Annotated in this window: 47 protein-coding genes, 2 tRNA genes and 1 pseudogene (3 of these 50 cut by a window edge); 38 read left to right on the forward strand and 12 right to left on the reverse strand. The window is 70.3% G+C overall.

Annotated features, from left to right (window positions below; all coding sequences use genetic code 11):
- A protein-coding gene (locus tag IEY95_RS07675; protein ID WP_189185107.1) for a M48 family metallopeptidase crosses the window boundary here: on the reverse strand, positions 1-749 show its 5' portion. The gene continues 394 nt to the left of window position 1, outside the view; 749 of the gene's 1,143 nt are visible here — the first part of the coding sequence; its start codon is at positions 747-749; its stop codon lies off the left edge, out of view.
- A gap of 103 nt (positions 750-852) precedes the next feature.
- Between IEY95_RS07675 and IEY95_RS07680 the strand changes: the two genes are divergently transcribed.
- From IEY95_RS07680 to IEY95_RS07710, 7 genes are all read left to right on the forward strand, one after another.
- Positions 853-1,011, forward strand: coding sequence for a hypothetical protein (locus tag IEY95_RS07680; protein ID WP_189185108.1), 159 nt, complete (start codon positions 853-855; stop codon positions 1,009-1,011).
- A 155-nt stretch (positions 1,012-1,166) separates the two neighbouring features.
- The gene (locus tag IEY95_RS07685) at positions 1,167-1,328 is read left to right on the forward strand and encodes a hypothetical protein (RefSeq protein ID WP_095934250.1); all 162 of its coding nucleotides are present in this window, start codon (positions 1,167-1,169) and stop codon (positions 1,326-1,328) included.
- A gap of 237 nt (positions 1,329-1,565) precedes the next feature.
- Positions 1,566-2,132 (forward strand): nicotinate-nucleotide adenylyltransferase, encoded by a 567-nt coding sequence (gene nadD, locus IEY95_RS07690; protein ID WP_373294454.1) that lies wholly within the window; start codon positions 1,566-1,568, stop codon positions 2,130-2,132.
- 16 nt (positions 2,133-2,148) lie between these two features.
- Positions 2,149-3,915 (forward strand): LCP family protein, encoded by a 1,767-nt coding sequence (locus IEY95_RS07695; RefSeq protein WP_189185110.1) that lies wholly within the window; start codon positions 2,149-2,151, stop codon positions 3,913-3,915.
- 112 nt (positions 3,916-4,027) lie between these two features.
- On the forward strand, positions 4,028-4,471 hold the full coding sequence (rsfS, locus tag IEY95_RS07700; RefSeq protein ID WP_189185111.1) for a ribosome silencing factor: 444 nt from the start codon (positions 4,028-4,030) through the stop codon (positions 4,469-4,471).
- Positions 4,472-4,485: 14 nt separating this feature from the next.
- Positions 4,486-5,130: a histidine phosphatase family protein gene (locus tag IEY95_RS07705; protein ID WP_189185432.1), complete on the forward strand. Its 645-nt coding sequence runs from the start codon at positions 4,486-4,488 to the stop codon at positions 5,128-5,130.
- A 107-nt stretch (positions 5,131-5,237) separates the two neighbouring features.
- Positions 5,238-5,310 (forward strand) — tRNA-Ala (locus IEY95_RS07710).
- Positions 5,311-5,365: 55 nt separating this feature from the next.
- Here the strand turns inward: IEY95_RS07710 and IEY95_RS07715 are convergent.
- Complete coding sequence (locus IEY95_RS07715; protein WP_189185112.1) at positions 5,366-6,289, reverse strand: helix-turn-helix transcriptional regulator; 924 nt, start codon at positions 6,287-6,289, stop codon at positions 5,366-5,368.
- A gap of 119 nt (positions 6,290-6,408) precedes the next feature.
- Here IEY95_RS07715 and IEY95_RS07720 point away from each other — a divergent pair, with 119 nt between their 5' ends.
- The 3 genes from IEY95_RS07720 (at position 6,409) to IEY95_RS07730 (ending at position 8,358) form a co-directional block, all read left to right on the forward strand.
- Entirely contained in the window at positions 6,409-7,878 is a 1,470-nt protein-coding gene (locus tag IEY95_RS07720) for an MFS transporter (protein WP_189185113.1), read from the forward strand.
- A gap of 69 nt (positions 7,879-7,947) precedes the next feature.
- Complete coding sequence (locus tag IEY95_RS07725; RefSeq protein WP_189185114.1) at positions 7,948-8,121, forward strand: hypothetical protein; 174 nt, start codon at positions 7,948-7,950, stop codon at positions 8,119-8,121.
- Between the two features lie 3 nt (positions 8,122-8,124).
- Positions 8,125-8,358 (forward strand): hypothetical protein, encoded by a 234-nt coding sequence (locus IEY95_RS07730; protein ID WP_010986886.1) that lies wholly within the window; start codon positions 8,125-8,127, stop codon positions 8,356-8,358.
- Here IEY95_RS07730 and IEY95_RS07735 read toward each other — a convergent pair.
- Complete coding sequence (locus tag IEY95_RS07735) at positions 8,327-9,511, reverse strand: glycosyltransferase 87 family protein (RefSeq protein ID WP_229702669.1); 1,185 nt, start codon at positions 9,509-9,511, stop codon at positions 8,327-8,329. The genes IEY95_RS07730 and IEY95_RS07735 overlap by 32 nt on opposite strands.
- A 147-nt stretch (positions 9,512-9,658) precedes the next feature.
- On the opposite strand from IEY95_RS07735, the gene IEY95_RS07740 reads away from it, so the two are divergent.
- A tRNA-Ala gene (locus IEY95_RS07740) sits at positions 9,659-9,731 on the forward strand.
- 49 nt (positions 9,732-9,780) lie between these two features.
- Here IEY95_RS07740 and IEY95_RS07745 read toward each other — a convergent pair.
- Positions 9,781-11,400: an NADH-quinone oxidoreductase subunit NuoF family protein gene (locus IEY95_RS07745; protein WP_189185115.1), complete on the reverse strand. Its 1,620-nt coding sequence runs from the start codon at positions 11,398-11,400 to the stop codon at positions 9,781-9,783.
- Positions 11,401-12,711 (reverse strand): cytochrome b/b6 domain-containing protein, encoded by a 1,311-nt coding sequence (locus IEY95_RS07750; protein WP_189185116.1) that lies wholly within the window; start codon positions 12,709-12,711, stop codon positions 11,401-11,403.
- Positions 12,712-13,148: 437 nt separating this feature from the next.
- Between IEY95_RS07750 and leuS the strand changes: the two genes are divergently transcribed.
- The 8 genes from leuS (at position 13,149) to holA (ending at position 24,555) form a co-directional block, all read left to right on the forward strand.
- Complete coding sequence (gene leuS / locus IEY95_RS07755; protein ID WP_189185117.1) at positions 13,149-16,037, forward strand: leucine--tRNA ligase; 2,889 nt, start codon at positions 13,149-13,151, stop codon at positions 16,035-16,037.
- Between the two features lie 265 nt (positions 16,038-16,302).
- Positions 16,303-17,025 (forward strand): hypothetical protein, encoded by a 723-nt coding sequence (locus tag IEY95_RS07760; protein WP_189185434.1) that lies wholly within the window; start codon positions 16,303-16,305, stop codon positions 17,023-17,025.
- A 72-nt stretch (positions 17,026-17,097) separates the two neighbouring features.
- Positions 17,098-17,943 (forward strand): DegV family protein, encoded by an 846-nt coding sequence (locus tag IEY95_RS07765; RefSeq protein WP_189185118.1) that lies wholly within the window; start codon positions 17,098-17,100, stop codon positions 17,941-17,943.
- A gap of 708 nt (positions 17,944-18,651) precedes the next feature.
- The gene (locus IEY95_RS07770; protein ID WP_373294455.1) at positions 18,652-19,563 is read left to right on the forward strand and encodes a ComEA family DNA-binding protein; all 912 of its coding nucleotides are present in this window, start codon (positions 18,652-18,654) and stop codon (positions 19,561-19,563) included.
- Between the two features lie 38 nt (positions 19,564-19,601).
- Positions 19,602-22,172, forward strand: coding sequence for a ComEC/Rec2 family competence protein (locus IEY95_RS07775; RefSeq protein ID WP_189185120.1), 2,571 nt, complete (start codon positions 19,602-19,604; stop codon positions 22,170-22,172).
- 4 nt (positions 22,173-22,176) lie between these two features.
- Positions 22,177-23,010 (forward strand): arylamine N-acetyltransferase family protein, encoded by an 834-nt coding sequence (locus tag IEY95_RS07780; protein ID WP_189185121.1) that lies wholly within the window; start codon positions 22,177-22,179, stop codon positions 23,008-23,010.
- 245 nt (positions 23,011-23,255) lie between these two features.
- Positions 23,256-23,501, forward strand: a complete 246-nt coding sequence (locus IEY95_RS07785) for a hypothetical protein (RefSeq protein WP_189185122.1) — start codon at positions 23,256-23,258, stop codon at positions 23,499-23,501.
- A gap of 67 nt (positions 23,502-23,568) precedes the next feature.
- Positions 23,569-24,555, forward strand: coding sequence for a DNA polymerase III subunit delta (gene holA / locus IEY95_RS07790; RefSeq protein WP_189185123.1), 987 nt, complete (start codon positions 23,569-23,571; stop codon positions 24,553-24,555).
- Positions 24,556-24,926: 371 nt separating this feature from the next.
- Here holA and rpsT read toward each other — a convergent pair whose 3' ends face one another.
- Positions 24,927-25,193: a 30S ribosomal protein S20 gene (gene rpsT, locus IEY95_RS07795; RefSeq protein ID WP_028802556.1), complete on the reverse strand. Its 267-nt coding sequence runs from the start codon at positions 25,191-25,193 to the stop codon at positions 24,927-24,929.
- Positions 25,194-25,497: 304 nt separating this feature from the next.
- Between rpsT and lepA the strand changes: the two genes are divergently transcribed.
- Both lepA and IEY95_RS07805 read left to right on the forward strand, forming a co-directional pair.
- Positions 25,498-27,366, forward strand: a complete 1,869-nt coding sequence (gene lepA / locus IEY95_RS07800) for a translation elongation factor 4 (RefSeq protein ID WP_189185124.1) — start codon at positions 25,498-25,500, stop codon at positions 27,364-27,366.
- Positions 27,367-27,681: 315 nt separating this feature from the next.
- On the forward strand, positions 27,682-29,595 hold the full coding sequence (locus IEY95_RS07805; RefSeq protein ID WP_189185125.1) for an AMP-dependent synthetase/ligase: 1,914 nt from the start codon (positions 27,682-27,684) through the stop codon (positions 29,593-29,595).
- 24 nt (positions 29,596-29,619) lie between these two features.
- On the opposite strand, the gene IEY95_RS07810 is transcribed toward IEY95_RS07805, so the two are convergent.
- Together IEY95_RS07810 and IEY95_RS07815 are read right to left on the reverse strand one after the other, a co-directional pair.
- The gene (locus IEY95_RS07810) at positions 29,620-30,204 is read right to left on the reverse strand and encodes a response regulator (protein ID WP_189185126.1); all 585 of its coding nucleotides are present in this window, start codon (positions 30,202-30,204) and stop codon (positions 29,620-29,622) included.
- A gap of 13 nt (positions 30,205-30,217) precedes the next feature.
- Complete coding sequence (locus tag IEY95_RS07815; RefSeq protein WP_373294456.1) at positions 30,218-34,291, reverse strand: HAMP domain-containing protein; 4,074 nt, start codon at positions 34,289-34,291, stop codon at positions 30,218-30,220.
- Between the two features lie 211 nt (positions 34,292-34,502).
- On the opposite strand from IEY95_RS07815, the gene IEY95_RS07820 reads away from it, so the two are divergent.
- On the forward strand, positions 34,503-36,890 hold the full coding sequence (locus tag IEY95_RS07820; protein ID WP_229702675.1) for an ATP-binding SpoIIE family protein phosphatase: 2,388 nt from the start codon (positions 34,503-34,505) through the stop codon (positions 36,888-36,890).
- 224 nt (positions 36,891-37,114) lie between these two features.
- On the forward strand, positions 37,115-38,380 hold the full coding sequence (gene hemW, locus IEY95_RS07825; RefSeq protein WP_189185129.1) for a radical SAM family heme chaperone HemW: 1,266 nt from the start codon (positions 37,115-37,117) through the stop codon (positions 38,378-38,380).
- A 69-nt stretch (positions 38,381-38,449) separates the two neighbouring features.
- Here hemW and IEY95_RS07830 read toward each other — a convergent pair whose 3' ends face one another.
- Positions 38,450-39,253 carry a DUF3097 domain-containing protein gene (locus tag IEY95_RS07830; protein WP_189185130.1) on the reverse strand — a complete coding sequence of 268 codons (804 nt, stop codon included), beginning with the start codon at positions 39,251-39,253 and terminating at the stop codon, positions 38,450-38,452.
- Between the two features lie 31 nt (positions 39,254-39,284).
- The gene (locus IEY95_RS07835) at positions 39,285-40,025 is read right to left on the reverse strand and encodes an MBL fold metallo-hydrolase (RefSeq protein WP_189185131.1); all 741 of its coding nucleotides are present in this window, start codon (positions 40,023-40,025) and stop codon (positions 39,285-39,287) included.
- A gap of 169 nt (positions 40,026-40,194) precedes the next feature.
- Here IEY95_RS07835 and hrcA point away from each other — a divergent pair, with 169 nt between their 5' ends.
- From hrcA to IEY95_RS07885, 10 genes are all read left to right on the forward strand, one after another.
- Positions 40,195-41,211 carry a heat-inducible transcriptional repressor HrcA gene (gene hrcA / locus IEY95_RS07840; RefSeq protein ID WP_189185132.1) on the forward strand — a complete coding sequence of 339 codons (1,017 nt, stop codon included), beginning with the start codon at positions 40,195-40,197 and terminating at the stop codon, positions 41,209-41,211.
- Entirely contained in the window at positions 41,212-42,348 is a 1,137-nt protein-coding gene (gene dnaJ, locus IEY95_RS07845; RefSeq protein ID WP_189185133.1) for a molecular chaperone DnaJ, read from the forward strand.
- 236 nt (positions 42,349-42,584) lie between these two features.
- Positions 42,585-43,676, forward strand: coding sequence for a nitronate monooxygenase (locus tag IEY95_RS07850; RefSeq protein ID WP_189185134.1), 1,092 nt, complete (start codon positions 42,585-42,587; stop codon positions 43,674-43,676).
- Positions 43,673-44,422, forward strand: a complete 750-nt coding sequence (locus tag IEY95_RS07855) for a 16S rRNA (uracil(1498)-N(3))-methyltransferase (RefSeq protein ID WP_189185135.1) — start codon at positions 43,673-43,675, stop codon at positions 44,420-44,422. The genes IEY95_RS07850 and IEY95_RS07855 overlap by 4 nt, the downstream gene beginning before the upstream one ends.
- 18 nt (positions 44,423-44,440) lie before the next feature.
- Positions 44,441-44,833, forward strand: a complete 393-nt coding sequence (locus tag IEY95_RS07860; RefSeq protein ID WP_189185136.1) for a VOC family protein — start codon at positions 44,441-44,443, stop codon at positions 44,831-44,833.
- 117 nt (positions 44,834-44,950) lie between these two features.
- On the forward strand, positions 44,951-45,520 hold the full coding sequence (locus IEY95_RS07865; protein WP_373294443.1) for a hypothetical protein: 570 nt from the start codon (positions 44,951-44,953) through the stop codon (positions 45,518-45,520).
- Between the two features lie 84 nt (positions 45,521-45,604).
- Positions 45,605-48,823, forward strand: coding sequence for a S41 family peptidase (locus IEY95_RS07870; protein ID WP_189185138.1), 3,219 nt, complete (start codon positions 45,605-45,607; stop codon positions 48,821-48,823).
- Positions 48,824-48,954: 131 nt separating this feature from the next.
- Entirely contained in the window at positions 48,955-49,332 is a 378-nt protein-coding gene (locus IEY95_RS07875; protein ID WP_189185139.1) for a histidine triad nucleotide-binding protein, read from the forward strand.
- 6 nt (positions 49,333-49,338) lie between these two features.
- Positions 49,339-50,271, forward strand: coding sequence for a ribonuclease Z (locus tag IEY95_RS07880; RefSeq protein ID WP_189185140.1), 933 nt, complete (start codon positions 49,339-49,341; stop codon positions 50,269-50,271).
- 127 nt (positions 50,272-50,398) lie between these two features.
- Complete coding sequence (locus IEY95_RS07885; protein ID WP_189185141.1) at positions 50,399-51,391, forward strand: adenosine deaminase; 993 nt, start codon at positions 50,399-50,401, stop codon at positions 51,389-51,391.
- Positions 51,392-51,394: 3 nt separating this feature from the next.
- On the opposite strand, the gene IEY95_RS07890 is transcribed toward IEY95_RS07885, so the two are convergent.
- Positions 51,395-52,642, reverse strand: a complete 1,248-nt coding sequence (locus IEY95_RS07890; RefSeq protein ID WP_189185142.1) for an MFS transporter — start codon at positions 52,640-52,642, stop codon at positions 51,395-51,397.
- Between the two features lie 512 nt (positions 52,643-53,154).
- Between IEY95_RS07890 and IEY95_RS07895 the strand changes: the two genes are divergently transcribed.
- The 5 genes from IEY95_RS07895 to IEY95_RS07915 form a co-directional block, all read left to right on the forward strand.
- Entirely contained in the window at positions 53,155-54,264 is a 1,110-nt protein-coding gene (locus tag IEY95_RS07895) for a carbohydrate kinase family protein (protein WP_189185143.1), read from the forward strand.
- A gap of 208 nt (positions 54,265-54,472) precedes the next feature.
- Positions 54,473-55,540, forward strand: a complete 1,068-nt coding sequence (locus IEY95_RS07900; protein WP_189185144.1) for a PhoH family protein — start codon at positions 54,473-54,475, stop codon at positions 55,538-55,540.
- Between the two features lie 12 nt (positions 55,541-55,552).
- On the forward strand, positions 55,553-56,050 hold the full coding sequence (gene ybeY / locus IEY95_RS07905; RefSeq protein WP_189185145.1) for an rRNA maturation RNase YbeY: 498 nt from the start codon (positions 55,553-55,555) through the stop codon (positions 56,048-56,050).
- The gene (locus IEY95_RS07910; RefSeq protein WP_189185146.1) at positions 56,047-57,351 is read left to right on the forward strand and encodes a hemolysin family protein; all 1,305 of its coding nucleotides are present in this window, start codon (positions 56,047-56,049) and stop codon (positions 57,349-57,351) included. Before ybeY ends, IEY95_RS07910 begins: the two co-directional genes overlap by 4 nt.
- A protein-coding gene (locus tag IEY95_RS07915; protein ID WP_189185147.1) for an MmcQ/YjbR family DNA-binding protein crosses the window boundary here: on the forward strand, positions 57,348-57,671 show its 5' portion. 36 nt of this gene lie beyond the right edge of the window; only the first 324 of its 360 coding nucleotides appear in the window; its start codon is at positions 57,348-57,350; the stop codon falls past the right edge of the window. Before IEY95_RS07910 ends, IEY95_RS07915 begins: the two co-directional genes overlap by 4 nt.
- Positions 57,669-57,671 (reverse strand): annotated as a pseudogene (locus tag IEY95_RS50595) (MFS transporter); its annotated part runs 177 nt beyond the window's last position; the annotation flags it as partial. The gene IEY95_RS07915 and the pseudogene IEY95_RS50595 overlap by 39 nt on opposite strands.

Genomic DNA, 57,671 nt, shown 5'->3' on the forward strand with positions numbered 1-57,671 from the left:
AGCACGGAGTCGCGCAGGTCGCCTCCGGCCTCGTACTCCTCGGCCTGGGCGAGGAACGCGTCCACGTTCATCTCGTGCAGATGATTGCCTCCCGCGAGCTTCATCAGGCCGCGCATCGAGGCCTGCAGGTCCTGGCCGACCAGGAGCCCGGCGCGGTCCGCGGACAGCTCCGACTTGCGGAACCACTCGCGCAGCGCGGTGACGATCGCCATGATCGCGAGGTTCCCCAGCGGGATCCAGGCGACCCGGAGCGCGAGGTTGGTGAGGAAGAGCAAGATCGTGCGGTAGACCGCGTGGCCGGAGAGCGCGTGGCCGACCTCATGGCCGACGACCGCCCGCATCTCCTCCTCGTCGAGCAGCTCGACGAGCCCCGTCGTCACGACGATGATCGGCTCGTCCAGGCCGATGCACATCGCGTTCGGCTGCGGGTCCTGGGTGACGTACATCGGCGGGACCTTCTCCAGGTCCAGGATGTAACAGGCGTCCCGCAGCATGTCGTTGAGGTGCGCGAACTGGGCGTCCGAGACGCGCACCGAATCGGACAGGAAAAGCAGCCGCAGGCTGCGTTCGGGGAGCAGACCGCTGAGCGCCTTGAAGACGGTGTCGAAGCCGCTGAGCTTGCGCAGGGCCACCAGGGCCGAGCGGTCCGCGGGGTGTTCGTAGACCCGAGAGGAGATCCCCTCGAAGCGCCTGCGCTGCCTGCTCGGCACGTTCTCGTGCCCGTTCTGCTCGTGGCCGTCGTCGGACATGTGTTCCCCCATGTGCGTCTGAGTGCCCTATGTGCCCCCAAGGCAGAGCCCAGCCTAGGCGGAGATACCGTGGACGGGCAGTACAGAGAAGGAGTCGTACGCCATGGAGCACATCCCCGCAGCCGCCTGGCTCACCGAAGCCGCGAATGCGGCAGACAAGCAGGGCCCGGGCAATCTGCTCCGCGTCGTGCTGATCGTGATGGTCGTCGGAGTGGCTCTGACCGCCTGGTTCCTGCTGCGGGGGTACAAGCGGGACGACTGAGCGCCGCGTCATGGAGCGAGGCCGCGGCAACCGGCCCGGGCGTGTGCGCCGCAACCGGTGTCCCCAACGGCGGAGTCGGGGTGATCGTGGCGGAGGCGCCCGCATACGATGGGCCGACGTCTTTATCCCGCCCACACCGGATAGGTCCTGCCGAGATGAGCTTCCACAGCACCGCTGCACAGTTGGTCACCGTCGCCGCCGAGGGCGAGAATGGCGGCAACCACGAGAGCCTCAGCCCGTACCTGACCGGCGGCGGGGCCCTCTTCATCCTGCTTCTGCTGCTGTGGATCACCACGCGCTTCAACCGGGACCGCTGAGCCCCACCGGGCCCGCTCGGGGCCCCTGTCGGCCGGAGCCCGTAGGTCGGGCCGGTAGGGTCTGCATGCATGGGAGAGCAGGACATGCCTACCGGTCCGGCGAGTGACACTGAGAGCGGCGCCGCCGGCGCCGCCACAGGTGGCGCGAACGGCGCGGCCGACGGCGGTGCGGCGCAGCGTCTGACGACCGGTCCCGGAAACGGCCCGTCGAATCCGGGCAAGCGCCGCCTCGGCGTCATGGGCGGAACGTTCGACCCGATCCACCACGGCCACCTCGTGGCGGCCAGCGAGGTCGCCGCGCAGTTCCACCTCGACGAGGTGGTGTTCGTGCCGACCGGGCAGCCGTGGCAGAAGACCGACCGCAAGGTCACCCCGGCCGAGGACCGCTATCTGATGACGGTCATCGCGACCGCCGAGAACCCCCAGTTCTCGGTGAGCCGCATCGACATCGACCGCGGCGGACCGACCTACACCACGGACACCCTGCGCGACCTGAAGGCGCTCAACCCCGACACCGATCTCTTCTTCATCACGGGCGCCGACGCGCTCGGCCAGATCCTCACCTGGCGGTACACGGAAGAACTGTTCTCCCTCGCGCACTTCATCGGGGTCACCCGGCCCGGCCACACGCTGACCGATCCGGGGCTTCCCGAGGGCGGTGTCTCGCTCGTCGAGGTTCCCGCGCTCGCCATCTCGTCCACAGACTGCCGTGCGAGGGTCGCCAAGGGCGATCCCGTCTGGTATCTGGTGCCGGACGGTGTGGTGCGCTACATCGACAAGCGCGAGCTGTACCGCGGCGAGTGAGCCGAGAGGGGCACCGGTGAACGACCGATACGACGGATACTCGGGCGGCGACCAGTACGAGCTCGTCGGCTACGACGAGTTCGGGCAGCCTGTGTACGGACAGGTGCCGCAGCAGCCTCAGGGGTACGACCCCTACGGTGCCCAGCAGCAGGGCTACGGCTACGACCCGTACGCGACCGGTCAGCAGCAGCCCGTGCAGCCGTACGACACGGGCCGGCAGCAGCCCGTGCAGCCGTACGACACCGGTCAGCAGCCGCCTGGGTCGCCGTATGACACCGGTCAGCAGCCGGCCACCCCCTCGTACGACTCCTACGGCCCTTACGGCACCGGCGCGCCCGGGACCACCTCGCCCGCGTACGACCGCTACGGGCAGTCCGCCGGCCCGGCCGGCGCCGCGAGTACCGGTCAGCAACCCCGAGTCGCCGAGCAGACCGCCTACATCCCGCAGCAGGCCGGACCCGCCGAGGACGGCGAACCCCGGACCGCTCGGGCCGACCGGGACTACCGCACCGAGCAGTTCGCCTTCGTCGAGGAGCAGCAGGACGACTCCGAAGACGTCATCGACTGGTTGAAGTTCACCGAGAACCGCACCGAACGCCGCGAAGAGGCCCGGCGCCGCGCGCGCAGCCGGGTCGTCGCCCTGGTCGTGGTGCTCGCTCTGGTCGCGGTCGGCGGCGTCGGCTACCTCTGGTATGCGGGCAAGCTGCCCGGCACGTCCTCGAACGGCAAGTCCGGTACGGCGACCGCTGTGGGCGCCCAGAACCGCGACGTGATCGTGGTCCACCTGCACAACACCAAGGGTGGCGACACCTCCACGGCGCTGCTCGTCGACAACACCACCACCAAGCAGGGCACTACCGTTCTGCTGCCCAACTCCCTTGCCCTGACGGGTGACGACGGCTCGACGACCACGCTCGCCAAGTCCGTCGACGACGACGGCTCCTCCGGGACCCAGGACGCGATCGACACGGTGCTCGGGACCAACATCCAGGGCACCTGGCGCCTCGACACCCCCTACCTCAACAACCTTGTCGAGCTGGTGGGCAATATCGACATCACCACCAACGCCAATGTGCCGGACCCCGATGCGAAGAAGAAGGGCGAGTCGCCCCTCGTGAAGAAGGGCGAGGAGCAGACCCTCAGCGGCAAGATGGCCGTCGTCTACGCCACCTACCGGGCCTCCGGCGAGTCCCAGAACGCGCAGTTGGAGCGGTTCGGTCAGGTCATGCAGGGCGTGCTGCGCAAGCTGTCCTCCGACAAGCAGGCCGCGACCACCACTGTGGAGACCCTGGCGCAGATCCTCGATCCGTCCCTGACCGACCAGGACCTCGGCGCCTTCCTCGCCAAGCTCGCCGACCTCGCCAAGGGCGGCGACTACAAGACCGCGCTGCTGCCCGTGCAGCAGGACGGCACCCTGAGCGAGAGCGCCTCCGACAGCGTGGTCAAGGACGTGCTCGGCGGTACCGCGAAGAGCCCCGACGCCGGCGCCGACGTCCGCGTCGGCATCAGGAACGCCACTGGCAACAAGGCCGCCGCCGAGCAGGCCCGCGTCGTCCTGGTCAACGGCGGCTACACCTTCCTCGACTCAGGCACCGCCACCGCCGCCCAGAGTGTGTCCCAGATCACATATGCCGACGCCGCCAAGAAGAACGACGCGGTCGAGGTCGCCAAGACCCTGGGCCTGCCCACGAGCAGTGTGAAGAAGGGCAAGGCCACGTCCAACGCGGATGTGTCCGTGGTCCTGGGCCAGGACTACAAGGTGAGCAGCGGCTCGACGGGGTGACGGACGCCACGTCCCGGGAGGGCCCGGGGCGGGGCCGAAGAAACGCGTGGGGTGTCGTCGGCGGTCCGTGAGACCCTGGAGTCATTACTGACCGCCGACGGAAAGCCGCGTAGTGACCGCCACGGACCGCTCCATCGAGCTCATCAACACCGCCGCACAGGCGGCCGCAGACAAGCTCGCGCACGACATCATCGCCTACGACGTCAGCGACGTGCTCACCATCACCGACGCCTTCCTGCTGGCGTCCGCGCCCAGTGACCGCCAGGTCAAGTCGATCGTCGACGAGATCGAGGAGCGGCTGAGCAAGGAGCTCGGCGTCAAGCCGGTGCGCCGCGAGGGCGACCGCGAGGCCCGCTGGGTCCTGCTCGACTACGTCGACATCGTGGTGCACGTGCAGCACAGCGAGGAGCGTGTCTTCTACGCTCTGGAGCGGCTGTGGAAGGACTGCCCGGAGCTGGACCTGCCCGCCGACGCCAAGGCCACCCGCGGCAAGGCAGCCGAGCACGCCAAGCTCCAGGCCGAGGAGGACTCCGCCGAACTGGGGGAGCTGCGGTGAGCGCCGAGGCCGGGATGAAGCCGGGCCGGGGCCGCCGCATCATCCTCTGGCGGCACGGCCAGACCTCCTGGAATGTGGAGCGCCGCTTCCAGGGCACCACGGACGTCGAGCTCACCGAGACCGGCGTGGGCCAGGCCCGCCGCGCCGCCCGGCTGCTCGCCTCGCTGAAGCCCGACGCGATCGTCGCCTCGGACCTCCAGCGCGCCGCGAACACGGCCGCTGAGCTGTCCGTCCTCACCGGCCTCGACGTCACCCACGACGAGGGCCTGCGGGAGACCTACGCGGGCGTCTGGCAGGGGCTGACGCACGAGGAGATCATCGCCCGGTACGGCGACCAGTACTCCGCCTGGAAGCGGGGCGAGCCGGTGCGCCGAGGCGGTGGCGAACTGGAGACCGAGGTCGCCGACCGCGCCGCCCCCGTGGTGCTGCGGCACGCGGAGAAGCTCCCCGAGGACGGCAGCCTCGTGGTGGTCAGCCACGGCGGCACGATCCGCACCACCATCGGCCGTCTGCTCGGCCTGGAGTCCCAGCACTGGGAGAGTCTCGGTGGCCTCTCCAACTGCTGCTGGTCCGTTCTCGGTGAGGGCGCTCGCGGCTGGCGCCTCCTGGAGCACAACGCCGGCACGCTGCCGGAGCCGGTGCTCGGCGACGACGACTGAGCGGCCCTCTGTCCGGTCCCGCGGGCCCGACGGGACCGGATTTCACTTTCCGGCTGGTCGCAGGCTAAAGTTCTTCTTGTTCGCCCCGCCGGGCGGGAAGAACGCAAGGGGCTATAGCTCAGTTGGTAGAGCGCCTGCATGGCATGCAGGAGGTCAGGAGTTCAATTCTCCTTAGCTCCACAGAATGACTCTCTTTTGAGTTGTCAAAGATCAGTGGTGAAGGATCCCGCTCCCGTCAGGGAGCGGGATTTTTCGTTGCCGAAGTCGTTGCCGAAGTCGTTGCCGAAGTCGTTGCCGAGGTTGTGGCCGAGGTCGTGGCCGCGGTTGCCCGTAGATCCCGCAATCGCCGCGATCGCAGGCGCGTCTCCTCGTCGTCCGGTTGGTAGACCACGATCCGGCACTCCGGCATGCCGTGGATCGACAGCGAGACCGACGTCATCCGCATCTCACCGACCGCCGCATGCCGGAACGTCTTCACCCGTGGACCAGGCGGCGCCACATCGCCGTTGCGCCACAGCCGGGCGAAGAGCGGGCTGGCCTTCGACAGCCTGCGTATGAAGTCCTCCCAGGCGGGCTCGCCGGCATGCAGTCCGTAGCACGAACGCAGGGTCGCCACCATCACCGGAAGCTCGCTCTCCCGGAACACGAGTGGGCAGTCCTGCTCGGGCACGGTGAACAGCGTCCACAGTGCGTTGTGCACCCTCGTGTTGAGGGTCTGGGACGTGAAGAACACATCGCGGTAGGCGCAGTTGGTGGCGAGAATGTCGAACCGCGCGTTGTAGACCACTGCCGGATGCGGGTCGAGGGCGTCGAGGACGCCCTGGACCTCAGGGCCGATGGCTCGCGCGGCGACGGGAGGATCCACCTCGTACGGCACCTCGGCCAGGTGATACAGATGCTCGCGCTCCGGCTGGTCGAGGCGCAGCGTACGCGCCACCGCGTCCAGGACCTGCGCGGACGCGTTGATCGGGCGCCCCTGCTCGAGCCATGTGTACCAAGTGACGCCGACGCCGGAGAGTTGTGCGACCTCCTCGCGGCGCAGCCCCGGCGTACGGCGCCGCAAGCCCGGCGGCATTCCTACGTCGGCCGGTGTCACCCGCGCCCGCCTGTTGCGCAGAAAGGCGGCCAGCTCCGGCCTGCGGCGCTGTGTCGTGTTCATCGGCTTCACATCCCCCGTCACTCATCGTCCGTGCCGTACCCGTCCGCTGCCAGGTGCTGTCAGTACCAGCATCGGCGGGCTCTCGTTACCCGTATCCGGCCGCCGTCACGCTCGACGGCATGACGACGACAACCCCCGCGGGAACAGGTCCCGCACGCGGTCCAAGTCCTGAGACCAGTAAAGACCCCGGCACTGACAATCGGCCCGGACGGCTGCTCGCGGTCGTGCTCGCGGCCCAGTTCATGGCATTGCTCGATGTCTTCATCGTGAACGTCGCGGTGCCCACGATCGGTTCCGAACTCCACGCGTCCGGCGCCGGACTCCAACTGGTGGTCGCCGGATACTCCATCTCGTACGCCGTGCTGCTGATCACCGGAGCGCGGCTGGGCGACCGGATCGGCCACCGCCGGGTCCATCTGGCCGGGCTCGCACTGTTCACCGCCGCCTCGTTGGCCTGCGGACTCGCCCGGGGAACAGGGGAGTTGATCGCCTTCCGTCTGGTCCAGGGCGCCGGATCGGCCGTCATGATCCCGCAGGTGCTCAGCCTGATCCAGCGCAACTTCACCGGCGAGGCACGGGCCCGCGCCCTCGGCGCCTACGCGGCCGTCCTCGCCACCGGCGCTGCGGCCGGACAGGTGCTGGGCGGCATTCTGGTCAGCGCCGACCTGTTCGGCACCGGCTGGCGGCCGGTGTTCCTGGTCAACGTCCCCGTGGGCGTCGTACTCCTGGCCGTCGGCAGCCGCGTACTGCCGCGGGACGACGTATCGGCCCTTGAGCGCTCGCGCGGCCTCGACCTGCCGGGGCTCGTGCTGCTGGCCGCCGCCGTCTCCCTCTTCACCGTGCCGCTCGTGCTCGGACAGGAGGAGGACTGGCCGCTGTGGTCCTGGCTGTCGCTGGGATCGGCCACGGTGTTCTTCGCCCTGTTCTGTCTGTACGAGTCCCGGCTGGCCCGGCGCGGCGGGGTGCCGCTGATCGCGCCGAGGGTGCTGCGCCACCCCGGCGTCGGCCTCGCGGTGTTCCGGCTTCTGGCCGTGATGGCGGTCAACGCGGGCTTTCTGTTCGCGCTCACCCTGCACATCCAGGGCGGCCTCGGCTACAGCGCCCTGCGCGCGGGGCTCACCTTCGCACCCACCGCGGCGGTCTTCGGTCTGGTCGGTCTGACCTGGCGCAACTGGCCCGCTTCCTGGCAGCGGGGCCTGATACCGATCGGGTTCGCGCTCGCGGCCGTCTCCGTGGCCGGGGTCGGCGGCGTACTGAAGGGCGGGGGCGACGGCGGTCCGTGGCTCTACGTGGCGTTCGCGGGCGTGGGTGCCGGGCTCGCGCTCGGCTTCAGCCCCACGCTCACCAGGGCTCTGGCCACGGTGCGACCCGAGGACGCGGCGGATGCCAGCGGACTGCTCGCGACCGTGACCCAGCTCGGTCAGCTGATCGGTGTCGCGGCCTTCGGCACACTCTTCTTCAACCGGCTTGAGTCACTTGGGGCCCCCGGGGCGTATACCTCTGCGGATGCGCTCCTCACGTGCACGTATGCGCTGGCCGCGACGGCCACGTCGGGTGCCGTGTCCGGACTGGTACGAAGGCGTCGCTGACCGTATTGCTCCGGCCGTGGCAGAATCAAACGGCCGGAAGGGGGCGCGGCCCGACGGGAGGGAGAAGCGATGCCTGCGAGCATCCTCGAGGAGGTCGACATTCTCCTCGAAGTGGCACCGAAACGGAAAAAAGCCACTTTTCTCAACTGCCCTTCCTGCGGATCGGTCCACGTCGCCCAGGTCCTCGGCGACAACGGCGGGATCTCCTACGTGTGCACGGCCTGCGGCCACAGCTGGAGCTGATCGATGGGTGCACACAGGCGGAAGTGCGATTGGTGCGGCAGTGGTACGCCGATCGTCCGCGACATGGAACCGGTCAACCACGACTACCAGTACTGGTGCGAGGAGTGCGCGCGGGCGCTGATCATAAAAGGCGACCCGATCGAGACGTACCGCGAGCTGGAGGGCGAGCCGATCTACGGCCGGCTGCTCGACGAGCACTGCACGCTCAAGCGCTTCTACTCGTTCGCCACAGCCTGACCCCGACGAGGGCCAGGAAGGCGAAACCGGCTCCTGCGTAGAGGGCGGACAGCGTCAACTCGACGCCGTCCTGGTGCAGTTCGAGCCGGCCCGTACCGTGCGGCACCCACCACAGCGCGTACGTGCAGAAGGCCAGGGCCGTGCAGGCTGCGGCCGTCCGGCTCGTCGCCACGAGGACCAGCACCATCGGCACGCACCACACCCAGTGGTGCGACCACGACACCGGACTCACCAGCAGCGCCGTCACCGCGCAGGAGGTCGTCGCCCAGGCGCGCCGCCCACGCAGCTCGGCGGCCACGGCGATCGCGAGGCCCACGACGCCCGCCAGGGCCGCCGTCGCGCCCCACCAGACGCCGGGCTCCGTGGTGTGCAGCAGTCGGGCCAGGACGCCGCGCAGCGACTGGTTCGCGGTGTCCTCGACGAGCCCGACCCGGCCCGCCGCGAAGACCATGCGGGTCCAAAAGTGCCAGGAGTCGTACGGCAGGGCCGCCGCCGCCAGCAGCGTCGCCCCGGCGAACGTGGCGGCGGCCCCCCGCGCGTGCCGCAGCCACGGCCCGCCGGAACCCCGCCTTGTGTACTCCACGACGCCGGTGACCAGCAGGAACACCGCGAAGAGCGCGGGTGTCAGCTTGATCGCCGCCGCGATCCCGATGCCCACCCCGGCGCAGCGGTGCCCGGGGCGCCGTGACAGGTCCCACAGCACCAGCACGGCGACCAGCAGATTGATCTGGCCGTACCGCAGCGTCGTCCACACCGGCTCGCACCACACGGCGGCTGCGGCGACCCACCAGACGCACTCCACGCGCGCGTGGCCGACGAGTCGCAGTGAGAGGGCCACGAACACCACAAGGAGAGCCAGGTTCCCGGCCGTCGCCAGGGTGCGCATGGCCGCAGTGTCCAGCAGCGTCAGCGGTGCGAACAGGAGCGCCGCGAACGGCGGGTAGGTGGTGGGCAGATGGGCCTCGGTCGTGCGCAGCGCGTAAAGGTCGCCGCCCGCGCGGACGGTCTCGCCCTCCGCGCGGTACACCATCAGGTCGATCATCGACACGTGCGCGGCCCGTTGTGCGCACCAGAAGACCGCGAACGACAGCAGGCACACCGCCAGAGCGACGGGTGCGCGGCGGCGGACACGAGGGAGCGCGATCACGGTCACGAAGGCCGACACTATCCCGCATGTCCGTATTGTCCGTGCGGGACGGAAACGATTTGGTGGTGCACCCGGAGGACCGTGTAATGTTGGCGTCGCCGCCGGGGAAACCGGGCGACACGGTCAACATGCGGCTCCGCCGCGTGGCCGCGAGGGGCTATAGCTCAGTTGGTAGAGCGCCTGCATGGCATGCAGGAGGTCAGGAGTTCAATTCTCCTTAGCTCCACAGATGTTGAAAGCGGGCCACCCGATCAGGGTGGCCCGCTTCTTCGTGTTCAGCGGCCGCTGCCGAGCGCCCGGCGGCCGCGCCCCTGGGAGAGGACCGGCAGGTTGTTGCGCGCCGGGGTGGAGGAGCGGGTGTCCTCCTCGATGCGCAGCGCGAGCGCCGGGCAGCGACGCACGGCGCGCAGGGCCTTCGCCTCCGCGTACCGGGGCACCTGCGCCTGCGCGACGGTCGGGAAGCCGTCGGCGCCCAGTTCGAAGACCTCCGGCAGGATGTCGGCGCACAGCCCGTGCCCACGGCACAACGTCCAGTCGACGTAGATCTTCTGGCGGCTGGGACCGGCCTCCTGCTGTCCCTGGCCGCCCGGGATGCCTGTCGGGACCTGGCCGCCCTCGAAGAGCGGCAGAACGCCCTCCACGGGCCTTCCGCAGCCGTTGCCGAGGACGTGCGCGGCCAGGTCGTCCGTGAACGCCTTGATGGTCGACTCGATGAACATCGCCGAGCCGTCCGGGTGCGAGCAGGCGCCGCGCCGCTTCACGGCCTTGGCGACCTGCTTCACGGCCTCCAGGGCTGCCGGGCCGCCGCCGTTGAGGATGTCCTCCAGGCCGCGCGCCGCGGCGGGCAGACCCAGGTAGCAGGGACCGCACTGCCCGGCGCTCTCCTCGGCCAGCCACTGCGCCACCCGCAGCGACTCGCCCAACGGGCACGTCTGCTGGCTGATCGGGAGGATCGCGCCCGCGCCGAGCGCACCGCCCACGGCGTCCAGGGAGTTGCGCGAGACGATCGCCTCGTTGACCGCCGCCGCGTCCAGCCACTTGCCGTGGTAGCCGCCGGTCAGCACGCCCTGCGGCATGGGCGGGGCGCCGGCGAGCTGGAGCACGTAGCGCAGCGGTACGCCGGTCGGTACCTCGATCACCATGGGGCGGGCGACCGCGCCGGAGACGGTGAGCATGACGGTGCCGGGCTCGTCGTACAGGCCGGTGTTGCGGTAGCGGTCGGGGCCAATGCGCGCGGCGACGGCCAGCTGGGCGAACGTCTCGGCGTTGGACAGCAGCGTGGGCGCGCCGCCGACGCCGCTCTGCGAAGCGCTGATCTTGCGGCCGGGCGGGATGGCCGGGCCGCCGTCGATGGAGCGGATCAGCGAGGCCGCCGCTCCGGTGACCATGCGCACCGGGTTGCGCTGCACGCGCGCGCGAAGCGGCGATCCGCGCCGGTTGCTCAGCCCGCGTTCGGCCAGCGCGGCTTCCATGGACCGCTGGGTGGACTCGCGTGTCACGCCGATCACCAAAGTGCGCGCGCCCATGGCCTCCGCGGCCAGCAGGGCGCCGTCCAGGATGAGGTGCGGGGCACGGTTGATGAGCACCGTGTCCTTGCGGCAGGCGGGTTCGTCCTCACTTCCGTTGACGACCACCACGGGGCGGATGCCCTTCTTGATGGCCGACTCGGCGACCGAGCGCAGCTTCTTGGCGAAGGGGAAGCCCGCCCCGCCGCGACCCTTCAGGGAGATCGCCTCGGCGAGGCCCGCGAGCTGCTCGCCGCCCATGGGTTCGAGCGGCCCGTGCACCTTGAGGTGCATGGGGAGATCCAGTCTTTCAACCAGGTCGAAGCCCGACGTGAGCTGCGGAAGCCCGACGACGCGGACCTCCGGTACGTCGGGCAGGGCCTCGTTCACTTAAAAGCCTCCGGAAGGGGCGTTCCATGGTTCACCGGAGCCAGGAGCGTCGAAGGCGCCCGGCAGTACGTCAGTCGTGGGACCGCTGTCGTACGTGTCGTTGGTGTTGTACGTGCCGTAGGCGGGATTCGTCTCACCGGTGTCGTACACGTCACTCGTGCCGTAGGCATTGGCGGCCGAATTGTCATAGACAGGGATGTTGTATCCCGTGTCGTTGAGGGGGTCGTACGCCGATTGGGGCGCCTCGCCGACGGGGGGCGGGGAGGGGATGGGCCAGCTGCCCGATGTGCTGCTGCCGTCGACGCGCGGGAACGACTCGGTGGGCTGCATGTCCATGGGCATCTGGAAGCGCTCGGTCGGGGCGGGACCGTAGTTGTCCGCGCCGGACGCCCCGCCGGACACCGCCCGGTAGGCGGCCGCGAAGCCGGGCACACTGCCCGTGGTCGCCGGGTCGGGTGCGGCCTCGTACAGCGGCGAAGGGGACTGGGTGCGCTGCGGGGGCACGAACGAGTCCCCCACGGACTGAGTCTGGGCGGAGCGTGCGGCGAAGCCCGGCAGCGGGGAGTCCGCGGCGGCGGCACGGGATGCCTCCAGCTCTTCGCGGACGCGGGCGCCGGGGCTGTTGTTCTCTCCGATGATCGCCAGGATCCGGTCGGCGACCTTGCGCTTGACGGGGCCGGAGGCCGAGCGCAGCGCCAGGGCGCCCATCACGGCGACCAGGCAGAGGCTGTAGAGCACCGTGACGTACGTCTTCGCGGGACGTCCCGCGTACAGGCCGTGCACCAGGGCGAGGCACCAGGCCGGATACGCCAGCATGTGCACGGCCCGCCAGCGTGCCGCGACCGGCGCGGGGGACGCGAAGGCGCTGCGCAGCGCGCCGGTGATGGCCGTGAAGATCATGAGCAGGCCGGCCAGGGAGCCGAAACCGATAAGGCCGTTGGTGCCCGTGAGACCGAGTCCGAAGGGGATCAGCGCGGCGACCAGAGTGGTGTGGTCGAGGGCCAGCTTGACCGTGATGTGCAACAGGAGGAAGGCGACCGAGGAGACGGCGGTCGTCCTGTGCACGGCCTGGGCGACCAGCCGCTGACGCGTGTTGAGGAACAGCCGGTCGGTGGCGACGAGGCCCCACACCACGGAGCACGTGAGGGCGACCAGCGACAGCACGCCGGCGCCGAAGTTGAGAAAGTCGCGCAGGCCGTCGCCTCCGACCAGCACGACCATGGGTATGAGCAACAGAGCGGCAGCCGTCAGCGCCCCGTAGGCCGAGCGGCCCGGTCGGGGTACCGAGCTGTTGTTGCGGCGAGGGTTCATGGGGGGGGTTACTCCCAACGGTTCGGGGAAGCGGTCCCGAAGCCGCACTCTAGGTCGAGCCATACCGATGGGTACGAGGTTTGAGTTATTGCGTTGTTATCAAAGGGCAACAAGGTCTTTGTGTTGTCCCTTAGCGTCCGTTACGCGAAGTAATATTTGAATATTGTTCAGCTTGTTCCGGTGATCGCGCGGCGGTCGGAGGGGTGGCACGCGGTGCCGAACGGACCCCGGAAGGTCGTCGCGGCGCCCATGGCCGCTGCGGTACCCTGACGCCATGTGTGCCGTACGCCTTCTGCTTAGCGAGCCGCGCTGATCAGTCCCGACCGCTGAAGAACCGTGGTCGGAATCGGCGCGGCGTCCCCTCCTGTGCGAGGGGATTTTTCGTTTCCTGAATGTCGCAGCCGCTGGCAGAGACGATCGATGGAGCTTTGAGGATCATGAGCGAGACGAATTCCGCTGCCACTGCCGAGGTGGCCGCGCCGCACCGCTACACGGCAGTCCTGGCCGCTGAGATCGAGGCACGCTGGCAGGATTTCTGGGACGCCGAGGGCACGTACGAGGCGCCGAACCCGACCGGTGACCTGGCCGGGGACTCCGAGCTGGTCGCCAAGCCCAAGAAGTTCATCATGGACATGTTCCCGTACCCCTCCGGTGCGGGCCTGCATGTCGGTCACCCTCTGGGCTACATCGCCACCGATGTATCCGCCCGGTATCAGCGCATGACGGGTCACAACGTCCTGCACACCCTGGGCTTCGACGCTTTCGGCCTGCCCGCCGAGCAGCACGCCGTGGCGACGGGCCAGCACCCTCGGATCACCACCGAGGCCGCCATCAACAACATGAAGTCCCAGCTGCGCGCACTGGGCCTGGGCCACGACAAGCGCCGGTCGTTCGCGACGATCGACCCGGACTACTACAAGTGGACCCAGTGGATCTTCCTGCAGATCTTCAACTCCTGGTACGACGACGAGGCCAAGAAGGCCCGCCCGATCTCCGAGCTGGTCGCCCGGTTCGAGAGCGGTGAGCGTGCCGTACCGGCCGTCGACGGCACCACGCGCGCGTGGAACGAGCTGAGCGCCGCCGAGCGCGGCGACGTCCTGAGCGGGTATCGCCTGGCGTACGCCTCCGACGCGCCCGTCAACTGGTGTCCCGGACTGGGGACCGTACTGGCCAACGAGGAGGTCACCGCCGACGGCCGTTCCGAGCGCGGCAACTTCCCCGTCTTCAAGGCCAAGCTGCGCCAGTGGAACATGAGGATCACGGCGTACGCCGACCGGCTGCTGGACGACCTGGACGCGCTGGACTGGCCCGAGGCCATCAAGCTGCAGCAGCGCAACTGGATCGGCCGTTCCGAGGGCGCCCGCGTCGACTTCCCGATCGACGGCGAAGCGATCACGGTCTTCACGACACGCCAGGACACCCTGTTCGGGGCGACCTACATGGTGCTGGCGCCCGAACACCCGCTGGTCGAGAAGTTCACCCCGGCCGCCTGGCCCGAGAACACCCACGAGGTCTGGACGGGCGGGCACGCCACCCCGGCCAAGGCTGTCGCCGCCTACCGCGCGCAGGCCGCCTCGAAGTCCGACGTCGAGCGCCAGGCCGAGGCCAAGGACAAGACCGGTGTCTTCATCGGCGCGTACGCGACGAACCCGGTCAACGGCGACCAGGTCCCCGTCTTCATCGCCGACTACGTCCTGATGGGCTACGGCACGGGCGCGATCATGGCCGTACCGTGCGGCGACCAGCGCGACTTCGAGTTCGCGCGCGCCTTCGAGCTGCCGATCCACTGCATCGTCGAGCCGACCGACGGCCGCGGTACCGACACGGCGACGTGGGAGGACGCCTTCGGGTCGTACGACGCGAAGATCATCAACTCCTCCAATGACGACATCTCGCTGGACGGCCTGGGCGTCGCCGAGGCCAAGGCGCGCATCACCGAGTGGCTGGCGCGCAAGGGCGTCGGCGAGGGCACCGTCAACTTCCGCCTGCGCGACTGGCTGTTCAGCCGCCAGCGCTACTGGGGCGAGCCCTTCCCGATCGTCTACGACGAGGACGGCGTCGCGCACGCGCTGCCCGAGTCGATGCTGCCCCTGGAGCTGCCGGAGGTCGAGGACTACTCGCCGCGCACCTTCGACCCGGACGACGCGAACACGTCCCCGGAGACGCCGCTGTCCCGCAACGAGGACTGGGTCGACGTCACCCTGGACCTGGGCGACGGCCGGGGTCCCCAGAAGTACCGCCGCGAGACCAACACCATGCCCAACTGGGCAGGTTCCTGCTGGTACGAGCTGCGTTACCTGGACCCGCACAACGATCAGAAGCTGGTCGACCCGGCCATCGAGCAGTACTGGATGGGCCCACGCGAGGGACAGCGGCACGGCGGCGTCGACCTGTACGTCGGCGGCGCCGAGCACGCCGTGCTGCACCTGCTGTACGCGCGCTTCTGGTCGAAGGTCCTGTTCGACCTGGGGCACGTCTCGTCGGCCGAGCCGTTCCACAAGCTGTTCAACCAGGGCATGATCCAGGCCTACGTGTACCGCGACAGCCGTGGCATCGCGGTGCCCGCCATCGAGGTTGAGGAGATCGACGGCGCGTACTACTACCAGGGCGAGAAGGTCTCCCGGCTGCTGGGCAAGATGGGCAAGTCCCTGAAGAACGCGGTCACTCCGGACGAGATCTGCGCCGAGTACGGTGCGGACACGCTGCGCCTGTACGAGATGGCGATGGGTCCCCTGGACGTGTCCCGGCCGTGGGACACGCGCGCGGTGGTGGGCCAGTTCCGGCTGCTGCAGCGGCTGTGGCGCAACGTCGTCGACGAGGCGACCGGTGCGGTCACGGTCGTCGACGCCGAGCCGGACGAGGAGACGTTGCGTGCTCTGCACAAGGCCATCGACGGCGTACGCCAGGACCTGGAGGGCATGCGGTTCAACACCGCAATCGCCAAGGTCACCGAGCTGAACAACCACCTGACCAAGGCGGGCGGTCCGGTGTCGCGGACGGTCGCCGAGGCCCTGGTGCTGCTGATCGCGCCGCTGGCCCCGCACATCGCCGAGGAGCTGCGGCGCAAGCTGGGCCACACCGACTCGGTCGTCCACCAGGACTTCCCGGTCGCCGACCCGGCGTACGTCGTGGACGAGACCGTGACCTGCGTCGTCCAGATCAAGGGCAAGGTCAAGGCGCGCCTGGAGGTCTCCCCGTCGATCTCCGACGAGGAACTGGAGAAGGTCGCGCTGGCCGACGAGAAGGTCGTCGCGGCGCTGGGCGGCGCGGGGATCCGCAAGGTGATCGTGCGGGCTCCGAAGCTGGTGAACATCGTAACGGCGTAGTCGTTTCAGCTGGTGAGCGCGGCGGGTGGGCTTCGGCTCGGCCGCCGCGTCCGACCGGTTGCGGCTGAGTCGGTCGGTCCGGTCTTGGTCGACTCGGCCTGCGCGGTCTCGGCCGTCGGTCTGTCCGGTTCTGGCCGACTCGGGGTAGTCCCCTACGGGCAGGTTCGGGGTTCTTCTGGAACTCCGGATCTGCCCGCAGCGTTTACCGTTGAAGAGCGCGGCGGCAGTTGTCGCGACCGGTTGGAGGAGGAGCGTGGTGGGAACCTTGATCACAGTTGTCGCCCTGCTCTTCCTGCTGTTCGTGGTGCTGGGCGCGTACGCCACGGTGAAGGTGGTCGGCGCCGCCAAGCGCGGTGTCGACCGCACGATCTCCCAGGCCCGACGCACGGTCGAGGACACCACTCTGCGCGCCAAGACCCTTGCCCAGCCGGGCCCGCTGGGCGAGCTGGCCCAGCTCCGCCTGAAGCTGCGCACCTCCATGCGGGCCACGCAGGACGCACTGCACGCGGGCGTGGCGGAGGACGAGTCGCTGAAGGAGTCCCTGGGGCTCTTCGAGCGGCTCAGCGTGCATGGGCACGAACTGGACGACGAGCTCAAGCGCCTGGAGACCGAGCCCGACCGGGGCGCGCTCGCCTCGCGGCTGCCCGGACTGCGCGAGCGCACGGAGCGGATCACACAGTCGGCGGACTCGCTGCGCTGGGCCGCGCGCGACCGGGCCCGGCGCTTCGCGGACGACGACCTGGACTCGCTGAGCGCACAAATAGACGTGGAAGCCGGCGCACTGCGGCACTGGACGACCGAGCCGAAGCCCGCGGCCTCCTGGCCCGAGGCACCGGCTCCGGACGCGGCCACCTCCGGCGGGCAGACCTGGCCGGACAGCCCGGAGTCCCGGACGGCCGAGGAGCCGACCCGCTCCGCCATCACGCCGCCCGGCCGACGCCCCGCCTACCCCTGGCAGAAGAAGCCCCGTCCCGAAAGCACGACTTGATCCGGCCGCTTCGGCCGCAGGTGGGAGGGGCCGGGCTGCCGCCCAGCCGCCCCGACAGGTAACCTCCAGCTCATGTCCCGCCATGTCGCTATCGTCACCGATTCAACGGCCTACCTGCCGCCGCGGACGATGGAGCGTCACGGCATCACAGCGGTGCCGCTGACCGTTGTCCTCGGCGACCAGGCGCTTGAAGAGGGCACCGAGATCTCGGCCCGCTCCCTGGCCCAGGCGCTGCAGAAGCGGCGCCCCGTCACGACGTCCCGGCCCAGCCCCGAGCTCTTCGCCGCGACCTACCGCAAGGTTGCCGAGTCCGGCGCCACCGACATTGTCTCCCTCCATCTGTCGTCCGAGTTCTCGGGCACCTACGACGCCGCGGTACTCGCGGCACGTGAGGCTCCGGTGCCCGTGCGGGTGGTGGACACCGGGATGGTCGCGATGGCCCTCGGGTTCTGCGCCCTGGCCGCGGCCGAGTCCGCGGAGTCGGGCGGCACGATCGACGAAGCGGTCACGGCCGCGGAGAAGCGCGCCGCGAGCACCTCCGCCTACTTCTACGTCGACACCCTCGACTATCTGCGCCGTGGCGGCCGGATCGGTGCCGCACAGGCACTGCTGGGCTCCGCGCTCGCGGTGAAGCCGCTGCTGCAGCTGGACGACGGCCGCATCGAACTCCTGGAGAAGGTTCGGACCGCGTCCAAGGCGATCGCCCGGCTGGAGGAGATCGTGGCCGAGCACGCCGGCAGTGCCCAGGTCGACATCGCCGTCCACCACTTGGCCGCCCCGGAGAGGGCCTCGGCTCTCGCGGACCGGTTGCGGGAGCGCGTCCCTGGGCTGGCTGATCTGCATGTGAGCGAGGTCGGCGCGGTGATTGGGGCGCACACGGGGCCTGGGCTGCTGGGGGCGGTCGTCTCGCCTCGGTGAGCGTGCGCACCACTCATGTGGGTGGCGGAGTTATCCACAACTGGGTGGTAGTCCACCGAAATTGAGCAAGATCATCGCGAGAGTGCCGGGGTGCCCGATCCTCGTCGCATGGCACTTCGATCACGCTCACGCACAGCCACACCCACCAGCGGCCCGGGTCGCGGCCCCGTCTCCGACAGCCGCAGCCGCCATCGCCGCCGCCCACGCGGCAGGGCCCGACGCCACGAGGCATCGGCCGACGCCCTCCGGCTGCGCGCGGAGGCGCTCTTCGCCGAAAGGGTCGGAGAGCGCCGGGAGTTGGGGAACGCACCGCCGGCGGCGGACCGGGATGTGGGAGCCGACACCGCTGCGGGGTCGGGCCTTGCCGATGTGTGGGGACTGGAGAACCGGGTCGGCGGGGCCCTGGGACGTGGCGGGGCAACGGCGGGTGGAAGCCTGCATCCTGATGGCGCCGGGGTGCGCGGGTCGTTGAGGCCTGCCGGCACCCGAGCGCACGGGAGGCTGAGCTCTGCTCGCGCCCGGGCACGTGGGGTGGTCAACCCTGAAGAGTCCTGGGCGCCGGGGTTGCCGAGCTCTGAAGGGGCGTGGGCCCGCGGGTTGCTGGGCTCCGGCGGCTCCCGGGTCAGCGGTGCCGTGGCTGCGGACCGAGAGGCACCGGACATGGGCGCGGCTCCTCTTGCGGACGGACACGCGGATGCGCACATGGACATGCACGCGGATACGCACTCGGACGCGCACGCGCTCATGGACGCGCACGCGCCCATGGACACGGACGCGCACGCGGATACGCAGATGGACACGCGCGCGGACACGGACGCGCACACGCACATGGACACGGACGCGCGCGCCGACGTCGCTTCGAGTAGGGCGGTGTCGGGGGCGGCCTGGCGGGACCGGCTCGGGCCTGCCGTGCGGGAGCGGATGCCGGTGTGGCTGCAGTCGAGGTGCGGCCTTGAGCGCAGGAGCGTGGCCGCACTCACCGTGCTGCTGGTCGTCGCCGCGGTCTTCGCGGTGCAGCACTTCTGGGTCGGCAGAACTCAGTCGGTCCGGGCCCCCGAGGTGGTGCGGGCGGCGACTCCCTATGGCGGAAGGGCCGGACAGGGGGAGCAGCCGGACTCGGGACCGGATGCCTCGGCCGGAGCGCCGAGCCCCGTTGGCGCGGCAGGAACCGCGATCGTCGTGGACGTCAGTGGCAAGGTGCGCAGCCCTGGTCTGCAACGGTTGCCGTCCGGTTCTCGCGTCGCGGACGCGCTGCGCGCGGCGGGCGGGGTTCGCCCCGGCACGAACACCGACGGTCTCAACCGCGCGCGCCTCCTCGCGGACGGCGAACAGATCGTGGTCGGTGCTCCCGCGCCCGTCGCGGGACCAGGCACGGGCGGTACGGGCCCAGTCGGCACAGGTGGGTCCGCCGCCGGCGCGGCGCCCTCCGCTCCGGTCGCGCTCAACACGGCCACAGTGGACCAGCTCGACAGTCTCCCGGGCGTCGGCCCGGTCCTGGCCCAGCACATCATCGACTACCGCACCCAGCACGGCGGCTTCCGCTCGGTAGACGAACTCCGCGAGGTGAATGGAATCGGGGATCGCCGCTTCTCCGATCTTCGGAATCTGGTACGGCCATGACCGGGCCGGAGGCGCCAGAAGAGGCGGAGGCGCCAGAAATGGCGAAGGTGCCGGAGGAGACAGAGCACCCCGGTGCTGCGAGTCGACGCGCTGTGCATGCCGCCTCGGGCAAGCGGTTGGGTGCCTCGCATCCCCGGGAGGAAGGACCGACGGATCTCCGGCTCGTGCCGCCCGCTCTGGCGGCTTGGGTGACGGCAGCTGTGACGGTGGGCGCCTCGCCCGGCTGGGTCACGGGTGTGGCCGTGGTCTCCTTGGTCGCGGCCGGCGGGCTGATGGTGGCGGGGCGGAGAAGGACCAGCGGCGCGAAGGGACACGGGGGAGAGGGGACGGGTTCCTGGCGGCGGGTCTCCGTTGCCGCAGCGCTGCTCTGTGTCGCCGCGGCCGCGGCCTCTGCGGGGTTGCACGGGGCGGATCTGCGACGCGGACCCGTTCCCTCCCTGGCACGGCAGTTCGCCCATGTGACCGCCGAGGTGGAGATCACCTCCGATCCGCGGCTCACCCGGCCTCGGATCAAGGGGGATCACATGGCTCCGACGGCCGTGCTGCTGGACGCGGAGGTCAGGCGGTTGACGCGAGCAGACGGGACGGTCGTGGCGACACGCGCGCCGGTGCTGGTGATCGTCGACGCGCGCTCGCCGAGGGATTCACCTCGGCTCTCCGGCGGGGGCTCTGAGGGTTCGCCCTGGCTGTCGCTGCTGCCATCCACGCGGCTGCGGGTGTCGGCGCGGCTTGTGCCCGCCCTGTCGGACGGCGATGACATCGCGGCCGTTCTGCGCGTGCGGGGCGCCGCGCCGCCCGAGGTGGTGGGAGAGCCGTCCGCGTCGCAGCGGTTCGCCGGTCGGTTGCGTGAAGGCCTGCGGGAGGCGACCGACGGACTCGAGACGGACGCGCGGGCGCTGCTGCCCGGACTGGTCGTGGGGGACACCTCGCGAGTAACGCCGGCGCTGGACGACGCGTTCAAGGCGACCGATCTCACACACCTCCTGGCCGTCAGCGGCGGCAATTTCACGATCCTCCTCGCCCTGTTCATCGGACCGCCGGGCCTCGCCCAGCGTGCCGAACGACGAGGTCTCGCACCGCGGCTCGGCGTTTCGCTCCGGGCGACCGCGCTGCTCGGCGGAGCGCTCACGCTCGCCTTCGTGATCGTCTGCCGACCGGATCCGAGTGTGCTGCGGGCCGCGGCCTGCGGATCGATCGCGCTGCTCGCCATCGCGACGGGGCGCCGCAGATCGCTGATCCCCGCGCTGGCCACGGCCGTCCTGCTATTGGTGCTGTACGACCCGTGGCTGGCCCGTAGTTACGGCTTCCTGCTCTCCGTCCTGGCGACCGGCGCCCTGCTCACCCTCGCCCCGCGGTGGAGCGCGGCGCTCCAGAGACGACGTGTGCCGCCGCGTCTGGCCGAGGCGCTCGCCGCGGCCGCCGCGGCGCAGGCCCTGTGCGCGCCGGTGGTCGCCGTCCTGTCGGCTCGGGTGAGCCTGGTGGCGGTGCCGTGCAATCTCCTCGCGGAGTTCGCGGTCGCGCCGGCCACGGTCCTGGGCTTCGCGACACTGGCGACGGCCTCGGTGGCGATGCCCGTCGCCAAGACCCTGGCGTGGTGCGCGAGTTGGCCCGCTCGGTGGATCGCGGACATCGCGCGTACCGGGGCGGCTCTGCCCGGAGGGGGAGTGGACTGGCCGGGCAGCTGGACGGGGGCGCTTCTGCTCGCTCTCGTCACGGCGGTGGTCGTGCTCGTGGGGCGACGGCTCCTGGGACACCCGTGGCTGAGTGGCGCGTGCGTGCTGCTGTTCCTGTTGGTCGTGGTGCAGCCGTCGCCTCTCACCAGGGTGATCACGGGGTGGCCGCCGCCCGGCTGGCGGTTCGCGATGTGCGACGTGGGGCAGGGTGACGCGACGGTGCTCTCTGCGGGCAGCGGTGCGGCGGTGGTGGTGGACGCCGGGCCCGATCCGGTGTTGGTCGACCGCTGCCTGAGCGCGCTCGGTATCACCACGATTCCGCTCGTCGTACTGACGCACTTCCACGCCGATCATGTCGCGGGGCTGCCGGGCGTGCTGCGCGGGCGTTCGGTGGGCGCGATCGAGACGACCGGTTTCGAGGAGCCACCGGACCAGGTCGAGTTCGTACGAAGGGAGGCGGCCGCACGACAGATCCCCGTGACGCGGGCCGTGGCGGGGGAGCGACGGCGCACGGGAAGCCTCGACTGGCGGGTGTTGTGGCCGCCCCCGAGCCCGGCCCCGACCCCGGACGGCCCGAACGACGCCAGTGTCGCCCTGATCGTACGGTCCGCCGGACTGCGGCTGCTGTTGCTCGGCGACCTCGAACCCCCGGCCCAGCGGGCCCTGTTGAGATCGTCGGCGGCTGCTGAGCTCGGAGCAGTGGATGTTCTCAAGGTCGCCCATCACGGCTCGGCCTACCAAGACCCGGATCTCATACGCAGGGTGGCTCCGCGGCTCGCGCTGATCTCGTGCGGCAAGGACAACCCCTATGGGCATCCCGCGCCGAGCACCGTCGCGGCGCTGCGGGCCGGAGGCGCGGTGGTGCTGCGGACGGACGAGGACGGGGCGCTGGCCGTCGTCGGTGCGAGCGGAGGGTTGAGTGTGGCGAGAGACTGAACTCATGAATTCCGCACAGGCTGACGCCTACCTCCGCCGGATCGGGGCCCAGCACCCCGCGTGGCCCACGTCCGATGTGCTCCGGGAGCTACAGCTGCGCCATCTGGAGACGGTGCCGTTCGAGAACCTGTCGATCCACCTCGGCGAGGAGATCGTGCTGGACGAGAACAGCCTGGTGGACAAGCTGGTGGGCGCTCGCAGAGGTGGGTTCTGCTACGAACTGAACGGCGCGTTCGGGGCGTTGCTGGGGGCGCTGGGCTTCGACGTGACGCTGCTCGCGGCGCGGGTGTACGGCGATGAGGGGCGGCTCGGGATTCCGTACGACCATCTCGCGCTGCGGGTACGGACGGTGGATGGGGGCGACTGGCTGGCCGACGTCGGGTTCGGGGCGCACAGCCACTACCCGCTGGCCTTCGGGGAGAGAGGGGAGCAGGAGGATCCGGGCGGCACGTTCCGGGTCGTCGAATCGGGGCCGGACGTTGCGGGGGTTCGCGGTGTCGGCGGTTTGCGCGAGGGCGGGGACCTCGATGTCGTCCGGAACGACAAGCCGCAGTACCGCCTGGAGGTGCGGCCGCGGGTGCTGGGGGACTTCGTCACGGGGGCCTGGTGGCACAGCACGTCGCCTGTGTCGCATTTCGGGCGGTCGCTGGTCTGTTCGCGGGTCACGAAGGACGGAGGGAGGATCACGCTCAGCGGTCGGAACTTCACGGTGACCACGGCCGACGGGACGAAGGAGGTGTCGGAACTGGCCACGGACGAGGAGGTGCTGGCCACGTATCGGGAGCGCTTCGGGATCGAGTTGGACGAGGTGCCGGAGGTGAGAAAGACACGGGGGTGAGGTGGGGGGGCGGGAGCGACATGGGCGCGGGAAGCGCGTCGGCGTCGGGAGGCGCATCGGCTGCGGCAGGTGCATCGGCTGCCGCGGGTGCCGGGTGCCGGGTGCTGGGAGCAGCGAGTCCGGCGGGTCCGGCGGCGGAAGGTGCGGCGGCTGGAGGAGACCTGGGCTGACCTGGCGTTCGGACATGACTGCCGCGAGGGCCGACCCCGTCGTCGGGGCTGCTGGACGTATCGGAAAATGTCCATGTGAGTGATGTGAGACATGTGCTGGTGCTGCCCGACCGCGATGCCGCGGAAGAGGCGGCGGAGGCGCTCGGTGACCGGTTCGGGCTCGACGAGGAGCCACAGCTCGTACGGGACGCGCTGGCCGGTGAGGACGATGCCGAGGACGCGCAGTGGCTGGTGGTCCTGACGGACCCTGGGGAGCGCCTCGACGCGAAGGAGCTGGACGAGTTCGCGGGGGAGTGGGACGGCTGGCGCGAGGAGCCGTAGCGCTCCGCTGGGAGGTGGGCGGCCCGACCGGTCCTCGTTGTCAGTGGCGCGTGGGATGCTTTCGGTGATGGCCAGGAAGACTGCACAAGACGACCCTCTCGCCCCCGTCACGCTTGCCGTGGGCCAGGAGGATCTCCTGCTCGACCGTGCCGTGCAGGAGGTGGTGGCCGCTGCCAGGGCCGCCGACGCCGACACGGATGTACGGGACCTCACCCCGGACCAGTTGCAGCCAGGCACGCTGGCCGAGCTGACGAGTCCGTCGCTGTTCTCCGAGCGCAAGGTCGTGGTCGTACGCAATGCGCAGGATCTGTCGGCCGACACCATCAAGGACGTGAAGGCGTACCTGGAGGCGCCGGCCGAGGAGATCACCCTTGTGCTGCTGCACGCGGGTGCAGCCAAGGGCAAGGGACTGCTCGATGCCGCGCGCAAGGTGGGGGCGCGGGAGGTGGCGTGCCCCAAGATGACGAAGCCGGCGGATCGGCTGGCGTTCGTGAGGGGGGAGTTCCGGGCGCTGGGAAGGTCTGCGACTCCGGAGGCCTGTCAGGCGCTCGTCGACTCCATCGGGAGTGATCTGCGGGAGCTGGCTTCCGCGGTGTCTCAGCTGACGGCCGATGTCGAGGGGACGATCGACGAGGCCATCGTCGGGCGGTATTACACGGGGCGGGCCGAGGCGTCGAGCTTCACGGTTGCCGATCGGGCTGTGGAGGGGCGGGCCGCGGAGGCGTTGGAGGCATTGCGGTGGTCTCTGTCCACCGGGGTCGCGCCCGTGATGATCACCAGTGCGTTGGCACAAGGGGTGCGGGCGATCGGCAAGCTGTCCTCCGCCCGTGGGGGGCGTCCTGCCGACCTTGCGCGTGAGCTCGGGATGCCGCCGTGGAAGATCGATCGGGTGCGGCAGCAGATGCGGGGGTGGACTCCTGACGGGGTTGCCGTCGCGCTGCGGGCCGTCGCGGAGGCCGATGCCGGCGTCAAGGGCGGTGGGGATGACCCCGAGTACGCCCTGGAGAAGGCGGTTGTCGTCATTGCTCGGGCGGCGCGGTCTCGTCGGGGTTAGGTTCCCGGCGGTGGTGTCGGCCGAGGATTTTTCGCCCCCTCTGCCCACCTCTCCGTCCCTGTCCCTCCCCTCAAGCTCGACTTCGCTCGAGCAGGAGGAGCCCGATGGATGTCGGTACGAAAGGTAGGTAGATACAGCAATGCCCCCGAAGTGGGTCCGGGGGCACTGTACGCGGCGTGGCGACCACGATGTCTGTCCGTGAGTCGAGGTAGAGGGCTCGACGTGTCCTCACGGTGGATTGAACGTTCCCCAGGCTTGCGAACGCAGGTCGCGCACGGGTCCGGGGGGTGCCGGTCAGGAGCGGGCGCGAGGGCCCGCTTGGTCCTTCCCGGTGGTCAAGTCAGGGGTGAGCCCAGCGGGGCTCAGCCGACTCAGCCCTTGAGGGAAGCGACCTTCGAAGCAAGCGCCGACTTCTTGTTGGCGGCCTGGTTCTTGTGGATGACGCCCTTCGAGACGGCCTTGTCGAGCTGGCGCGACGCGGCGCGCGTGTACTCGGTGGCCTTCTCGACGTCACCCGCGGCAGCGGCCTCGCGGGCCTTGCGGATCGCAGTCTTCAGGGAAGACTTGACGGCCTTGTTGCGCAGCCGGGCCTTCTCGTTGGTCTTGATCCGCTTGATCTGGGACTTGATGTTCGCCACGAAATGAGCCTTTACAGGTTCAGGCGCGCGAGACAGCACGTCTCACTCGCCGTTTTGATTTCCTTGAGGTGTGCCTCCTGCAGAGAGGGCATGAGACACAGCGAACCAGGCTACCAGCCGTCGTACGACCAGCCCAAACCGGTCGTCGGCCGCCCGCTCACGCGGCCCCGAGTCGCCCGCTCACGCGGCCCCGAGTCGCCCGCTCACGCGGCCCAAACCGGCGCAGCTCCCCACCCGTGGGACCATGGAACCTACGTATCGATCCGACCCGAGGCGACAGGCGCCTCAAGAGACAGGACCCTGCGTGCCCGCGACCCCTAACAATGTGCCCGAGCCGAGCCGTACCGCCCCGGCTCTGATCCGCAATTTCTGCATCATCGCGCACATCGACCACGGCAAGTCCACGCTCGCCGACCGCATGCTCCAGCTGACCGGGGTGGTGGAGCAGCGGCAGATGCGTGCCCAGTACCTCGACCGCATGGACATCGAGCGCGAGCGTGGCATCACGATCAAGTCCCAGGCTGTCCGGCTGCCCTGGGCCCCGACCGAGGATCCGGGCAACACCCACATCCTCAACATGATCGACACCCCCGGGCACGTGGACTTCACGTACGAGGTGTCCCGGTCGCTGGCCGCCTGCGAGGGGACCATCCTCCTCGTCGACGCCGCCCAGGGCATCGAGGCGCAGACCCTCGCGAATCTGTATCTCGCGATGGAGAACGACCTCACGATCATCCCCGTACTGAACAAGATCGACCTGCCGGCCGCGCAGCCCGAGAAGTTCGCCGAGGAACTCGCCAATCTCGTCGGGTGCGACCCCGACGACGTGCTCCGGGTCTCCGCGAAGACCGGCCTGGGCGTCGAGGCGCTGCTGGACAAGGTCGTCGCCGAGATTCCGGCTCCGGTCGGTGTCCAGGACGCGCCCGCCCGCGCGATGATCTTCGACTCGGTGTACGACTCCTACCGAGGCGTCGTCACCTACGTACGAGTCATCGACGGCCAGCTCAACAAGCGCGAGCGCATCCGGATGATGTCCACGGGCGCGACCCACGAGCTGCTGGAGATCGGGACCAACTCGCCCGAGATGCTGCCGGCCGACGGGCTCGGTGTCGGTGAAGTGGGTTACCTCATCACCGGTGTGAAGGACGTCCGCCAGTCCAAGGTCGGTGACACGATCACCACCCTGCACAAGGGCGCGACCGAGGCGCTCGGCGGGTACAAGGACCCCAAGCCCATGGTGTTCTCCGGGCTTTATCCGCTGGACGGGTCCGACTACCCCGAGCTGCGCGACGCGCTCGACAAGCTGCAGCTCAACGACGCCGCGCTCGTCTATGAGCCGGAGACCTCCGCCGCTCTCGGTTTCGGTTTCCGCGTCGGCTTCCTCGGGCTGCTGCACCTGGACGTCATTCGTGAGCGGCTGGAGCGTGAGTTCGGTCTCGATCTCATCGCCACCGCACCGAACGTCGTGTACCGCGTGGTCATGGAGGACGGGACCGAGCACACGGTCACCAACCCCAGCGAGTTCCCCGAGGGCAAGATCAACGACGTGTACGAGCCCGTCGTACGCGCCACGATCCTCGCGCCCTCCGAGTTCATCGGCTCGATCATGGAGCTGTGCCAGACCCGGCGCGGCACCCTGCTCGGCATGGACTACCTGTCCGAGGACCGGGTCGAGATCCGCTACACGCTGCCGCTCGCCGAGATCGTCTTCGACTTCTTCGACCAGCTGAAGTCCAAGACCCGTGGCTACGCCTCGCTCGACTACGAGCCCACCGGCGAGCAGACCTCCAGCCTGGTCAAGGTCGACATCCTGCTGCATGGCGACAAGGTGGACGCCTTCTCGGCGATCACGCACAAGGACCAGGCGTACGCGTACGGTGTGCGGCTCGTCGCCAAGCTGCGCGAGCTCATCCCGCGGCAGGCCTTCGAGGTGCCCATCCAGGCGGCCGTCGGCTCCCGGGTCATCGCCCGCGAGACCATCCGCGCCATCCGCAAGGACGTCCTCGCCAAGTGCTACGGCGGTGACATCTCCCGTAAGCGGAAGCTGCTGGAGAAGCAGAAGGAGGGCAAGAAGCGGATGAAGATGGTGGGCTCTGTGGAGGTTCCGCAAGAGGCCTTCATCGCCGTGCTGTCCAGCGACGACAGCGGTGGCTCCGCCAAGGGCAAGAAGTAGTCACCCGTTCCTCGGGAACAGTCGTCTGTTACCCCCGGAAACTCGGGCACAATGCGGGCTCGTCGCGCTTCGGCGCGGCGAGCCCGTACGCGTGCGTAGGGTTGCGCTCTGTAGGAAGTGACAGGCCGCCGCCCCTTACGCACTGGCCGGACGCGCTTTACTCTGATCTCTGCTCGATGGTTACTCGCGAGTTAAACAACAGCCGCAACCAGCCAGCCGCACAGCGGTAGTCGGCAGCCAGAAGACAGCCAGTTGGCAGCAGCCGGCAGTCGGTCGAGCCAGACGCACGCACTGTCGCGGGCCCCGGAGGATGTCGTGAGCGACACACAGACCCTGATCGAGAACCGTCCGCCGTCCGTGGCGGCCCTCTTCCTGGAGCGCGTGGCGGCCACACCGGACGCCGAGGCCTACCGCTACCCGGTGCCGCCCTCCCCCAAGCTCTCGGCTTCGCCCGAGCAGGGAGGTGCCCCCACGGGCGAGGGTCCGGACGAGTGGAAGTCGCTGAGCTGGGCGCAGGCCGCGGAGCGGGTCTTCGCCATTGCGGCCGGTCTGATCGAACTGGGTGTGCAGCCGGAGCAGCGCGTCGCGCTCGCCTCCTCCACCCGGGTCGAGTGGATACTGGCCGACCTCGGCATCCTGTGCGCCGGCGCGGCCACGACGACCGTGTACCCGCAGACCAACGCCGAGGAGTCGGCGTTCATCCTCTCCGACTCCGAGAGCAAGGTGCTCATCGCGGAGGACGCGGCGCAGCTCGCCAAGGCGCGCGAGAAGCGCGCCGAGCTGCCCGAGCTGACCCATGTGGTCGTCATCGACCCGGCCGGCGTCGAGACCGGCGACTGGGTGCTCACCCTCGCCGAGCTGGAGACGCGCGGCGCCGCCTACCTGGAGAAGAACCCCGACCTGATCAAGGAGAGGGTCGGCGCGATCACCGCCGATCAGCTCGCGACCCTCATCTACACCTCCGGCACCACGGGTCGTCCCAAGGGTGTCCGCCTCCCGCACGACAACTGGGCGTACATGGCGAAGGCGATCGCCGCGACCGGGCTGATCAGCGGCGAGGACGTGCAGTACCTGTGGCTGCCGCTCGCGCACGTCTTCGGCAAGGTGCTCACCTCAGGCCAGATCGAGGTCGGGCACGTCACCGCCGTCGACGGCCGTGTCGACAAGATCATCGAGAACCTTCCGGTCGTGCAGCCCACGTACATGGCGGCCGTCCCGCGCATCTTCGAGAAGGTCTACAACGGGGTCGCGGCCAAGGCTCGGGCCGGCGGCGGCGCCAAGTACAAGATCTTCCAGTGGGCCGCCGAGGTCGCCCGCGAGTACGCCAAGACCAGCCAGGACAACTTCCGCCGCACCGGCACCGCCTCCGTTCCCTTCGCGCTCGGCGCCAAGCACAAGGTCGCCGACGCGCTCGTCTTCGCCAAGATCCGTGAGGCCTTCGGCGGCAACCTGCGCGCCTGCGTCTCCGGCTCCGCCGCGCTCGCGCCCGAGATCGGCTACTTCTTCGCGGGCGCCGGCATCCACATCCTGGAGGGCTACGGCCTCACGGAGTCCTCCGCGGCCTCCTTCGTGAACCCCGGCGAGGCGTACCGCACCGGCACCGTCGGCAAGCCGCTGCCCGGCACCGAGGTGCGCATCGCGGACGACGGCGAGATCCTGCTGCGCGGCCCCGGCATCATGGAGGGCTACCACGGGCTGCCCGAGAAGACCGCCGAGGTCCTGGAGTCGGACGGCTGGTTCCACACGGGCGACATCGGCGAGCTGTCCCCCGACGGCTACCTGCGCATCACCGACCGCAAGAAGGACCTCATCAAGACCTCCGGTGGCAAGTACATCGCGCCCGCCGAGGTCGAGGGCCAGTTCAAGGCCGTCTGCCCGTACGTCTCCAACATCCTCGTGCACGGCGCCGACCGGAACTTCTGCACCGCGCTCATCGCCCTCGACGAGCCGTCCATCCTGGACTGGGCGAAGGAGAACGGCCTGGCGGGCAAGTCGTACGCCGATGTCGTCGCCGCGCCGGCCACCGTCGCCCTCGTCGAGGGCTACGTCAAGGAACTCAACGAAGGCCTCCAGCGCTGGCAGACCATCAAGAAGTTCCGCCTCCTGCCGCGCGACCTCGACGTCGAACACGGCGAGATCACGCCCAGCCTGAAGCTGAAGCGGCCGGTCGTCGAGCGGGAGTACAAGCACCTGATCGACGAGATGTACGCGGGGACGCGCGAGGCCTGACCTCGAGCGACGCCCGGGGCGGGGCTACAGGCCCCGCCCCCTCCGCATCTCTCTCAACAGCTCCTCCATCTGCCGTATCTGATGGCGCAGTTCGAAGACGTCCTGGAGGCTGCTGGCCGCCATGTGCGTCTCGATCTTCTTCAGGCGGTTGGCGAGCTGGTCGAAGTGCTCCTGTTCACGTGCCAGCATCCGCTCCAGCTGCTGGTTCTTGCGGTGCAGGTCGAGGAAGACGGTGACCTTGGCGCGCAGGACCCAGGGGTCGAAGGGTTTCGTCAGATAGTCGGCGGCGCCGGTCGCATATCCGCGAAAGGCGTAGCCCGCGTCGGCGTCCGTGCCCGTCAGGAAGATGATGGGGACGTCCTTCGTCTGGTCGAGCCGCTTGATGTTCGCGGCGGTCTCGAAGCCGTCCATGCCCGGCATCCGGATGTCGAGCAGCACGACGGCGAACCGCTGCCGCAGCAGGGCCTTCATCGCCTCCTCGCCGGAACGCGCGCGTACCAGTGGTTCGTTGAGGGACCCCAGGACGGCCTCCAGTGCGATCAGGTTGTCCTCCATGTCGTCGACAAGAAGGATGCTGGCGCGCTCGTCGGTCGTTTCCTCAGCGCTCATGATGACTGTTGCCTCACTCAGTCGTCGGTGGAACCGCGGACTCCCCTGATGTGCTCGGTCCCGGTACAGCCGCACCGTCCGCGGCGTCCTGCTCCGGTTCGTCCGTGCTCTCCGGGTCGAGGAGGGCGCAGACGACGGTGAGGAGCTGGTCGACGTCCACCGGTTTCGGTACGTAGTCGTTGGCGCCCCGTGCGATGGACTTCTCGCGGTCGCCGGGCATCGCCTTCGCGGTCAGCGCGACGATGGGCAGGCCGGTCCAGCGCGGGGTGCGGCGGATGGCGGAGATCGTTTCGTAGCCGTCCATCTCCGGCATCATGATGTCCATCAGGACGAGTTCGACGTCGGGATTGCGCTCCAGCGTCTCGACGCCCTCGCGGCCGTTCTCCGCGTAGAGGACGGGCATGCCGACGCGGCCCAGGACATGGGTGAGCGCGAAAACGTTGCGGATGTCGTCGTCCACGATCAACACCCGTCGTCCCGGCAGGACTTGGCCCGCCCGGCCGGACTTCCACGCCTCCAATTTGGTGGGTGTCGGCCAGGTGTCGTCGGTGTCGTGCGCGGTGTACGGCTCGGTGGACAGCTGCTCGGGCACGTGCACCTGGCGGTCCTCGGGAGCGGGTCCGGTCGCCGTGTGCCCGGGGCTCACGACAGGGACGTACAGCGTGAAGGTCGAGCCCTTGCCTGGCTTGCTCTCCGCGATGATCCGGCCACCGAGCAGCCCGGCGATCTCCCGGCTGATGGACAGGCCGAGGCCCGTGCCGCCGTACTTGCGGTTGGTGGTGCCGTCGGCCTGCTGGAACGCCTCGAAGATCACCGGGAGTTTCTCCGCGGCGATGCCGATGCCGGTGTCGGAGACCGCGAAGGCGATCACGTCGTCGCTGTTCTCGCGGGTGTAGGTGTGGTCCGGGTCCTTGAGGCGGTTGACGCGCAGCTCGACGCGGCCGGTCGCGGTGAACTTGATCGCGTTGGAGAGCAGGTTGCGCAGGATCTGCTGGAGCCGCTGCTCGTCCGAGTACATCTCCCGCGGTACGTCCTCGCCGACCGTCACCTCGAAGGCGAGACCCCGGTCCAGAGTGAGTGGGCGGAAGGTCGCGTGGACGTAGTCGAGCAGCTTGATCAACGGCAGCCTCTTCGGGCGTACGTCCATCCGGCCGGCCTCGATCTTGGACAGGTCGAGGATGTCGTTGATCAGCTGGAGGAGGTCGGACCCCGAGCGGTGGATGGTGGTCGCGAACTGCACTTCCTGGTCGGAGAGATGGCCGTCCGGGTTGTCGGAGAGCAGCCGGGCGAGGATCAGCAGCGAGTTGAGCGGTGTGCGCAGTTCGTGCGACATGTTCGCCAGGAACTCGGACTTGTACTGCGAGCTGGTCGCCAGCAGGGCCGCCTTCTCTTCGAGTTCGGCGTTCGAGCGCTGCAACTCGGCCTGCTGCGACTGGAGTTCGTCCGAGCGGTCCTGGAGCTGGATGGCCAGCCGCTGGGACTCGCCGAGCAGGGACTCCGTACGGGAGTTGGCGATGATGGTGTTGATGGCGACGCCGATGGTGTTCACGAACTGGTCGAAGAAGGCCAGGTGGACGTCGGAGAAGCGGGAGAAGGAGGCGAGTTCGATGACGCCGAGCAGTTTGTCCTCGAAGAGGATCGGGATGATCACGACGCTCGCCGGAGCCGCCTCGCCGAGTCCGCTGTTGATTTTGATGTAGTCCGGCGGGGCCTCTTCGACGAGGATCCGCTTCTTCTCGCGCGCCGCCTGCCGGACCAGCCCGTGGACCGGCATGCCGCCCGTGTCGACGGTCGCGCCCTGTGCCGAGCCGTACCCGGCGATGAAGGCGAGCCCCTTGGAGGGCACGGCCGTTCGCAGTGACGTACCGTCCTCCTCCGGGTCGGCCAGGAAGAAGGCGCCGTACTGCGCGTTCACCAGCGGGGTCAGCTCACGCAGGATCAGGTCGGCGACCTCCATCAGGTCGCGGTGGCCCTGCATCAGCGCGGCGAGACGGGCGAGGTTCGACTCCAGCCAGTCCTTCGCGCGCGTGGTCTCGCGGAGGTTGGCCACCATCAGGTTGATGTTGTCCTTCAGCTCGGCGACCTCGCCCTGGGTCTCCACGGTGATGGAGCGGGACATGTCGCCCTGGGCCACGGCGGACGCCACTTCGGCGATCGCGCGGACCTGGGTGGTGAGGTTGGAGGCGAGCTCGTTCACGTTCGTCGTCAGGCGCTTCCAGGTGCCGTACACGCCCTCGACCCTTGCCTGGCCGCCGAGTTGGCCCTCGGAGCCCACCTCGCGGGCCACGCGGGTGACCTCGGAGGAGAAGGAGGAGAGGGTGTCGACCATCGTGTTGATGGTGGTCTTCAGTTCCAGGATCTCGCCGCGGGCGTCCACGTCGATCTTCTTCGACAGGTCGCCCTGGGCCACGGCCGTCGCGACCTGCGCGATGTTCCGTACCTGTGAGGTCAGGTTGTCGGCCATGTAGTTGACGTTGTCGGTCAGATCGCGCCAGACGCCCGAGACGCCCAGCACCTGGGCGCGGCCGCCCAGCCGTCCGTCGGTGCCGACCTCACGGGCCACGCGGGTCACCTCGTCGGCGAAGGCGCGCAGCTGCTCCACCATCGTGTTGACGGTGTCCTTCAGCTCCAGGATCTCGCCACGGGCGTCGACGGTGATCTTCTTCGACAGGTCGCCGTTCGCGACCGCTGTCGTCACCTGGGCGATGTTCCGGACCTGTGAGGTCAGGTTCAGGGCCATGAAGTTGACGTTGTCGGTGAGGTCCTTCCAGACCCCGGACACGCCGCGCACCTGGGCCTGGCCGCCGAGGTTTCCCTCGGTGCCGACCTCGCGGGCGACGCGGGTGACCTCGTCGGCGAAGGCGGAGAGCTGGTCGACCATGGTGTTGATGGTCGACTTGAGTTCGAGGATCTCGCCCTTCGCCTCGACGGTGATCTTCTTGCCGAGGTCCCCCTGCGCCACGGCGGTGGAGACGAGGGCGATATTACGGACCTGCGAGGTCAGGTTGTCCGCCATGAAGTTGACGTTGTCGGTGAGGTCCTTCCAGACGCCACTGACTCCGCGTACTTGCGCGCGGCCGCCGAGGTTTCCCTCGGTGCCGACCTCGCGGGCGACGCGGGTGACCTCGTCGGCGAAGGCGGAGAGCTGGTCGACCATGGTGTTGATGGTCGACTTGAGTTCGAGGATCTCGCCCTGCGCGTCGACCGTGATCTTCTGGCTGAGGTCGCCGTTCGCGACGGCCGTCGTGACCTGGGCGATGTTCCGGACCTGTGAGGTCAGGTTCGAGGCCATGAAGTTGACGTTGTCGGTGAGGTCCTTCCAGACCCCGCTCACCCCCCGCACCTGCGCGCGACCGCCCAACTGGCCCTCGGTGCCGACTTCGCGGGCCACGCGGGTGACCTCGTCGGCGAAGGCGGAGAGCTGGTCGACCATGGTGTTCACGGTGAGCTTCAGTTCGAGGAGCTCGCCGGTCGCCTCGACGGTCACCGTACGGGTCAGATCGCCGCGCGCCACCGCCGTGGTCACCAGGGCGATGTCGCGCACCTGCGCCGTCAGGCGGGAGGCCATCGTGTTGACCGCCTCGGTCACATCCCGCCAACTCCCGGACAGGCCCGTCACCTTGGCGCGGCCACCGAGCCGTCCTTCGGTGCCGACCTCGCGGGCGACGCGGGTGACCTCGCCGGTGAAGAGGGAGAGCTGGTCGACCATCTTGTTGACGGCGCGGCCCAATCGACGTAAGTCGCCGCGGAGTTGCCGGTTGCCGTCGTGCAGGTCGACCCGCTGGGTGAGATCGCCGCCGGCCACCGCGTCGAGGACGCGGGTCGCGTTCGCCGCGGGGGCCACCAGGGCGTCGAGCAGCTGGTTCACGTCGTTGACGCGGGCCGTCCAGCCGCCCTGGCCGGGGCTGGCCGAAAGGCGCTCGTCGAGCCGCCCGTGCCGTACCAACTCCCGGCGGACACGCTGCACCTCGGAGTTGAAGTGGGTACTGCGGTCCATGATCTGGTTGAACATCGCGCTGAGGTCGGCCACCAGACCGTGCCCGGTTTCCGGCACCTTGCTGAAGTCACCGTCCCGCGCGGCGGTCATCGCGGCGAGCAGCGGACGCAGATCCGATGCTCGAATCTGTCCGTCTTCGAGCAGATGCATACCACTGTTCTCACTCATGGCGGCCCACTTCGGTAACTCGGCGCTTATGGGCGCAGCCAGTCTGTCACTCTGTCCGCATCGCCTGAGGCGTATTCGTCCGAACTGCTCAGGGAGCTGCACAGTGGGGGCCATTCCGACGCAACGGGAGTCCATGGCGCGTGCCCCTGATGCGCCTGCGCACAACCGCGCCGGCCAGGAAGTCGTGGCCCGCACCGCGCTGCCGGGCACTCCGCTCGCTCCCGGAGCCGCCCGCCGGTTCGTGCGCGGCGCGCTCGCAGACTGGACCGAACTCGCCCTTCCGGGCGCCGAGATCATCGACGACCGCCTCACCGACGACGCCATCCTGGTGATCAGCGAACTCGTCACCAATGCCGTCGTGCACGCGGGCACCGACGTCGAGCTGCTGTGCCGCCTCGAAACCGCGGGTGACGGGGCGCCCGGCCCGCTGGTCGTCGAGGTCTCCGACCACCACCCCTCGCGCGCGGTACGCGACGACAGCGTGGAACGGCCGTACGTCACACCGGAGTACGGGCGCGGGTTACGGCTCGTGTCCGCGCTCTCCGACGCTTGGGGGATCACCTATCGCACCGGGGTCAAGACCGTGTGGGCGCGGCTGCCCGTCGACGGGAGCGCGGTCATGGAGGCGGGGGGCGTTTCGGGTGGGCAGGGCGTCCCGGCCGTGGAAGGTGTCCGGGGCGCCGAAATGATTTTGGAAGCCGACAGGAATTCCCCATCCGGAAGGAACTCGGGTGCGGGAATGATCTCGGGTGCGGGAAAGATCTCGGATGCGGGAAAGGTCTCGGACGCGGGAGGGGGCTCGGGCGCGGGAGGGGGCTCGGATTTGGGGCGGATCCCGGACGTGGGAAGGGGTTCTGGATCGGGTTCGAGTTCGGGCTCGGGACCGGGTTCGAGTTCGGGAAGGGGCTCGGACTCGAGACGGATCCCGGGTTCGGGGAAGGGCTCGGACGCGGGGCGGATCCCGGGTTCGGGGGACGGTTCGGACGTGGGAAAGGTCCCGGAATCGGAGAGCATCCCCGATGCGGGAAGGATCTCGGCAGTCGGCAGAATTTCAGGAGCCGACAGAACTTCGGGAGCCGACAGGATTTCCGGAGTCGCGGAGAAGATAGCGGCGTACGCCGGTGAGCAGGCGATGGAGAGGGGGATGCGGGTCGGCGAGATACTCGCCCCCGAGGTACTCCCGCCCGAGCTGCGACGGAATGCCCAGCAGGACCAGGACTGGCTCAACCGCGGGGCCCTCTCCTTCCTCGCCGAGGCGTCCGATCTGCTCGCCGGGCAGCTCGACGAGGACCTGGTGGCCGCGCTCGCCGGGCAGCTGCTCGTGCCGCGCCTCGCCGACTGGTGCGCGGTGTGGTTGGAGGACGAGGCCACCGACTGCGCGGGCGGTCTCGGCTTCGCCCTGGGACCCCGGCTGGCCCGGGTCTGGCACGGCAGCGAGAACCGCATCGAGGAACTGCGCCGCGTCCTGGAGAAGGACCCGCCGCTGCTGCCCGACGCGGTGCGTTCCCGGGCCGTCCCCGTTCCCTGGCCCGGCGAGGCGCTGGGCGGGCGAGGGGCGAGCGGGGCGGCGCTCGCGTATCGGCTGATCGCGGGCGGGCGGCCGTTGGGCACGCTCGTCATCGGACGGGCCGGGCTGGTCGACTTCCCCGACGAGATCACCGGGCTCGTCGAGGACCTCAGCCGCCGCATCGCCCTCTCCATCGGCGCGGCCCGCCAGTACGCACGCCAGGCCACCATCAGCCGGGTCCTCCAGCGCGGCCTGCTGCCCGGCGCGGTCGCCGAGATCCCGGGCGTACGCAGCGCCCTCGTGTACGAGCCACTCGACAAAGGCGGACCCAGCGGCGACTTCTACGACCTGTTCCCCGCGGGCGACGGGCGCTGGTGCTTCGCGGTGGGCGACGTCCAGGGCAAGGGCCCCGAGGCCGCCGTCGTGATCGGCCTGGCCCGGCCCTGGCTGCGGCTGCTGGCCCGCGAGGGCTACCAGGTCGCGGACGTCCTCGACCGCCTCAACCAGCTTCTGCTCGACGACGCGACGGAGGCCGCGGACGCGGCGGCGCGTGCGCTCGTGGCGGCGGACGGGCCGGGGCTGGGCGCGGACCTCGGCCCGCAGACGCGGTTCCTTTCCATGCTGTACGGCGAGCTCGTCCCCTTCGACGGTGGGGTGCGCTGCACTCTGGCCTCTGCCGGGCATCCGCTGCCGCTGCTCCTCGGGCCCGACGGTGACGTACGGGAAGTGGCGGGGCCACAGACCCTTCTCGGCGTCTTCGAGGACGCCGGCTACAGCTCCGAGACCTTTGAGCTGCATGCCGGTGACACCTTGCTGTGTGTGACGGACGGTGTGACGGAGCGGCGCAGTGGGTCCCGGCAGTTCGACGACGAGGACGGGCTCGCGAAGGCTCTGGAGGGCTGTGCGGGGCTGAGCGCCGAACTGATCGCGGAACGGATCCGCAGGCTGGTGCACGAGTTCGGGGCGCGGCCGCCGGAGGACGACATGGCGTTGCTGGTGCTGCAGGCCGAGTAGTTGCCGGTGCTGCGGGGCGAGTAGGGGGACAGCGGTTTTTCGCCCCCTCCGCCCCTACCCGTCCCGTACCTGGAGGCTCTGCCCCCAGACCCCCCGGGTTGTTTTTCTGCTGCGGACCGGTGGGGGCTGGTCGCGCAGTTCCCCGCGCCCCTGGCGGGGCGCTCCCTGATCGCGCGGTTCCCTGCGAACGAGGGCATGGCCGGACGTGCTGGACAATGGAAGGCATGCCTTCCGCACTTCCCGACGGTGAGCCCGTCCCCGACGACGGGGCGTTGCCCGCGCACGCCCTGGCCGGTGGGGGTACCTCCCAGGCCCTTAAGGCACTGGGGGAGGCCGAGCGACCCCTCGGGTTCTATCTCCACGTGCCGTACTGCGCGACCCGCTGCGGCTACTGCGACTTCAACACCTACACGGCGACCGAGCTGCGGGGCACCGGAGGCGTGCTCGCCTCCCGCGACAACTACGCGGACACGTTGATCGACGAGGTCCGTCTCGCCCGCAAGGTCCTCGGCGACGACCCGCGCCCCGTCCGCACGGTCTTCGTCGGCGGCGGTACGCCGACCCTGCTGGCCGCCGACGATCTCGTACGGATGCTGGGGGCGATCCGCGACGAGTTCGGGCTCGCGGACGACGCGGAGATCACGACCGAGGCGAACCCGGAGTCGGTGGACCCGGCGTACCTCGCGACCCTGCGCGCCGGGGGCTTCAACCGGATCTCCTTCGGCATGCAGAGCGCCCGGCAGCACGTACTGAAGGTGCTCGACCGCACCCACACCCCCGGCCGCCCCGAGGCCTGCGTCGCCGAGGCACGCGCGGCGGGCTTCGAGCATGTGAACCTCGACCTGATCTACGGCACCCCCGGGGAGTCCGACGACGACTGGCGCGCGTCGCTCGACGCGGCCCTCGGTGCCGGCCCCGACCACATCTCCGCGTACGCCCTGATCGTCGAGGAGGGCACCCAGCTCGCCCGCCGCATCCGCCGTGGCGAGGTCCCGATGACGGACGACGACGTCCACGCGGACCGCTATCTGATCGCCGACGAGGTGATGTCGGCGGCCGGCTTCGACTGGTACGAGGTGTCGAACTGGGCCACCTCCGAGGCCGGTCGCTGCCTGCACAACGAGCTGTACTGGCGCGGCGCCGACTGGTGGGGCGCGGGCCCCGGCGCCCACAGCCATGTCGGCGGTGTGCGCTGGTGGAACGTGAAGCATCCCGGGGCGTACGCCGCCGCCCTGGCCTCCGGCCGCTCCCCGGGCGCGGGCCGCGAACTCCTCTCCGAGGAGGACCGCCGGGTCGAACGCATCCTGCTCGAACTGCGGCTGCGCGAGGGCTGCCCGCTGTCCCTGCTCCGCCCGGACGGTCTCGCGGCCTCCCGCCGCGCCCTGGCCGAAGGGCTCCTCGAAACCGGCCCGTACGAGGACGGCCGCGCCGTGCTCACGCTGCGCGGGCGGCTGCTCGCCGACGCCGTGGTCAGGGACCTGGTGGACTGAACCGCTGTTCACGTACAGTCCACCTGAAGGGGCACCGTCGGCGGACGCGTGAAACCGGCGACCGGCCCCTCACTCCGGCGCGGTGACGAAGTCGATCAACTCCTCGACGCGGCCCAGGAGTTCCGGCTCCAGGTCCTTGTAGGAGCGCACCCGGGACAGGATGTGCTGCCAGGCCGCGCCGGTGTTCTCCGGCCAGCCCAGCGCCCGGCAGACGCCCGTCTTCCAGTCCTGGCCGTGCGGGATCCTGGGCCAGGCCGGGATGCCCACGGCCGACGGCTTCACGGCCTCCCAGATGTCGATGTACGGGTGGCCCAGCACCAGGGCGTGGTCGCTCGTGACCGCGTCCGCGATGCGGGACTCCTTCGTGCCGGGGACCAGGTGGTCGACCAGGACGCCGAGGCGGGCGTCCGGCCCCGGCGCGAAGTCCGCGACGATGGACGGGAGGTCGTCGATGCCCTCCAGGTACTCGACGACGACGCCCTCGATACGGAGGTCGTCGCCCCAGACGCGCTCGACCAGTTCGGCGTCGTGGCGGCCCTCCACATAGATGCGTCCGGCCCGTGCGACCCTGGCCCGCGCCCCGGGTACGGCGACCGAACCGGAGGCGGTGCGGGTGGGACGTACCGGACCGGAGGCGGGGCGGACCAGCGTCACCACCTTGCCCTCCAGAAGGAAGCCGCGCGGCTCCAGCGGGAACACGCGGTGCTTGCCGAAGCGGTCCTCCAGGGTCACCGTGCCCGCCTCGCAGCGGATCACCGCGCCGCAGAAGCCGGTGCCGGGCTCCTCGACCACCAGGCCGGGGTCGGCGGGGACCTCGGGCACGGCTGTGGGCTTCTTCCACGGCGGGGTCAGGTCCGGAGAGTACTGGCGCATTCGGATGACGATAGGAGAAGCTCCCGGCCCGCTACGAAGACACGCCGAAACGTGTGGCCAACGCGTCCCGCTGTGCACGGACAAACGCCGCATTCACCGCCGCGCCGTGGCCCGGCACGTACACCGCGTCCTCCCCGCCCAGGTCGAGCAGCCTGTCCAGCGCCGCCGGCCAGTGGGAGGGGACGGCGTCGGGACCCGCCTGGGGGTCGCCCGACTCCTCCACCAGATCGCCGCAGAAGACGGTCTCCGGTGAGCCGGGTGAGCCGGGGACCAGGACCACCAGGTCGTGGCAGGTGTGGCCGGGGCCCACGTTGGCCAGCAGGACCTGTGTGCCGCTTCCGAGATCGAGGGTCCACTCGCCGTACACCGAGTGGCGGGGGTGGACCAAGAGGTCCGCGGCCTCCGCCGCCTCGCCCGGGTCGAGACCGTTGCGTACGGCGTCCGCGCGCAGTTCCTCGCGGTCGTGCGCGAAGACCGCGTCCAGGCCGACCGCGCCGAACACCTCCACCCCGGCGAACGCGGCCGCCCCGAAGACATGGTCGAAGTGGGGGTGGGTGAGTGCGAGGTGCGTCACGCGGCGGTCCCCGCCGAGGAGCCGTCGCGCCTCGGTCCGCAGCTGCGCGCCCTCCCGCAGGCTCGACCCCGCGTCGATCATCAGCGCCGCGCCCTCGCCCACCACGAGCCCGGCCGTGCAGTCCCAGACCGGAAGCCGCTTCCGCCCGACCCGGGGTGCCACCCTTTCCCACCCGAGCTCTTCCCAAGTCACGCTCATACGGAGACGCTAGCCGTGAGAGCCCGTCAGGCACGACATCGCAGGCCCGCCCTTGCCGGGGCCGTACCTCACCGCCGTACACTGGGCCGGGGGACGCTGGCACTCGCGTGCACTGAGTGCCAGGCCGAAGGTCACGAGGACCGCGAGAAGACTTCTGGAGGTGTGCGCGATGCTCAGCGAACGCAGGCTCGAGGTGCTGCGCGCCATCGTCCAGGACTACGTGGGCACCGAGGAGCCGGTCGGTTCCAAGGCGCTGACCGAGCGGCACCGCCTCGGCGTCTCACCGGCGACCGTGCGCAACGACATGGCCGCGCTGGAGGACGAGGGCTACATCGCCCAGCCGCACACCAGCGCCGGGCGCATCCCCACGGACAAGGGCTATCGCCTCTTCGTCGACAAGCTCGCGGGCGTCAAGCCGATGACCGCGCCCGAGCGGCGCGCCATCCAGAACTTCCTCGACGGCGCCGTCGACCTCGACGACGTCGTGGGCCGGACCGTACGGCTGCTCGCGCAGCTCACACGGCAGGTCGCGGTGGTGCAGTACCCCTCGCTGACGCGCTCGACCGTGCGGCACGTGGAGCTGCTGTCCCTCGCCCCCGCGCGCGTGATGCTCGTGCTGATCACGGACACCGGCCGGGTCGAGCAGCGCATGATCGACTGCCCTGCGCCGTTCGGCGAGACGTCGCTCGCGGATCTGCGGGCCCGGCTCAACAGCCGGGTCGCGGGCCGCCGTTTCGCGGACGTCCCGCAGCTCGTGCAGGACCTGCCGGAGGCCTTCGAGACGGAGGACCGCGGTACGGTCTCGACGGTGCTCTCCACCCTGCTGGAGACGCTTGTCGAGGAGACCGAGGAACGGCTGATGATCGGCGGCACCGCCAATCTCACCCGTTTCGGACATGACTTCCCTCTCACCATCCGGCCGGTGCTCGAAGCGCTGGAGGAGCAGGTCGTGCTCCTCAAGTTGCTTGGTGAGGCCGGGGATTCGAGCATGACCGTACGAATCGGTCACGAGAACGCTTATGAGGGACTCAACTCCACGTCCGTGGTCTCGGTCGGCTACGGTTCGGGCGGCGAGGCAGTAGCCAAACTCGGCGTGGTCGGCCCGACCCGCATGGATTACCCGGGAACGATGGGAGCGGTACGAGCGGTGGCACGGTACGTCGGACAGATCCTGGCGGAGTCGTAAGTGGCCACGGACTACTACGCCGTACTCGGCGTGCGCCGCGACGCGTCCCAGGATGAGATCAAGAAGGCGTTCCGGAGGCTCGCGCGCGAGCTGCACCCGGACGTCAATCCCGATCCGAAGACGCAGGAGCGGTTCAAGGAGATCAACGCCGCGTACGAGGTGTTGTCGGACCCGCAGAAGAAGCAGGTCTACGACCTCGGCGGCGACCCGCTGTCCCAGTCGGGCGGCGCGGGCGCGGGTGGCTTCGGCGCCGGCGGCTTCGGGAACTTCTCGGACATCATGGACGCCTTCTTCGGTACGGCGTCGCAGCGCGGCCCCCGGTCGCGCACGCGCCGTGGCCAGGACGCCATGATCCGGCTCGAGATCGAGCTGGACGAGGCCGCCTTCGGCACGACGAAGGACATCCAGGTCGACACGGCCGTCGTCTGTGCCACCTGTAACGGGGAAGGCGCGGCGCCGGGCACCTCGGCGCAGACGTGTGACATGTGCCGCGGTCGCGGTGAGGTGTCGCAGGTGACGCGGTCCTTCCTGGGCCAGGTCATGACGTCCCGTCCCTGCCCGCAGTGCCAGGGCTTCGGCACCGTGGTCCCGACCCCGTGCCCGGAGTGCGCGGGCGACGGCCGGGTCCGCTCCCGTCGGACGCTGACCGTGAAGATCCCGGCCGGTGTCGACAACGGCACGCGGATCCAGCTCGCGGGCGAGGGCGAGGTCGGTCCCGGTGGCGGGCCCGCCGGTGACCTCTACGTCGAGATCCACGAGCTGCCGCACGCCGTGTTCCAGCGCCGTGGCGACGATCTGCACTGCACGGTCACCATCCCGATGACCGCGGCCACCCTCGGCACCAAGGTGCCGCTGGAGACGCTCGACGGCCTGGAGGAGGTCGACATCCGTCCGGGGACGCAGTCCGGGCAGTCGATTCCGCTGCACGGGCGGGGCGTCACGCACCTGCGCGGTGGCGGGCGCGGCGACCTCATCGTGCACGTCGAGGTCACTACGCCCACCAAGCTCGACCCGGAGCAGGAGCGGCTGCTGCGGGAGCTGGCCAAGCTGCGGGGCGAGGAGCGGCCGACCGGGCAGTTCCAGCCCGGTCAGCAGGGTCTGTTCTCGCGGCTGAAGGACGCGTTCAACGGTCGCTGAGGTGGCTTTTCCCGCCCCCTCGGCCCCGGCCCGTCCCGAGCCCGGGGCTCCGCCCCGGACCACGGTTGCTTCTTCGACCGCGGGTCGGTGGGGGCTGGTCGCGCAGTCCCCCGCGCCCCTTGCGGGGCACGGGTTCGCGGGGTGAAAACCCCGCCTCGCGACCGCCCATCCCGGTGGCCTATGCCAGGCGGAAGGCCGGATTCGGACTTGTACGGAGGACGTGACAACATGCGGTCATGTCCTCTGCACTGACCGATCTCTTCCCCCACCCGATCGTGCAGGCCCCCATGGCGGGCGGCGTCTCCGTCCCGCATCTCGCGGCCGCCGTGTCCGAGGCCGGTGGGCTCGGGTTCCTCGCCGCCGGGTACAAGACCGCCGACGGCATGTACCAGGAGATCAAGCAGCTGCGCGGACTCACGGGCCGCCCCTTCGGCGTGAACCTCTTCATGCCACAGCCCGAGTACGCGGACTCCGCCGCCGTCGAGGTGTACGCCAACCAGCTCGCGGGTGAGGCCGCCTGGTACGAGACCGAACTCGGCGACCCCGACAGCGGCCGTGACGACGGTTATGACGCCAAGCTCGCCGTCCTCCTCGACAACCCGGTGCCGGTGGTCTCCTTCCACTTCGGCGTCCCCACCCGCGACGTCCTGGACTCGCTCGCCCGCGCCGGCACGCTGACGATGGTCACCGCGACCACCGCCGAGGAGGCGCTGGCCGTGCAGCGGGCGGGAGCCGCAGCGGTGATCGTGCAGGGCGTCGAGGCAGGCGGCCACCAGGGCACCCACCGCGACAACCCGGAGACGGACGACACCGGCATCGGGCTGCTCTCGCTGATCGCGCAGGTCCGCGAGACCGTGCAGATCCCGATCGTCGCGGCGGGCGGCATCATGCGCGGCAGCCAGATCGCCGCAGTGCTCGCGGCGGGGGCGAGCGCGGCCCAGCTCGGCACCGCGTTCCTCGCCACCCCCGAGTCCGGGGCGAACGTCGTGCACAAGCAGGCGCTGACCAACCCCCTGTTCGTACGGACGGAGTTGACGCGCGCGTTCTCCGGCCGCCCGGCACGCGGACTGGTCAACCGTTTCCTGCGTGAGCACGGCCCGTACGCGCCTGCCGCGTACCCCGAGGTCCACCACCTCACCTCCCCGCTGCGCAAGGCGGCCGCCGCGGCGGGCGACGCGCAGGGCATGGCGCTGTGGGCGGGACAGGGCCACCGCATGGCCCGCGAACTGCCCGCGGGGCAGCTGGTGGAGGTGCTGAACGCCGAGATCGCCGCCGCGAAGACAGCGTTGTCGGCGCTCCCGGAAGAGGACGGGAGTGCGGGCCGATGACCGCCCCGGTGTTCGTGGTCGAGCACTTCGACGCGCAGGGCGGCGGACGCTACGTCCTCGACGGCCCCGAGGGACGGCACGCCGTCTCCGTGAAGCGGCTGCGGCCCGGTGAGGACGTCGTCCTCACCGACGGGGCCGGGCGCTGGGCGGACTGCGTGGTCCTCGACACCGAGGGCAAGGACCGGCTCATCGTGCGGATGGACTCGGTGACCGAGGAGCCGGTGGAGGAGCCGCGCATCACGGTCGTCCAGGCCCTGCCCAAGGGTGACCGGGGCGAGCTGGCCGTCGAGACCATGACGGAGACCGGCGTGGACGCGATCGTGCCCTGGGCGGCCTCTCGCTGCATCACGCAGTGGAAGGGCGACCGGGGGCTGAAGGCCCTCGCCAAATGGCGGGCCACCGCCCGGGAGGCCGGCAAGCAGTCCCGGCGCGTCCGCTTCCCCGAGGTCGCGGACGCGATGTCGACCAAGCAGGTTGCCGCACTTCTCGCCACAGCGGATCTGGCGGCGGTGCTGCACGAGGACACGGAGCTCGGGACCGAGCCGTTCGCGACGGCCGAACTGCCCAGTTCCGGGGAGATCGTCCTGGTGGTCGGCCCCGAGGGCGGGATCTCGCCCGAGGAGGTCGCGCTGTTCACCGAGGCGGGTGCGCGGACCTTCCACCTGGGGCGTACCGTGCTGCGTACTTCGACCGCCGGGACCGTGGCGGCGGCGCTGCTGCTGGCTCGTACCGGTCGCTGGTCCTGACACTCACAGGGGATCGCCTTGGAACTCGCCCAGGTACGGCTGCTCGTCTCGGACTTCACCGCGTGTTACCGCTTCTACGCCGAAGTGCTGGACCTCAAGCCCCAGTCGGGTGCGACGGAGGGGCCCTACGAGAAGTTCAGCCCCTCCACGGGGTCGGCCGGCATCGCCATACAGGACCGGTCGGTGATGGCCGAAGTCCTTGGTGAGCTGGGTGACTTGGCGACCGGGCATCGTTCGCTGGTGGTGCTGCGGGTGGATGACCTGGACGTGTACTGCGAGCAGATCGCCTCGCGTGGCGCGACGATCCTGCACGGTCCTGTCCCCATGACCGACCGCATGCGCGTCGCCCACCTCAAGGACCCGGAGGGCAATCTGGTGGAACTCCAGGAGTGGCTCCTCCTGCGCACCTGAAATCCAGGCCTTCTTCGCCCGGCCGGCAAGGGCGAAAAACCCTCCTTCGGGTGGTCCTGGGGATCGTGGCCGCATGCGGTCTACCGTCGTTCGCGGGACAGTGGCAGGCTGCCGTCTATGGGGGCTTTGAGGCGGATAGGGCGTCGGACAGGGCGTCGGCAGGTGTGGGTGGCGATGGGGCTCGGAGCGGCCGGAGTGTTCGGGGTGGCCGCGTGCGAGCCGACGGACGGGCTGAGCTCGGCCACGGTGGCCTACACGACCGACCGGACCGCGACCAAGGAACTCGAACGACAGCATGTGAACGTGCGCTGGCTCAGCTGTACGGCGTCGTACGGCGGGGCCAACAAGGCCTACACACCCGGGAAGACGCCCGCGCCGACCGTGAGCACCGTCGCCGACGTCGACTGCCAGGGGCAGACGGACGACGGACGGGAGATCGTCGTCAAGGGCAAGGTCACCCGCGCCGTCGACGGCGCGTGCGTACGCGGGGACCTGCGCGCCACGGTCGGCGGCAAGGAGTGGTTCCACGTGAACGGCCTGGGGAACTGCAACGCCACGAACGCCCCCAACCCGCCCATCTCGTACCACCCCACGAACGGGCAGCCCAACCCCACCGTCACCGTCACCGTGACGAAGACCATGTGGTGCAAGGGCGACCCGACGTGCTGGCCCTCCCAGGGCAAGTGACCAGCCCAGTGACCTGCCCGGCCCACGCGGATCAAGTGATCGGAACCCCTTTCAAGGGGTGCGGTCGCTGCATAGGGTGATCGGGTGACAGAGTCCGCAGCCTCCGCGTATCTCCGGTTTCCGCATCTGCACGGCGAGTTGCTCGTCTTCACGGCCGAGGACGACGTCTGGGCCGCCCCGCTCGACGGCGAAGGCAGGGCCTGGCGGGTCAGCGCCGACAACGTCCCGGTGAACCATCCGCGCATCTCCCCGGACGGCGCCACCGTCGCCTGGACGTCCACGCGTGACGGAGCGCCCGAGGTGCACGCGGCCGCGCTCGAGGGCGGACCGTCCAAGCGGCTGACGTACTGGGGCAGTTCGAAGACCCAGGTGCGCGGCTGGACACCGGACGGTCAGGTGCTCGCGCTGAGCACCCAGGGGCAGGCGAGCCTGCGGCGCAGCTGGGCCAGGGCCGTCCCGCTCGACGGCGGCCCCGCGACGACCCTTCCGTACGGGCCCGTCGGCGACGTCGCCCACGGTGGCCCGGGTGTCGTGCTGCTGTCCGCGCCCATGGGGCGCGAGGCCGCCTGGTGGAAGCGGTATCGCGGAGGTACGGCGGGCAAGCTGTGGATCGACCGGGAGAGCGACGGCGACTCCGCGTTCGTACGGCTGCACGAAGAGCTCGACGGGAACATCGAGTACCCCATGTGGGTGGGGGAGAGGGTCGCCTTTCTGTCCGACCACGAAGGTGTCGGGGCGCTCTACTCCTCCCTCGCCGACGGGTCCGACCTGCGGCGGCACACACCCCTCGACGGCTTCTACGCCCGGCACGCCGCGACCGACGACACGCGCGTCGTGTACGCCTCCGCCGGTGAACTGTGGCTCCTGGACGACCTGGAGGGCACCGAGCCGCGCCGGCTGGACATACGCCTCGGCGGCCAGCGCGTCGACCAGCAGCCGCACCCGGTGAGCGCGTCGCGCTGGTTCTCCGCCGCCGCGCCCGACCACACCGGACGCGGCAGCGCGGTCTCGGTGCGCGGCGCCGTCCACTGGGTCACCCACCGCGCGGGTCCGGCCCGCGCCCTCGCCGCCGAGCAGGGGGTGCGCTCCCGGCTGCCCCGCACCTTCCGGGCGGAGGGCGAGGAGCACGTGGTGTGGGTGACCGACGCTGAGGGCGACGATGCCCTGGAGTTCGCCCCGGCGACGGGAGTCGCGCCGGGGGCCACCCCGCGCCGGCTCGCCGCCGGGCAGCTCGGGCGCGTCCTCGGGCTCGCCATGGCGCCCGACGGGAGCCGCGCCGCCGTCGCCTCGCACGACGGACGCGTGCTGCTCGTCGAGCGGGAGAGCGGCGAGGTACGCGAGGTCGACCGCAGCGAGGACGGCGAGGTCAGCGGCCTTGTCTTCTCGCCCGACTCGGCCTGGCTCGCCTGGTCGCATCCCGGTCCGCGCCCGCTGCGCCAGCTCAAACTGGCCAACACCGCCGACCTGTCGGTGACCGAGGCGACCCCGCTCCGGTTCCGCGACTACGAGCCCGCGTTCACGCTCGACGGCAAGCACCTCGCCTTCCTCTCGGCGCGCGCGTTCGACCCCGTCTACGACGAGCACGTCTTCGACCTGGCGTTCGTGGGCGGCTCACGGCCCTACCTGATCACCCTGGCCGCGACCACGCCGTCCCCCTTCGGGCCGCAGCGCCACGGCCGCCCCTTCGAGGCGCCGGACAAGGACGAGACGCCCGACAGCGAGGGCGCCCCCACGACCCGCATCGACCTCGACGGGCTCGCCGACCGGATCGTGCCGTTCCCCGTCGAGGCCGCCCGCTATTCGACGCTGCGGGCCGCCAAGGACGGGCTGCTGTGGCTGCGGCACCCGGTCCGCGGTGTGCTCGGCGCCTCCCGCGCCACGCCCGACGACCCGGACCCGCAGACCGAGCTGGAGCGGTACGACCTCGCCCAGCAGCGCATCGAGCATCTCGCCGCCGACGCCGACCACTTCGCCGTCACCAGCGACGGCAAGCGGGTCCTGCTGTGGACCGACGGCAAGCTCAAGGTCGTACCCAGCGACCGGCGCGCCTCGAACGACGACGAGAGCGACACGAACATCACCGTCGATCTGTCGCGGGTCCGGCAGACCGTCGACCCGGCCGCCGAGTGGCGGCAGATGTACGACGAGACGGGCCGCCTCATGCGGGACAACTTCTGGCGGCCCGACCTGGGCGGGGTCGACTGGGAGGCCGTACTCGACCGCTATCGGCCGGTTCTGGAACGGGTCGCCACGCACGACGACCTCGTCGACCTGCTGTGGGAGGTGCACGGCGAGCTGGGCACCTCGCACGCGTACGTCATGCCGCGTGGCGGAGGAGGCGGCGGCGATCGGGCGCAGGGGCTGCTCGGCGCGGACATCTCCCGTCATGAGGACGGCAGTTGGCGCATCGACCGGATCCTCCCGTCCGAGACCTCCGACCCGGACGCGCGGGCGCCGCTCGCCGCGCCGGGGGTGGCGGTGCGTGCCGGAGACGCGATCGTCGCGGTCGCCGGGCAGCCGGTGGACCCGGTGGCCGGGCCCGGGCCGCTGCTCGTCGGCACGGCGGGCAAGCCGGTGGAGCTGACCATCTCGCCTTCGGGCGGCGGCGATCCACGTCACGCGGTCGTCGTCCCGCTCGCGGACGAGGAGCCGCTGCGCTACCACGACTGGGTGGCGGACCGGCGGGCATACGTCCACGAGCAGTCCGGGGGCCGCCTCGGCTATCTGCACGTGCCGGACATGGTCGGCTCCGGCTGGGCCCAGCTCCACCGCGATCTGCGCATCGAGGTGGCCCGGGAAGGGCTGGTCGTGGACGTCCGCGAGAACCGCGGCGGCCACACCTCCCAGCTCGTCGTCGAGAAGCTGGCGCGGCGGATCGTCGGCTGGGACCTGCCGCGCGGCCTGCGCCCGTACAGCTACCCGGAGGACGCGCCACGCGGTCCGGTCGTCGCCGTCGCCAACGAGTTCTCCGGTTCGGACGGCGACATCGTCAACGCGGCGATCAAGGCGCTCGGGATCGGGCCCGTGGTCGGCACCCGCACCTGGGGCGGAGTGATCGGCATCGACAGCCGCTACCGGCTCGTCGACGGCACGCTCGTCACCCAGCCCAAGTACGCGTTCTGGCTGGAGGGTCACGAGTGGGGCGTCGAGAACCACGGTGTCGACCCCGACGTCGAGGTCGTCCAGGCTCCACAGGACTACGCCGCCGGACGTGACACCCAACTCGACGAGGCGATCCGGATCGCCCTGGCGGCCCTCGCGGAGAACCCGGCGAAGGCCGCGCCCACTCTGCCGCCGCTGTGACCTCCGGGAGTTCCGGACGACGGCGGTCGGGGGTGACCCGGCCGCGCGGCGGCAGCGCCGTGAAAACGGCCCGCTCCGTCGGGCCGATAGCATGCGGACGTAATGATCGGCTGGCGTGAGGAGGCACACGCATGGCGCAGGAGCCGCAGGGGCGCGCCGATGGCGCGCCGCAGGACGACTGCCTGTTCTGCAAGATCGTCGCCGGGCACATTCCGGCGACCGTGGTCCGGGAGACCGAGACGACCGTCGCCTTCCGCGACATAAACCCTCAGGCGCCCACCCACGTCCTGGTCATCCCCAAGGTGCACTACCCGGACGCGTCCGCGCTGGCTGCCGCCGAGCCCACGGTCGCCGCGGACCTGCTGCGCGAGTCCGCCGAGGTCGCGGCCGAGGACAAGCTGGAGAGCTACCGGGTCGTGTTCAACACCGGCAGCGGTGCGGGCCAGACCGTCTTCCACGCGCACGCCCATGTACTGGGCGGCCGCGGCATGCAGTGGCCCCCGGGGTAACCGGCCTTGTCCGTACGTGAATTGGTGGTCCTCGGCACCGCCAGCCAGGTCCCGACCCGGCATCGCAACCACAACGGCTATCTGCTGCGGTGGGACGGCGAGGGACTGCTCTTCGACCCCGGCGAGGGCACGCAGCGCCAGATGGTGCGTGCCGGGGTCGCCGCGCACGACCTGCACCGGATCTGTGTCACCCATTTCCACGGGGACCATTCGCTCGGGCTCGCCGGCGTGATCCAGCGCATCAACCTCGACCGTGTACCGCACGAGGTGACCGCCCACTATCCGCGCTCCGGGCAGCGGTTCTTCGACCGGCTGCGGTACGCGACCGCCTACCGCGAGACCGTCGCGCTGACAGAGGCGCCGGTCGAGGTCGACGGCGTGCTCGCGACCACACCCTCGTACACCCTTCAGGCCCGCAGGCTCGACCACCCCGTGGAGTCGTTCGGGTACCGGCTGGTCGAGCCGGACGGGCGGCGGATACTGCCGGAGCGGCTCGCCGAGCGCGGCATCAGGGGTCCCGACGTCGGGCGCCTGCAGCGGGAGGGCTCGCTCGACGGGGTGTCCCTCGACGACGTCAGCGAGGTGCGGCGCGGGCAGCGGTTCGCGTTCGTCATGGACACCCGGCTGTGCGAGGGGGTCCACGCGCTCGCCGACGGGTGCGACCTGCTCGTCATCGAGTCGACGTTCCTCGACGAGGACGAGCAACTCGCCCTCGATCACGGCCACTTGACGGCGGGTCAGGCGGGGCGTGCGGCCATGGAGGCCGGCGTGCGGCATCTGGTGCTCACCCACTTCAGCCAGCGGTACTCCGAGCCTGGGGGCACCTCCCGGACGGAGTCTGGGGGAGAGTTCGAGCGGCAGGCTCGGGCCGCGGGGTTCGACGGAGAGCTGACCGTGGCGCACGATCTGGTGCGGGTGCCGGTTCCGAAGCGCCGGTGAGCGGGTCGGCTCCGGGGTGTCCTCGGGCGCGGCCCGGACGCCCTCCCCGGGCGCTCGCGACCGGCGTCCTCGGACACGGCCCGGACGTCGATTCCGAGTGCTGGGGAAACGACCGTACGATGCTTTGATGTCCCTCCCCAAAGCAGAACTGCACCTCCATATCGAAGGCACCCTCGAACCCGAACTCGCCTTCGCGCTCGCCGCGCGCAACGGCGTCACGCTGCCGTACGCGGACACCGAGGAGCTGCGCAAGGCGTATCTCTTCGACGATCTCCAGTCGTTCCTGAACCTGTACTACGAGCTCATGGCCGTACTGCGGACGGAACAGGACTTCGCCGACCTGGCCGACGCCTACCTGGCGCGGGCCGCCGCGCAGGGCGTCCGGCACGCGGAGATCTTCTTCGATCCGCAGGCCCACATCGCCCGTGGGGTGGGGATGGGGACGGTTGTCGAGGGCCTGCACCAAGCGCTCGCCCGCTCCGAGGAGACGCACGGCATCTCCACGCAGCTGATCATGTGCTTCCTGCGGGACGAGTCCGCCGAGTCGGCCATGGAGACGCTGGAGGCCGCGAAGTCCTACCTCGACCGGATCGTCGGCATCGGACTCGACTCCGCGGAGGTCGGACATCCGCCGGTCAAGTTCCGCGAGGTGTACGAGGCCGCCGCCAGGCTCGGTCTGCGGCGCGTCGCGCACGCGGGCGAGGAGGGCCCGGCCGCGTACATCACCGAGGCGCTGGACGTGCTCGGCGTCGAGCGCATCGACCACGGGCTGCGCTGTATGGAGGACCCCGAGCTGGTCGAGCGGCTGGTGCGTGAGCGGATCCCGCTCACGCTCTGCCCGCTGTCGAACGTACGGCTGCGCGCCGTGGGCACCCTGGAGGAGCACCCACTGCCCGCCATGATGGACGCCGGGCTGCTGTGCACCGTCAACTCCGACGACCCCGCCTACTTCGGGGGCTATGTCGGCGACACCTTCCACGCGGTGCACGAGACGCTGGGGCTGGACCAGGAGCGACTGCGGGAGCTGGCGCGCAACTCGTTCGAGGCGTCCTTCCTGGAGCACGACGAGGAGCGGCGGGCCCGGTACATCGCCGAGGTCGACGCGTACGAGTTCGAGTAGCCGTCAGCCGGTTCCGGACCCCGGTGTGGCGGCTGTCGCCGCCTGCCGGGGTCCTGCCGTGTCGTACGCCGTCCGCTGGGCGGGCACGGCTTCCAGCGGGATCTCGACGACCGGGTGTTCCTGCGGGGTGCCGCGCCTGGGGCGGAGCGCCACGGCCGTCATCGGGACGGTGACCAGGAGCAGGCCGAACGCCAGGATCACGCCCATCGCCGGGAACCCCGCCCGCGTGGAGAGCAGACTGCCGGCGAGCGGGCCGCACGCCGTGCCCAGCGAGGAGGCCGAGCCGACGAGGACCGCCCACCGTCCGCGCGGGTCCAGGGAGGCGGCGAGGCCGATCACGTACGAGAGCACGACCGGGTAGAGCGTGTTCCAGGCGATCTCGCCCGTCGCGAACGAGGACAGGTCGCTCGCCGCCGCGCTGAGCGCGATGCAGCCGGCGATCAGGGCCGTACCGGCGCCGATCGGTAGTGCCAGGCCGAGCCGCGGGCCCAGGGCGCCCGCGCCGATCACGCCCAGCAGCCCGGCGCCGAGCGCCACCGCGAAGACCACGCCGACCGTGACTTCGGTGAGCCCCGCCTGCGTCAGGCCGATGCGGCCACTGACGCCCCAGAGGGAGTTCTGGGCGAGGGACCAGAAGAGCATGGCGGCGGCGAGGACGACGCCGGAGCGGGGGTGGGGGAGCGGGGTCGTGGTGCGGAGGGTCCGGGTCGCGGGGGTGTGGGCCGGGAGGCGTCCGGTCAGGGGCAGCACGAGCAGCGCCGTGCAGGCGATCGCGGCGAGGGGGAGGCCGTGCGCCGGGCCGAGATGAGGGATCGTCAGATACAGCGTGCCCGCGAGGGCGGAGACGCCGAGCAGGCCCAGCGTGGTGGTGCGATGGGGGTCGCGTTGGCCGGCGATGCCGGTCGCGGCGACCGTGGTGGCCGTACCGGAACCGAAGCCGCCGACGATCGCGCCGGTGATGACCAGCGGGACGGCCGAGGTGAGGGCGGCGGTGCCATATCCGGCGGCCGCGAGGAGCAGGCCCGTACGGGCGAGACCGCGCGGGCCGAGGCGGTCGACGCGGGAGGCGAGCAGAAAGCCCGCGGTCGCCGAACTCAGCAGCAGCGCGCTGCCGATGGCGCCGGCCTGGGTGGCCGAGAGCGGGAGACCCGCGTCGAGCCTGCCGACGGTGGTCGGCAGCAGATACGCGGCGAGGTACCCGGCCGTGAAAAGGGCGACGAGGGGCCAGGGCGTGGTGGTGCGGGCGGACACGGGCGTTCCCAGGGCATGCGAAAGAAGCGACTCAAGAAGGGGGGTTGGGCGGCTGTCGACGGACAGGAACGCGCGGGCAATTTGTATCAAGGGGGTGAGGGTGCGAAGAAGGTGGGGCGGTGTGATGTGGGGCACGTTCTGTTTGGGGTGAAGGTGCCGGGGTAGGCGCGTTCATTTCGCCTGCCGTTGTGCCAGGGCATGGGTGAGGTCCATGGCGGCCGGCTCGCCTTCGAGGGCGGGCGAGTGAGGGTCTCCGACGCGCCTGGGCTCGGGGCCGCCTCCGCCCCTACCCGTTCCCGTATCCGGGGGCTTCGCAGACCCCCCAGGGTTGTCTTCTGAGTGCGCGCCGGTGGGGGCTTGTCGCGCAGTTCCCCGCTCCCCTTTCAGGGGCGCTGGAGTCTGGTGAGGGACGGGTGGGGGCGGAGGGGGTGAAAACAGGCTTGACCGGGCGGGGGCGTGGTGGGTCGGGTGGTGCACACTGGCCAGATCCGCACCACGTCAGGGAGCGCACCGTGATCGCGTCCAACGGAGAGCGACCGTACTGCCAGGCTCACGTCGACCCGCTCGCCGGGCTGCGCACCCCCCAGGACCCGCCCTGGGACGTCTATCTCACGGGCACGGTCTTCCTGGACATCATCTTCACCGGCCTCGATTCCGCCCCCGTGCGGGGGACGGAGTCCTGGGCGCGGGGGATGGGTTCCAGCCCGGGCGGAGTCGCCAACATGGCGACCGCCCTCGCGCGGCTGGGGCTGAAAACCTCCCTGGCGGCGGCCTTCGGCGACGACCACTACGGGGAGTACTGCTGGGACGCCCTGGAGCAGGGCGAGGGCATCGACCTCACCCCGTCGCGCACCGTACCCGGCTGGCACTCCCCGGTCACCGTGTCGATGGCGTACGAGGGGGAGCGCACGATGGTCAGCCACGGGCACGAGCCGCCGCCGGAGGAACCGGCGCCGGACTGCCCGCCACGCGCGCGTGCCGCCGTCGCCTCGCTGACGCCGGGCACGCGCGCGCCATGGATCGGGCAGGCCGCGAGCAAGGGCACCCGGCTCTTCGCGGACGTCGGCTGGGACGACACCGGCCGCTGGGACCTGGCGGGCCTCGCCGATCTCGAACACTGCGAGGCGTTCCTGCCGAACGCCGAGGAGGCCATGCGGTACACCCGCGTGGACTGCCCGCGCGCGGCGGCGCACGCGCTGGCCGAGCACGTACCGCTCGCCGTCGTCACCCTGGGGTCGGAGGGCGCGTACGCCGTGGACGGCCGTACCGGGGAGACCGCCGAGGTCCCGGCGATCGACGTCGAGGCCATGGACCCCACCGGCGCCGGTGACGTCTTCGTCGCGGGCTTCGTCATGGGCACCCTGGCCGACTGGCCCCTGGCCGACCGCCTCGCCTTCGCCGGGCTGACCGCCGCCCTCTCGGTCCAGGAGTTCGGTGGGTCGCTGTCGGCGCCCGGCTGGTCCGAGATCGCCGCCTGGTGGCGCCGTGTCCAGTCGGTCGACGACCAGGATCCGACGGCCCTGCGGCGCTATGCGTTCCTGGAGGGGCTGCTGCCCCAGGTGACGCGCCCGTGGCCGTTGCGCCGGGCGGTGCCGACGATCGGGTTCGGGCGCTCCGCGTGAGGCGCCGGGGCGGTCCTCTGCGCGGCGCTCCGCATGAGGCGCCGTGCGGTCCTCTGCGGGGCGCTCCGCGGGAGCCGCGGCGCTCCGTGTGAGGTGAGGAAAAGCCCTACGGCTCTGTCAGTGCGGAGACGTACGCTTGGAATCGCAAGGCTGCCCCCGTGGCAAGCGTGCCGATCAAGGAGGAAAAGCAGGCCTACAGAGCCGGCCCATGACTCAGACACCCACAGCTCACACCCTCGCGCAGGGACAAGCGAGAGCGCAGTTCACCGTTCCGGCCGCGCACCCCATGGTGACCGTGCTGGGCTCCGGCGACTCCCTCCTGCGCGTGATCGAGAAGGCCTTCCCGGCGGCCGATATCCACGTCCGGGGCAATGAGATCAGCGCGGTCGGCGACGCCGGTGAAGTCGCTCTCGTCCAGCGCCTGTTCGACGAGATGATGCTGGTGCTCCGCACGGGGCAGCCGATGACGGAGGACGCAGTGGAACGCTCGATCGCCATGCTCAGGGCGAGCGAGAACGGGGAGGGCGACGGCCAGGAGACTCCGGCCGAGGTGCTCACGCAGAACATCCTGTCCTCGCGAGGCCGCACCATCCGCCCCAAGACGCTCAACCAGAAGCGGTACGTCGACGCCATCGACAAGCACACCATCGTCTTCGGCATCGGCCCCGCCGGTACCGGCAAGACGTACCTCGCCATGGCGAAGGCGGTTCAGGCGCTTCAGTCCAAGCAGGTCAACCGCATCATCCTGACCCGCCCGGCGGTGGAGGCGGGGGAGCGCCTGGGATTCCTCCCGGGCACGCTCTACGAGAAGATCGACCCCTACCTGCGCCCGCTCTACGACGCGCTGCACGACATGCTCGACCCGGACTCGATCCCGCGCCTCATGGCGGCGGGGACCATCGAGGTCGCGCCGCTCGCCTACATGCGCGGTCGCACGCTCAACGACGCCTTCATCATCCTGGACGAGGCCCAGAACACGAGCGCCGAGCAGATGAAGATGTTCCTCACCCGCCTCGGCTTCGACTCGAAGATCGTGGTCACGGGTGACGTGACCCAGGTCGACCTCCCGACCGGGACGAAGTCCGGTCTGCGCCAGGTCCAGGACATCCTGGACGGTGTCGCGGACGTCCACTTCTCGCGGCTCACGTCCCACGATGTCGTACGGCACAAGCTGGTCGGCCGTATCGTCGACGCGTACGAGAAGTACGACATCGAGAACGGCACCGAGAACGGCTCCCACAAGGGCCGCGGCAAAGCCGGCCACAAGGGGAAGTAGACCAGCACGACCATGTCGATCGACGTCAACAACGAGTCCGGAACCGAGGTCGACGAGCAGGCGATCCTCGACATCGCCCGCTACGCGCTCGCGCGGATGCGCATCCACCCGCTCTCCGAGCTCTCAGTGATCGTCGTGGACGCCGACGCCATGGAGCAGCTGCACATCCAGTGGATGGACCTGCCCGGTCCGACGGATGTCATGTCCTTTCCCATGGACGAGCTGCGGCCGCCGTCGAAGGACGACGACGAGCCGCCGCAGGGCCTGCTCGGCGACATCGTGCTCTGCCCGGAGGTCGCCGAGCGGCAGGGCAAGGAAGCCGCGACGCAGCACTCCATGGACGAGGAGCTCCAGCTCCTCACCGTCCATGGGGTGCTGCACCTCCTCGGCTACGACCACGAGGAAGCGGACGAGAAGGCCGAGATGTTCGGCCTCCAGGCCGCCATCGTGGACGGCTGGCGCGCGGAGAAGGGCATGACGGGCCCCTCGCCGGCCCCGACCGTGTCATGAGTCCTCAACTCGTCGTCGGCGCCGTCCTGCTGGTCGTCGTCGCCTGGCTCGCCGCCTGCGCGGAGGCGGGCCTCGCGCGCGTCTCCAGCTTCCGCGCGGAGGAGGCCGTACGCAGCGGCCGGCGCGGCAGCGCCAAGCTCGCGCAGGTCGCCGCCGACCCGACCCGCTATCTGAACGTGGCGCTGCTCGTGCGCGTCGCCTGCGAAATGGCGGCCGCCGCGCTCGTCACGTACGCCTGTCTGAAGGAGTTCGACGAGACGTGGGAGGCGCTCGTCGTCGCCATCGGCGTCATGGTCCTCGTCTCGTACGTCGCGGTCGGCGTCTCCCCGCGCACCATCGGCCGCCAGCACCCGCTGAACACGGCGACGGCGGCGGCCTACGTCCTGCTTCCGCTGGCCCGGGTGATGGGCCCGATCCCGCCGCTGCTCATCCTCATCGGCAACGCGCTGACGCCCGGCAAGGGCTTCCGCCGCGGCCCGTTCGCCTCCGAGGCCGAGCTGCGCGCCCTCGTCGACCTCGCCGAGAAGGAGTCCCTCATCGAGGACGAGGAGCGCCGCATGGTGCACTCCGTCTTCGAGCTGGGCGACACCCTCGTACGCGAGGTCATGGTCCCGAGGACCGACCTCGTCGTCATCGAGCGCTACAAGACCATCCGCCAGGCGCTGACCCTCGCGCTGCGCTCGGGCTTCTCCCGCATCCCCGTCACCGGGGAGAGCGAGGACGACATCGTCGGGATCGTGTATCTGAAGGACCTGGCCCGCAAGACGCACATCAACCGCGACGCCGAGTCCGAGCTGGTGTCGACGGCCATGCGGCCCGCCACCTTCGTGCCCGACACCAAGAACGCCGGCGATCTGCTGCGCGAGATGCAGCAGGAGCGCAACCACTGCGCCGTGGTCATCGACGAGTACGGCGGCACGGCCGGCATCGTCACCATCGAGGACATCCTCGAGGAGATCGTCGGCGAGATCACCGACGAGTACGACCGCGAGCTGCCGCCCGTCCAGGAGCTCGGCGACGACCGCTACCGGGTCACCGCCCGGCTCGACATCGGCGACCTCGGCGAGCTGTACGGGTTCGAGGCGTACGACGACGAGGACGTGGAGACCGTCGGCGGGCTGCTCGCCAAGGCGCTCGGGCGGGTCCCGATCGCCGGGGCCTCCTCGGTGGTCGAGCTGCCCGACGGGCGCGAACTGCGGCTGACCGCGGAGGCCGCGGCCGGGCGCCGGAACAAGATCGTCACGGTACTCGTCGAGCCGGTCGGCCCGGTCGAGCCCCCCGAGGAGGAGAAGCCGGAGTGACCCCGAAGCAACTGCGCGCGTTCTGCCTGTCCTTGAACGCGACCGTCGAAGACTTCCCGTTCGCCCCGGAGATCTCGGTCTTCAAAGTGCTGGGCAAGCTCTTCGCGCTGACTCACCTGGACGCGCGCCCACTCACGGTCAACCTGAAGTGCGACCCGGACGACGCGGTCCGGCTGCGGGGCGAGTACCCGGGGCTGATCATCCCCGGCTATCACATGAACAAGCGGCACTGGAACACGGTGACGGTCGACGGCGAACTCCCGGACCGGCTCGTCCGGGAGCTCATCGAGGATTCGTACGATCTCGTCGTCGCCGGTCTA

It is taken from the genome of Streptomyces albiflavescens, assembly GCF_014645835.1.
Classification (GTDB): domain Bacteria; phylum Actinomycetota; class Actinomycetes; order Streptomycetales; family Streptomycetaceae; genus Streptomyces; species Streptomyces albiflavescens.

Excerpts from the sequence above, each read along its gene's own strand:
- IEY95_RS07680 (WP_189185108.1), top strand. The coding sequence starts at position 853 with ATGGAGCACATCCCCGCAGCCGCCTGGCTCACCGAAGCCGCGAATGCG.
- IEY95_RS07685 (WP_095934250.1), top strand. The coding sequence starts at position 1,167 with ATGAGCTTCCACAGCACCGCTGCACAGTTGGTCACCGTCGCCGCCGAG.
- nadD (WP_373294454.1), top strand. The coding sequence starts at position 1,566 with ATGGGCGGAACGTTCGACCCGATCCACCACGGCCACCTCGTGGCGGCC.
- IEY95_RS07705 (WP_189185432.1), top strand. The coding sequence starts at position 4,486 with ATGAAGCCGGGCCGGGGCCGCCGCATCATCCTCTGGCGGCACGGCCAG.
- IEY95_RS07715 (WP_189185112.1), bottom strand. The coding sequence starts at position 6,289 with ATGAACACGACACAGCGCCGCAGGCCGGAGCTGGCCGCCTTTCTGCGC.
- IEY95_RS07720 (WP_189185113.1), top strand. The coding sequence starts at position 6,409 with ATGACGACGACAACCCCCGCGGGAACAGGTCCCGCACGCGGTCCAAGT.
- IEY95_RS07725 (WP_189185114.1), top strand. The coding sequence starts at position 7,948 with ATGCCTGCGAGCATCCTCGAGGAGGTCGACATTCTCCTCGAAGTGGCA.
- IEY95_RS07730 (WP_010986886.1), top strand. The coding sequence starts at position 8,125 with ATGGGTGCACACAGGCGGAAGTGCGATTGGTGCGGCAGTGGTACGCCG.
- IEY95_RS07750 (WP_189185116.1), bottom strand. The coding sequence starts at position 12,711 with ATGAACCCTCGCCGCAACAACAGCTCGGTACCCCGACCGGGCCGCTCG.
- leuS (WP_189185117.1), top strand. The coding sequence starts at position 13,149 with ATGAGCGAGACGAATTCCGCTGCCACTGCCGAGGTGGCCGCGCCGCAC.
- IEY95_RS07765 (WP_189185118.1), top strand. The coding sequence starts at position 17,098 with ATGTCCCGCCATGTCGCTATCGTCACCGATTCAACGGCCTACCTGCCG.
- IEY95_RS07770 (WP_373294455.1), top strand. The coding sequence starts at position 18,652 with ATGCACGCGGATACGCACTCGGACGCGCACGCGCTCATGGACGCGCAC.
- IEY95_RS07775 (WP_189185120.1), top strand. The coding sequence starts at position 19,602 with ATGGCGAAGGTGCCGGAGGAGACAGAGCACCCCGGTGCTGCGAGTCGA.
- IEY95_RS07780 (WP_189185121.1), top strand. The coding sequence starts at position 22,177 with ATGAATTCCGCACAGGCTGACGCCTACCTCCGCCGGATCGGGGCCCAG.
- holA (WP_189185123.1), top strand. The coding sequence starts at position 23,569 with ATGGCCAGGAAGACTGCACAAGACGACCCTCTCGCCCCCGTCACGCTT.
- IEY95_RS07810 (WP_189185126.1), bottom strand. The coding sequence starts at position 30,204 with ATGAGCGCTGAGGAAACGACCGACGAGCGCGCCAGCATCCTTCTTGTC.
- IEY95_RS07815 (WP_373294456.1), bottom strand. The coding sequence starts at position 34,291 with ATGACCGCCGCGCGGGACGGTGACTTCAGCAAGGTGCCGGAAACCGGG.
- IEY95_RS07820 (WP_229702675.1), top strand. The coding sequence starts at position 34,503 with ATGGCGCGTGCCCCTGATGCGCCTGCGCACAACCGCGCCGGCCAGGAA.
- hemW (WP_189185129.1), top strand. The coding sequence starts at position 37,115 with ATGCCTTCCGCACTTCCCGACGGTGAGCCCGTCCCCGACGACGGGGCG.
- IEY95_RS07830 (WP_189185130.1), bottom strand. The coding sequence starts at position 39,253 with ATGCGCCAGTACTCTCCGGACCTGACCCCGCCGTGGAAGAAGCCCACA.
- IEY95_RS07835 (WP_189185131.1), bottom strand. The coding sequence starts at position 40,025 with ATGAGCGTGACTTGGGAAGAGCTCGGGTGGGAAAGGGTGGCACCCCGG.
- hrcA (WP_189185132.1), top strand. The coding sequence starts at position 40,195 with ATGCTCAGCGAACGCAGGCTCGAGGTGCTGCGCGCCATCGTCCAGGAC.
- IEY95_RS07850 (WP_189185134.1), top strand. The coding sequence starts at position 42,585 with ATGTCCTCTGCACTGACCGATCTCTTCCCCCACCCGATCGTGCAGGCC.
- IEY95_RS07855 (WP_189185135.1), top strand. The coding sequence starts at position 43,673 with ATGACCGCCCCGGTGTTCGTGGTCGAGCACTTCGACGCGCAGGGCGGC.
- IEY95_RS07865 (WP_373294443.1), top strand. The coding sequence starts at position 44,951 with ATGGGGGCTTTGAGGCGGATAGGGCGTCGGACAGGGCGTCGGCAGGTG.
- IEY95_RS07875 (WP_189185139.1), top strand. The coding sequence starts at position 48,955 with ATGGCGCAGGAGCCGCAGGGGCGCGCCGATGGCGCGCCGCAGGACGAC.
- IEY95_RS07885 (WP_189185141.1), top strand. The coding sequence starts at position 50,399 with ATGTCCCTCCCCAAAGCAGAACTGCACCTCCATATCGAAGGCACCCTC.
- IEY95_RS07900 (WP_189185144.1), top strand. The coding sequence starts at position 54,473 with ATGACTCAGACACCCACAGCTCACACCCTCGCGCAGGGACAAGCGAGA.
- ybeY (WP_189185145.1), top strand. The coding sequence starts at position 55,553 with ATGTCGATCGACGTCAACAACGAGTCCGGAACCGAGGTCGACGAGCAG.
- IEY95_RS07910 (WP_189185146.1), top strand. The coding sequence starts at position 56,047 with ATGAGTCCTCAACTCGTCGTCGGCGCCGTCCTGCTGGTCGTCGTCGCC.